Genomic DNA, 57,671 nt, shown 5'->3' with positions numbered 1-57,671 from the left:
CAATTACCCCCTACAATCAATAAAACAAGTCCAAGTACAATAAAAAGTATATCCAACATCAATTTGTTTTCCGACAAATATAACCAAGAATAGGACTTTTTTCACCCTTATTCCCAACTGCAAAAATCTATAACTTAAATACGCCCCTGCAATCCAACGCTCTCGTATAAAAGAATATGATTAGCGCAAAATATCATAAGAGCTCAAAATCAAACTTTAGCGCCACAAAAACTATTACAAGTAGGAAATCCCTTTCCAAACCTCCCGTAAAACCAAGCTTAATAGCTCCTGTAAAAATAGAGTCCTGCCCTAATGGTATATATTATTAAATTGTATCTTTGGGCGCATGAATTTAGAAATCACCAAGGCACTTAAGGCGTTATTGAGCGAACCACAAAAAATAGTAATCATACCGCACAAAAATCCAGATGGGGATGCCATAGGCTCCACATTGGGATTGTGGCACTATTTAAGGGGTATTGGCCAGGAAGCCCAAATTATTGTTCCCAACGATTTTCCCAAATTTCTAAAATGGATGCCATCCAGTGATCAGATCATTAATTTTGAATGGGATACAACTAAGGCAAAGGCCCTTATAAAGCAAGCTACTGTAATCTTTACATTAGATTTTAATCATTTGGGACGCATCGGACAACTACAACCACTATTGGAAGAGGCCCAGGCTAAATTTGTAATGATAGACCATCATCAGGCGCCTGCCGATTATGCAGAAATCACTTACTCTGACGTAAGCATGAGTTCTACTTGTGAAATGGTATACAATGTTATAGAGGGCCTAGAAGGTACGGATCATATTACACCAGACCTTGCCATTTCCCTTTACACCGGAATAATGACCGATACCGGATCTTTTAAGTATGCCTCTACCACTAGCCGCACCCATAAGGTTGTAGCACAATTAATTGAAAAAGGAGCAAAAAACACAAAGGCCCATAATAAGGTCTACGACACCAACACCCCTAGCAGACTACATCTATTGGGCTGTGCTTTAAAGAACATGGTAATCATGGAAGATTTTGCTACAGCCTATATCACCTTATCACAAGAGGAGCTGGATACCTACCAATACAAAAAGGGGGATACGGAAGGATTTGTTAATTACGGCCTCACCCTGGACGGAATTGTTTTTGCCGTCATTTTTATAGAAAACAAGGAAGAAGGCATAATTAAAATTTCCTTTAGATCGGAGGGGGATTTTTCTGTCAATGAATTTGCCCGTGCCCATTTTAATGGAGGCGGACATACCAATGCCGCAGGAGGTAGAAGTGAACTCCCCATGGCAGAAACGGTAGCATTGTTCAAATCACTGCTAGCAAATTATAAAGACCACCTAAAAGCATGAAACAACTTTTATTCTTTATCCTAAGCGTTGTTCTAATAGGCTGTCAGGAACCACAAGCAAGAAGACCAGTAGAGGTGAAAACGGGAAGTGTTCTAAAGAAATCCGTAGAACGCAACAAAGAGCTCTTGGCCCAAGAAGAACAGCTGATGTTGAACATTATATCAAACGACTCCCTGAACGAGTATTTCCACAGTGGCGGTGGCTCATGGTACCATTATATAAAACGGAACGAGGAAGCCGATTATTATCCACAGACAGACGACTTGGTAACCCTGCAGTACAATATAATGACCTTCAACAACGACACTATTTATTCTAAGGAAGATATTGGTATTATTACTTACAAGGTGGACAAACAAAGTCTTTTTCCCGGTTTGCGCAACAGTGTAAAACTTTTAAAAGAGAATGAAACCGCCACCTTTTTATTTCCTTCATCCTTAGCATTCGGCTATCATGGAGACGATAATAAAATAGGGATCAATGTGCCTATTAAATCTACTATTACCGTAATAAAGATAGATAAACAATAAGAAAACAATCCAAATTAAACTTAAGTACAATGAAGAGAATTTATGTATTATTCGCCGTCATATCAATAGCTTTTACCAGCTGCAAGTCTGGCAAACATGCCGATTTGGGCGATGGCCTTTTCGCAGATATCAATACCACCAAAGGTGATATCGTTCTAAAATTGGAGTACAAAAAAACACCTTTGACCGTGGCCAATTTTGTCTCCCTTGCGGAAGGTGAAAACCCTTTTGTAACCGACAGCCTAAAAGGAAAAAAATATTATGATGGCATAATCTTCCATAGGGTCATTAAGGATTTTATGATTCAAGGAGGAGACCCCACAGGTACAGGAAGTGGTAATCCTGGATACAAATTCAAGGATGAATTCCACGACTCCCTTACCCACCATAAAGCTGGTATTTTATCTATGGCCAATGCCGGACCTACCACCAATGGAAGTCAATTTTTTATCACCCACAAGGAAACCCCTTTCCTAAACGGAAGACACACTGTTTTTGGAGAGGTTGTTCAAGGAATGGACGTGGTGGACAGCATAGCCAATGTTGAAACTGCAGAGGGCGATAGACCTGTTGAGGACGTGGTAATGAACAAGGTAGACATCATAAGAAATGGTAAAGAGGCCAGGAAATTTGATGCGGTTCAGATAATGAGCGATTATTTTGCAGAGGAAGAAGAACGCACCAAGGCTATGGAAAAAATGAAAACGGATTTTGTTTCGGAAATTTCCGCTCAGGAAGACGAGGCCACAGAACTTCCTTCAGGCTTAAAAATCCTTCGCCTAAAAGAAGGTGAAGGAGAACAACCCAAGATTGGCCAAAAAGTAAACGTGCTTTACGCCGGATATTTATCGGATGGATCTCTTTTTGATAGCAATTATGAAGATATTGCCAAGAAATACGGAGCATACAACGAAGCCAGAAAACAAGGGCGCGGCTACGAAGCAGTCCCCATGGATTATAGTCCAGAGGCAAGAATTATCCCTGGCTTTAAAGAAGGCCTTATGGAGATGAAGGTTGGCGACAAGGTACGATTGTTTATTCCGTCTCATTTGGGTTATGGAGAATCCGGATATGGTCCAATTCCTCCCAACTCAAAACTAGTCTTCGATTTGGAAATTACCGGTATAGCCCAGTAGTCTGGCCTATTGCCCAATAGACATAAAAAGCAACCGTCCCCAAAAAGTTCTCTGATAAACAGAGCCTTTTGGGGACGGTTTTTTTTGTATGTTTTAGATAGCTTATCCGTTGTTTATATAATTCAATGCCCATTGGCAAGAATACAAACTAACATTTTGGAGTAACCGGAAGTCCAACCCTAGAGCAGGTACAAGTAAGCATTTTACCAGTTCTGCGATTTAAGCTGTAAGGTGGCCTTAAGAATATCTTTCTGGGAAATTTGACCTACCAGCTTACCATTTTCCACTATAGGGAAACGTCTTCTTTTTTCGTTCAAAAACTTATTGGCAGCATCAAAGATATTCATATTGCCATCTATGGTCTCTACATTCTTTATCATATGCCCCTCTACGGTCAAATTGGAACTCGGTAGGTTGTGATACCTATTTTCACTTATATGCTTTATACAATCGCCCTCCGAGATAATCCCAACCAGCTCATTGTTATTGTTCACAACAGGACCACCAGAAATCTTGTATTTTAACAAGGCTACGATAACCTCTTCAACAGATTGTTCCGGTTTAAAAGTAATTAGTTTTTTGGTCATATAATCCTTAACCCTTAGAGGCGGCTCTTCGTTGGATTGTTTTACCCTTGGTCCCCGAAAACTTTTGATCCCCATAGCACATTAATTTTATCCCTTCTTTAAATATAAGAAAATTTAGCGCTATTCCCAAAAAAAAACGGGAGGTCCCAAAGACCATAAAACATTGTACAAAAGCACTATATTCACCAAGAAAAATGCATACTTGGGCAATAGTCAACACATAACAGGCAGCTTAGCCCTTTACCGGTGTTTCTTCCAATACCTTTAAAATGAATTTCCAAAATTTTTGCAATGATGATATGCTGGCACGCTCATCTGGGGAATGGGCTCCCTTTATAGTGGGACCAAAACTTATCATGTCTACCTCTGGGTAATTCTGTCCAAGTATACCACATTCCAAACCGGCATGACAGGCCACTACATTGGGCTGTTCCTTAAACAGTTCAACGTACTTGGCTTGCAAAACCTTGAGCACCTCGGAATCTGGATTTGGCTGCCACCCAGGGTAGTCCCCACTTAATGAAACCTCATAACCGGCCTCCTCAAAATTTTCCTTGAGCTTATTGGCCAGTTCATTTTTTCCCGCTTCTACCGAAGACCTCGTGAGACAGGCTATTTTAATAGTTCCATTTTTCACTTCTACCCTAGCAATATTGTTAGAGGTCTCTACCAAGTCCTCCATGGCCTTGCTCATGGCATACACTCCGTTGTGAGCATTTTTAATGGCCAACAACAAAGCATTCTGGGCTTCGGTCTGCATGAGTGACACCGGAACGGACAAAGGTGTGGCCTCTATACTTAGCTTAGGTTCCACAGCACTAAAATCTGCCTTTAAATTCTTTGACCAAGCCTGGAACAGTTCCATAAATTTATCAGACTCCGCACTCTTTAGCGCCACCAAGGCAACACTTTCCCGTGGGATGGCATTTCTTAATCCGCCTCCATCAATTTCTATGACCCCAAGATTAACCCGCTCCTGCCCTAACAGCAACAAATTGTTCATAATCTTATTGGCATTACCAAGACCCTTGTGAATATCCATTCCGCTATGTCCTCCAGACAATCCCTTAACAGCAATTTGGTAGGTAGTATATCCTGTATCATGGGCAACCTGATTGTAAGTACCCCTGGCCGTTATATCTATACCCCCTGCGCAACCTATATCAATTTCGTCATCTTCCTCAGTATCCAAATTCAATAGAATTTCACCTTGCAATACCCCCCCCTGGAGTCCTTTGGCACCTGTCATGCCTGTTTCTTCATCTATGGTAAACAATGCCTCCAATGGAGGGTGCGGTATCTCCTTGCTCTCCAAAAGTGCCATAATCGTTGCCACACCTAGGCCATTGTCGGCTCCCAATGTGGTTCCCTTTGCCCGTACCCAATCCCCATCAACAAACATTTCTATGCCCTGGGTGCTAAAATCAAAAACGGTATCCGCATTTTTTTGATGTACCATATCCAAATGGGACTGTAGAATAACAGTCTTTCTACTCTCCATTCCCCTACTTGCCGGTTTTTTAATAATTACATTACCAACCAAATCCTTGGAGACCTCCAAGCCTAAGCCCCTTCCAAAGTCTAACATAAATTGTATAACCTTTTCCTCATGCTTTGATGGCCTTGGCACTGCGTTTAAATCTGCAAATTTGTTCCAAATTTCCTTGGGCTCTAAATCCCTTATTTCCTCATTCATATATTTACTTTAAGGTTCAAAAATACAGATAGAAAAATAACCTTGCTAGATTATTGATTATTTTTGGCCCGATGAACAACAAAATAAAAAATGCCATTGCCCTTTCACTACTTCCACAGGTAATTTTGGTGAAGTGGCTGGGGAGTTATCCAGAATTAATAGAAGCCTATTACAGCAAGGGGATCTATCCCTTTATTTCCGGTATCTGGCGTTCCGCTTTGGGATGGGTGCCATTCTCTGTAGGCGATATCATCTACGGCCTGCTGATAATTTTAGGAATAAGGTATTTGGTAGTGTACAGAAAAGACATTAAACAAAAACCCCTAGGTTTTCTAAGGGATGTTATAATGATATTATCTGTAGCCTATTTTACGTTTAATCTAATGTGGGGACTAAACTACTACCGTGAGCCCTTGGCCAAAACCTTGGAAATAAAAGGATCGCAAAATGAGCAAGACTTAGTTAAACTAGTAGGCCAACTAGTCCAAAAAACCAACGAAACCCAATTTGAAATCACCCGTGACAGTAGCCAATTAGTTCAAGTCCCTTATAGCAAAAAAGAAATTTTGGACCGTACTATTGATGGTTATGCGTCCCTTGAAAAACAGTTTCCATTGTTCAGTTATAAACGGCCAAGCCTAAAGAAATCCCTTTTTAGCACAGCACTGACCTATATGGGGTATGGCGGATATTTAAACCCATTTACCAATGAGGCCCAAGCCAATAGCCGTCTGCCAAAGTTTAGGTTCCCGGTTATATGCGGGCATGAAATAGGGCATCAATTAGGGTTTTCTGCCGAAAATGAAACCAACTTCATAGGATATTTGGTTACCGTAAACAATGAGGATATTTATTTCAAATACTCTGCCTATGCCTACGCCCTTAGCTACTGCCTTAATGAGCTGGCAAGACGGGATAAGACCGTTTTTAGGGAAGAATACAACAAACTTAATCCTGGGGTACAAAAAAATTATAAGGAAGTGGCCAATTTCTGGGAGGCACACGCAAACCCCATGGAACCCGTTTTTAAAGCTATATTCAATTCCTTCTTAAAGGCCAATAACCAAAAAGAAGGAATAAAAAGCTACAATGCCGTGGTATCGTTATTGATAAACTACTACCAAAAAAACCCACTCTAAATAAGGATCCCTCAAAATTAACAAGCATAAATAAATTATCCCAAATATAGCGGCAGTACAATTATTCGCATTGCATTAATACCCATACAGGCTCAAAAAAAACTGTGCTTGGTGGGTATTAATTTTTGGAAATACTATTTTTAGCCCCTATTAAGAACGAACATTATTAAAATCTATGAGAATACCATTTTTACTACTCCTCACTTTTCTGTGCTGTATATCCTTAAGTGCACAGGAATACTTCCCAAAAAACGATGGAGTAAAAGCAGAAAACAACAATTTTACCGCGTTAATAAATGCGAAGATCTACGTAACACCAACGGAAATATTGGATGGGGGAACCTTACTCATTCAAAATGGCAAAGTGGTAAAGACAGGCAAATCCTTATCACTCCCAGAAAACACAGTTGTTGTTGATCTTACCGGAAAAACCATATACCCTTCCTTCATCGACATATATTCCGATTTTGGGGTGGAAAAGCCCAAGAGAACATCCTCTTCCGGACGTTCTGCCCAATACGGCCCCTCTAGGGAAGGCTTTTATTGGAACGACCATATTATGCCCGAAAACAATGCCATTTCCAAGTTTAAATACGATAGTAAAAAAGCAAAGGAATTACGGGATCTAGGATTTGGAGTCATCAACACCCATATACAAGACGGAATAGCCAGGGGCACCGGAGCATTAATTGCTTTGAACGATAAGGGCTTGGATGCCGATAGGGTTTTGGCCGATAAATCGGCACAGTACTTTTCATTGACCAAAAGTGTAGCGAAAAGACAGGCCTACCCTACATCCCTAATGGGAGCATTGGCCCTATTACGGCAAATGTACTATGATTCGGACTGGTATGCCAAAGGCAAGGTGGACACCAAAGACCGTTCTTTGGAAGCATTGAATGCCAACAAAAACCTCGTCCAAATATTTGAGGCCAGTGATAAAGACAATGTTTTGAGAGCTGATAAGATTGGTGATAAGTTTAATATTGACTACACCATACTGGCAGGTGGCAATGAATATGAAAATGTGGCCGATATCAAAGCCACCAATGCTACTTTGGTTGTTCCCATTAATTTTCCAGATCCTTATGATGTTTCCGCCCCCTATTTGGCAGAGCATATTAGTTTGGAAGATATGCGGTCTTGGAACCAAGCTCCTTTGAACCCAAAAGTTCTGGAAGAGAATAACATTACTTTTGGCCTAACCCTACACGGACTAAAAACCGCTTCCTCTTTTAAGAAAAACTTGTCCAAGGCTATACAATATGGCTTGTCCAAAACAAAAGCTTTGGAAGCCCTTACCACGGTTCCCGCCCAAATCTTGGGCAAATCCAATTTAATTGGATCACTAAAAAGTGGTAGTCAGGCCAATTTCCTTATTACATCTGGCGATATTTTCGACAACAAGACTGTGCTTTATGAAAATTGGGTACAGGGAAAACAACACCTTGTAAAGGACAAAGCCCTAACCGACATCCGTGGAGATTATAATTTAACGGCTGGAGGAAAAACCTATCAGCTATCCATAAAAGGGGAGCTTCACAAGCCCAAAGCAGCGGTCAAAGAAGGTGAGGACAAATTGAGTTCCAAAATAAAATATGAGCACAATTGGATGAACCTTTCATTTAACAATAAAGAAGGTGACAAAGTGTTCCGATTAACAGCCTTAGTTCCTCCTAGCCCAGACCAAATTAAAGGGAAACTCATTCTTCCCAATGGTACAGAAACTACCTTTAGCGCCGTAAAAGCCCAGGCTTTCTCCAAAAAGGAAAAAAATGAAACAGATAAAAAACCGGTTGTAGTCCCCGTAACCTATCCCAATATTGGTTATGGCTACAGCCAAGAACCGAAACAAGAAACCACATTATTCAAAGATGCCACGGTATGGACCAGTGAGGAAGAGGGCATTTTAGAGCATACCGATGTACTAGTTAAAAATGGTAAAATTGCCAAAATTGGGAAGGACCTTAGGGCTGCTGGAGCCACTATCGTCAATGCCACTGGCAAACACCTTACAGCTGGAATAATAGACGAACACACCCACATAGCAGCTTTGTCAATCAATGAATCCGGTCAGAATTCTTCGGCCGAGGTACAGATGGAGGACGTAGTAGACCCAGAACACATTGGAATTTATCGCAATCTGGCCGGTGGCGTAACTTCTGCCCAACTATTACACGGTTCTGCCAATCCTATTGGTGGGCAATCAGCAATCCTTAAACTTAAATGGGGCGCCAATGCAGATGAACTGATCTACAAGAACTCCCCAAAATTTATAAAATTTGCCCTAGGGGAGAATGTAAAACAATCCAATTGGAACAGTTATAGTAGGTTCCCCCAGACGAGGATGGGAGTGGAACAGACCTTTATAAACTATTTCCAACGTGCGAAAGAATATGACCTAAAGAAAAAAAGTGGAGAAGAATATAGACATGATGAAGAACTGGAGACCCTAGCAGAAATTATTAATGGAGAGCGCTTTATCAGCTGCCATTCCTATGTGCAGAGCGAAATTAATATGCTGATGAAAGTGGCCGAAAAATTTGATTTCAAGATCAACACCTTCACCCATATTTTGGAGGGCTACAAGGTGGCCGACAAAATGGCTGCCCATGGGGCGGGCGCATCCACCTTTAGCGATTGGTGGGCCTATAAATATGAAGTAAATGACGCCATTCCCTATAATGCCGCCATTATGCAGAGCCAAGGCATTACCGTTGCCATTAACAGTGATGATGCGGAGATGTCCAGAAGGTTAAACCAAGAAGCCGCCAAGACGGTCAAGTATGGTGGTATGACAGAGTTGGAGGCCTGGAAGATGGTTACCATAAACCCCGCTAAACTCTTGCATATAGATGACAGGGTGGGCAGCATAAGGGAAGGAAAGGATGCCGACCTTGTTTTATGGAGCGCCAACCCCCTATCAGTCTATGCCAAAGCGGAAAAAACCTTTATTGATGGAGCGGTTTATTTTGATCTTGAAAAGGACAAACAACAAAGGGAGGCCATAAAAAAAGAAAAGGCCCTTTTGATAAACCTTATGTTGCAAGAGAAAGACAAAGGTAGCCCTACACAGGAACCCAAGAAAAAAGACCAAGAACAACTTCATTGCGATAGTCTTTAAAAATAAGAAAAGATGAAAAATATACTATATACCATAACAGTTGCCCTTTTAACCATCTCGTTAAAGGGTATAGCACAGCAAACACCGGCTGCAGCACAAAAAGAAGCCATTACTATTGAAGGGGCAGTGGCCCATTTAGGAAATGGAGAGGTCATAGAGAACTCCCTTGTAATGTTCGAGGGTGGAAAAATCACATTCGTAGGGGATGCTAAAACCAGAATCGCGAGGAAAGGCAGGCGTATAGATGCCAAAGGGAAACATCTGTACCCTGGTTTTATCACAACTTGTGCCTCTTTAGGGCTGATAGAGGTAGATGCGGTAAGGGCCTCCAATGACAAAGATGAAATTGGGAATATAATTCCGCATGTTAGAAGTTTAATAGCCTACAACGCGGAATCCAAGGTAGTAGAAAGTATGCGTCCAAACGGGGTACTTCTGGGACAAATATCGCCAAAGGGCGGAACTATCTCCGGAACCTCCTCTATTGTGCAGTTCGATGCTTGGAATTGGGAAGATGCCGTGGTAAAGACTGATGACGGCATACACCTAAATTGGCCGAAGAGTTTTAGAAGAGAGTACTCCTCGGCACGGCGTGATAGAAGGCATGTACCCAATAAAGATTACCAAAATAAAATTGTGGAAATTGTCCATTTCTTTAACAATGCCACTGCCTATGGAAACGGTGCCGCCCCCAGTGTTAATCCGGCATTTGAAGCTTCACAGGGACTCTTCCAAGGAACCCAAAAACTATATGTGTATGCAGATAGTGAAAAGGAAATTGTGGATGCCATTACCCATACCAAGAACTTGGGAATTAAAAAAGTTGTTCTTGTTGGGGGATACCACGCCTATAAATTGACGGATTTCTTAAAGCAGCATCAAATACCTGTTCTGGTCAGGGCCCCACACAACTTGCCCGTCTCTGAAGATGACGATTACGACCTCCCTTTCAGGCTTCCCAAATTACTTGCAGAAGCCGGTCTATTGGTAGCCATACAGAACATTGATGCGAAAAATTTTCAAAACAGAAACTTACCTTTTTATGCCGGACAACTTGTTCAACAAGGACTTTCCAAAGAAAAAGCACTGCAACTGATTACAGAAAATCCTGCAAAAATCCTCGGTATAGATAAGAACTACGGAACCCTGGAAGTTGGCAAGAGTGCCACTTTATTTATTTCTGAAGGAGATGCATTGGACATGCGTACCAACCAATTGTCCAATGCCTTTATTGATGGTAGGGATATTTCCTTGGAGACGCACCAAACTGAATTATGGAAAAGATATATGGGAAAATACAATGGTAAATAACCCAATATCCTTACTCTAATAAAAAATGAAAAAGGGGGAGTAACTAACTGGTTACCCCCCCTCCTTTTCTTTTGTAAATAATTACTCTTGTACCTTACCTTCTACATAAACGGCATTTTGGGGCTTTTTAAACAAACTTGGAGATGACGCCTGTTCACTAATCTCTACTTTTTCATATACAACAGGCTTCCTTGGAGCTTTAATGGCACGCCCTTCTGAACTGTACCATGTTAATGCTACAGGCAGCTTTAGTCCGTTTGTCTCCTTCCAATCATCATATCTTATCCAATTCACCTTATTGGATCGTTCTCCGCTCCTGTAACTCACCGTATAGCCCAACCATGCCATTTCATATGTTTTTGGATCGTAATGCAAAAAATATTCATCTTTATAAGATACACCAGTTCCGGATTTAAAGCTAATGGCTATTCCCGGGTAACGTACCCCCTCGTATTCCAAATCTTCTGTTTCGCCATAAATAATACCCTTATCCCCCAATATAAAGGGCATGGCAAAAAAATAAAATCTCAGGTTATGATAAAATACAGGGTCTCCCTTATACGCTTTGTCCACGTCCTGAAGCCAAACCTTCTCCCCATCAAATCCCAGGGAATACCCCGGACCATCTATCCTATCCATTCTGGATTGAAGGTCTATAGTATGTTGCTCTTCACCTATTTGGAAGACCAAGGTCTTTTTATTCTTCCAATTTTTAATACCGCCATGGTTTTCAAAAATTTTCATTAGCGCCTCTGGGTAACCCGGTATACTTACATTTACCTCCTTTTTGGCGCCATGCCCTTCTTTGACCGACTCTATTTTTTTGGTGTCCGATTTACAGGACAACACACTGGCGAACACCAGAACCATAGCAATATATTTCATCATATCTTTATTTAGTTTCCCCATTTGTCGAACAACTTCGGGTAACTTTACGATAATATTTTATTTTTGCACCAATGAGCTATCTCAAAGCAATTACCAGCCCTCAAAATCCCACGGTGAAGAATATCCTTTCCCTAAAGGAAAAATCAAGGGAGCGAAGAAAAAAGGGACTTTTTGTTCTAGAGGGAAAAAAAGAACTACAGTTGGCTCTAAAAGGGGAGTATCAATTGGTGACCGTCCTTTTCTGCCCAGAATTAATTTCTTTGGATGAAATTCAAGATATTATTCAGAATACTGTCCCTGCCCCGGAAATTATCAGTATTTCTAAAGAAATTTATCAGAAAATAGCCTATCGCGATACCACGGAAGGCATTGTGGCATTAGGAAAAACCAAAGAACACAGTTTGGACACCCTGCAATTTGAGAATGACAATCCACTTATTTTAGTAGCGGAAGCCCCCGAAAAACCGGGGAATATTGGCGCCTTGTTGCGTACCGCCGATGCCGCCGACCTAGATGGTGTCATAATTGCCAATGCAAGGGGAGACCTCTATAATCCAAACATCATTCGCAGTAGCGTTGGTTGCCTGTTCACCACCAAAACAGCACTTGGTACCACAACCGAAGTTCTTGACTATTTAAAACAACATCAAATAGCAATCAATTGTGCTGCTTTAAGTGCCTCCAAATCTTACACAAAAGTAGATCTTACCCAACCTACAGCCATAGTAGTGGGCACAGAAGCAACGGGACTTTCCAATGAATGGCTGCAAAACGCCACCCAGAATATCATTATTCCCATGCATGGCCAAATAGACTCCATGAATGTTTCCGTATCCGCTGCAATACTTATCTTTGAAGCAAGAAGACAAAGAGGATTTTAAAATAATTCCTTAAACGGAGTTGCCTTTACTTTAAATGATTATCCAAACAACCAATTACCTTATAAATGAACAGTAGCTTCTTATTTTATATTCTAATTACCATCCTATTGATTCAATTTACAATTGAAACTTTTTTGGAGTACCTTAATGCAAAGCGCTATTCAGATGCGGTACCCAATGAATTAAGTGATGTATTTGACCGGGAAGAATATCGAAAAGCACAGCAATACAAAAAAACCAATTATCGTTTTGGACTGGTCACTTCTGTTTTTTCGTTGGCATTGACGCTGTCGTTCTTAATTTTTGGAGGATTTGAATGGGTAGACCGTATTGCTAGAAATATAAGTGATTCCCCTATACTAAATGCATTGCTATTTTTTGGGATTATCATGATTGGAAACGATATAATAACCACACCGTTTTCGTACTACCGAACCTTTGTAATTGAGGAAAGGTTTGGTTTTAATAAAAGTACCAAAAAGTTATTTTGGATTGACAAGCTAAAAGGATGGCTAATGATGATGATAATAGGAGGCAGTTTATTGGCACTGGTCATTTGGTTCTTTCAATGGGCAGGGACCAATTTCTGGATCTATGCCTGGGCACTGATGGCCGTTTTCTCCCTTTTCATGAACCTGTTCTATAGTAAATTAATTGTTCCCCTGTTCAATAAACAAACCCCCTTGGAGGAAGGGAGCTTAAAAAGCAAGATTGAAGCCTATGCCAAACAAGTGGGCTTTGAACTTAAGAACGTATTTGTCATAGATGGCTCCAAAAGATCTACCAAGGCCAATGCCTATTTTTCCGGATTTGGAAAGGAAAAGCGAATAACACTATACGACACATTGATCAATGATCTGGAAGAAGATGAAATTGTAGCCGTCCTGGCCCATGAAGTGGGACACTATAAAAAAAAGCATATAATATTTAATCTATCGGCCTCCATTTTGCTCACTGGGCTGACCCTCTTCATTCTATCATTATTTATAAATAATCCCGAAATTTCATTGGCCATTGGGGTTTCACAGCCCAGTTTTCACGCCGCCCTAATAGGTTTCGGCATCCTCTACAGTCCCATTTCCGAAATTACGGGATTGATCATGAACTATATGTCCCGAAAGTTTGAGTATCAGGCAGACGATTTTGCAAAAAACACCTTTGCCCCCAAACCCTTGATTTCATCGTTGAAAAAATTATCCAAGAACAGCCTAAGCAACCTCACCCCTCACCCCGCTTATGTTTTTATGCATTATTCCCATCCAACCCTAATGTCCCGAATTAAGAACTTAAAGGCATGATTTTTGTTGTTTAGGTTGGTAGTTTGTGCTATTTTTAAATTATGATGACAGAAGCAGCCATAGAAAAGGAAAATAAGGAGATAGCAAAGCAATATAAGGAATTGCTGCGCAAAAGTTATCAAAGTCTTTCAGAGGAGGATAAAAAGTTGATACGCGCTGCCTTTGACGTGGCCGTTGACGCCCATAAAAATCAAAGAAGAAAATCTGGGGAAGCCTATGTATTCCACCCTATAGCGGTTGCAAAAATAGTTGCTACCGAAATAGGATTGGACGCCGTATCCATTGCCTCAGCCCTACTTCACGATGTGGTAGAGGATACAGAATATACTTTGGCCGATATAGAGCGTATGTTTGGTGAGACAGTTGCCCGTATTGTAGACGGACTCACCAAAATTGCACACCTGAAAAAGGATATGAACATATCCCAACAGGCCGAGAATTTTAGAAAAATGTTGCTTACCCTTAATGATGACGTACGCGTTATCATTATAAAAATTGCGGACAGGTACCATAATATGCTCACCATGGATTCCATGCCAGAGCACAAACAAGTAAAAATAGCCTCGGAAACCTTATACATATATGCCCCACTGGCACATAGAATAGGGCTTTACAACATTAAAACGGAGCTAGAAGACCTAAGCCTAAAATACACAGAGCCGGATGTTTACGAAGATATTCTGGGAAAGATAGAAGAATCCAAGGAGGAGCAACAGGCTTATATAGATGCCTTTTCGGGCGTTATCAGCAATTCCTTGGATCAAGAAAAGCTAAATTATGTTATAAAGGGCCGGATGAAATCTATTTTCTCCATCCGCCGAAAAATGAAGGCACAAAATGTTGCCTTCGATGAAATCTATGACAAGTTTGCCATCAGGATCATCTACAGATCGGACCGGCAAAACGAAAAGTTTTTGGCCTGGAAAATCTATTCTATCGTTACAGATCACTTTACTCCCAATCCCGTTAGGCTACGGGACTGGATCTCATCTCCTAAATCTACGGGATATGAGGCCCTTCACATCACTGTAATGGGCCCCAAAGGGAAGTGGGTGGAAGTTCAGATACGGAGTGAAAGAATGCACGAAATTGCAGAAAAAGGATATGCAGCGCATTTTAAATACAAACACGGGGATCAAAAGGAACAAGGAATTGAGGAATGGTTAAACAAACTTCAGGAAGCCTTGGAGAATTCCAATACCAATGCTGTAGATTTTGTAGAGGAATTTAAACTTAACCTATATTCAAAGGAAATATTTGTTTTCACCCCTAAAGGTGAATTAAAATCGCTTCCCAAAGGGGCCACACCCCTGGATTTTGCCTTTAATATCCATACCGAAGTAGGCATGCACACCAGAGGGGCCAAAGTAAACGGTAAGCTGGTACCCCTGAATACAACTTTAAATAGTGGAGATCAGGTAGATATCCTTACTTCCGATTCTGCCAAGCCAAGTCAAAGCTGGCTAGATTACGCCACAACGGCCAGGGCCAGATCTAAAATTAAATCCTCATTGCGGGAAGAAAAGAAATCCACGGCCATGGAGGGCAAGGAGATTCTTAGGCGTAAACTGAAGTCACAGAAAATTAGCCTGAATGAGGATACCATCAATAAATTAGTGGTCTACTTTAAGCTTAAGACCAGTTTGGATCTGTTTTACAGGGTAGCAATAGGGGCTATTGACAATCAAATGTTAAAGGAGTTTGCTGCCTCTTACAACAATGCCTTTATTAGCTTCTTTAAAAATAAAATTAGGAAGCCCCCTGTCCCAGAAGACATACACAAGGAGGAAATAACCTCTAAATTTGACACCCTTGTTTTTGGCAAGGAAGAGGACAAATTGGAATACAAGCTGTCACAGTGCTGTAATCCTATTCCGGGTGATGAAGTATTTGGGTTTATTAGTGTTAACGATGGCATAAAAGTGCACAAAAAAAATTGTCCAAATGCCATTTCTTTACAATCCAACTACGCCTACCGTATCATTTCGGCCAAATGGATAGATTCGTCCCAGGAAGAATTTACCGCAGAAATTGTGTTAACAGGAATAGACAATTTAGGTTTGATCAGCGAGATCACTGAGGTTATCTCTGGCAACCTACACGTAAATATGAGAAACCTAAATTTCAGTACCGATGGAGGCACCTTTACCGGAAGAATTACCCTTGTTGTAAAAAACAATGCTATACTAAAAAAAGTTATAGATAATCTAAAGCGTATCAACGGTATCGATAAAGTAGCAAGAATTTAAATTTTAACTGTACATTTGTACCCTAACGCTGGGTAAATGCTATGGGCGAAAATAAGAATCAGGAAATAGTTAAAAATGTGTTCACCGCTTTTCTAGAGGAAAACGGACATAGAAAAACACCGGAACGCTACGCAATTCTGCAGGAAATTTACGATAGTGACGAACATTTTGATATAGAGTCCCTTTATATCACCATGAAGAACAAAAATTACCGGGTAAGCAGGGCTACGCTGTACAATACCATTGAGCTTTTATTGGAATGCAAATTGGTTAGAAAACACCAGTTCGGAAAAAATCAGGCCCAATATGAGAAATCGTATTTTGACAGGCAGCATGATCATGTTATCCTTACCGATACCGGTGAAGTCATGGAATTTTGCGACCCTAGGATACAAAGTATCAAAAAAACCATAGAGGAGGTTTTCAATATAAAGATCAATACGCATTCCCTCTATTTTTACGGCACTCGTAACCAAGAAGAAAACACGAATAATTAATCCAATTACATAAAGAATGGCAGTAGATTTACTACTAGGACTACAATGGGGAGATGAAGGAAAAGGAAAAATAGTTGATGTTTTAACCAAAAACTACGACATTATTGCTCGTTTCCAAGGCGGACCCAATGCAGGGCACACACTAGAATTTGATGGTATTAAACATGTTTTACATACCATTCCATCGGGAATTTTTCACGAAACCGCGGTGAATATTGTAGGTAACGGAGTGGTTATTGACCCCGTTATTTTTAAGAAGGAGCTGGACAATCTCAAAAAGTTTAATCTAGATATTAAATCCAAATTATTTATTTCTAGAAAGGCCCACCTAATATTACCTACTCATAGACTTCTTGATGCCGCTTCCGAAACTTCCAAAGGAAAAGCCAAAATAGGATCTACCCTTAAGGGAATTGGCCCCACTTATATGGATAAGACAGGAAGGAACGGAATGAGGGTCGGTGATTTGGAATTCTCGGATTGGAAAGAGAAATACAGGGCATTGGCCAACAAACACGAAGCTATGATCAGTTTCTACAATGTTGAGATCCAATATGACCTTAAGGAATTGGAAGCTGATTTTTTTAAGGCCGTAGAAGAATTAAAAAAACTTACCTTCATAGATAGTGAAGAATATATTTTTAACGCTCAACGAGAGGGTAAAAAAATATTGGCCGAAGGTGCCCAAGGTTCCTTGTTGGATATTGATTTTGGAACCTATCCATTTGTAACTTCATCCAACACTACTGCAGCTGGGGCATGTACAGGCTTAGGGGTTGCCCCCAATAAAATTGGTGGTGTTTTGGGAATATTCAAGGCCTATACCACCCGTGTAGGTAGTGGCCCCTTCCCAACAGAACTATTTGATGCCGATGGCGAAACCATGGCCAAGGTAGGTAATGAATTTGGAGCCACTACCGGTAGACCAAGGCGTTGTGGATGGTTAGACCTGATAGCGCTTAAATATGCTGTGGAAATCAATGGTGTTACCGAACTAATGATGATGAAAGCCGATGTTCTTAGTGGATTTGAAACCCTAAAAGTTTGTACGGCCTACAATTACAAAGGAAAGCAAATAAAGCACTTGCCCTATAGCATAGAACCGGAATACGTTACCCCGGTCTATACAGAAATGAAAGGATGGGCAAAAGACCTGACTACCCTGAGCAAATCCGAGGAACTTCCGGATACCTTAATAGATTATATTAAGTTTTTGGAAAAGGAATTGGAAGTGCCCATTAAAATAGTCTCTGTAGGTCCCGATAGGACCCAGACCATATACCGATAATAAAAAAAGCCATCTTAAAAGGTGGCTTTTTTGTTATACCAGGATTTACTAAAACTATCCCAAACTGTATTATCCTCCCTCAAAATATACTATTTTTGGTCAAAATTTTAAACATTGTATAAGTTAGTATTCTTATTGCTTGCATTAACGGTAATCTGTAAGGGTTCCGCTCAAGAACAGGAAACGGAAACCAAACAAATAAACATTGTTTATGGGGCCAACTTCACCAAGGACGAAAAGCAATATCCCGGAGCAGCCATTTTTAGTAAAGATGAGCGACAAGTTCAGTTTGAACATGAGGGAGCCGACCTTTGGTGCGATATAGCCATTTACTACCAAAAAGAGAATAAGCTAAAAGCCATAGGCAATATAAGGCTCCAACAGGGAGATTCCGTACAATTGACCAGTGGAAAAATAGATTATGACGGCAATGCCAATCTTGCCAAGGCCTGGGAAAATGTTGTACTCAACCACAGCAGCATGACCCTTACCACAGATACCCTGCGTTTTAACAGGGAAACACAGGAGGCCTATTACAAGGACTTTGGCACTGTAGTAGACTCTAGCAATACCCTGACCAGCAAAATTGGACGCTACTTTACACAACTTAAAAAATCCCAATTTATAGATAGCGTAAATCTTGTTAACCCGGAATTTGATCTGGTTTCAAAACAACTTGATTACTATACCGCTTCAAAAAATGCCTATCTGTATGGCCCGTCTACCATCACTGGGGAAACCTACAAAATGTATTGCGAACGTGGGTTTTACGATACCAAAATAGAAAATGGGTATGGTATTAAAAATACCCGAATCGACTATAATAACCGGATCATAAAGGGTGATAGTCTATATTTTGACAAAAAATCCGAATTTGCTTCGGCTACCAACAATATCACTATAAGGGACACTATTAACAATGGTTTGATCAAGGCCCATTATGCGGAGGTCTATAAGGCCAAGGATTCGGTATTTGCCACCAAAAGAGCAGTTGCCATTAATTTGGTTGAACAAGACTCCCTATATATGCACGGTGATACGCTAATGGTTACAGGTAAGCCAGAACAACGTGTACTAAGGGCCTTTAAAAATGCTAAATTTTACAAAACCGATCTGAGCGGTAAGTGCGACTCCATACACTTTAATCAAAAGACCGGCATAACCCAATTGATTAGCAAGCCAATAATATGGAACGGCGAAAACCAAATGACTGGAGACAGTATCCATTTGCTATCAAATCTGGAGACCGAAAAACTGGACTCCTTAAAAGTGATCAACAACGCTTTTATCATTGCCATGGACACCGTGGGCAAGGTAGGCTACAACCAGGCCAAGGGTAAAGATCTATTTGGAAAATTTGAAGACAACAAACTCAATTTGATCGATCTTGTTAAAAACACTGAGGTTATTTATTATATGTATAATGACGATCAAGAACTTATAGGTATAGACAAAACTATTTGTAGTGCTATTAGAATAACCATGGCCAACAATGAAATAGAGGATATTACCTTTATCACCAATCCGGACGGTGATATATTCCCGGAAAAGGACCTCCCTGACAACAGTAGAAAGCTAAAAGGATTTATCTGGCGTGGCGATGAACGCATACTTACCAAGGACGACATATTTGATGAAGACGACAATAACATTAAACTGGTTACCATTCAGGGGGTAGACCACCCAATAGATTTGGACGCGGACCCAGCCGAAGCAGAAGAAGACCAAAGGAGACGCGATTCTATAAATGTTTCAAAATTACCAAAGGCCAGTCCCATTGAGAAAAAATTGGATTCCATTAAACCGGTCAAGAAATCCATTGACCCAAAACCTATTGCACAGAAGCAGGATACCAAAAAAAGATATGAGGAAGGAGACCAAGAAGACGGGCTTCCTTCTGGCTATTATCTAATAGCCAATGTTTTTCAGATCAAGAAAAACGCTAAAAAGTTTAAGCAAAAGCTTTCTAAAAAAGGCTTTGAACCCAAATATTTCCATCGGAAATTCAACGATTTTCATTACGTATATCTGGGGTACTACAGCACTTGGGATGAAGCATTGTATGCCATGGAGAACAATTACAATGGGGAATATACCGAGGAAACTTGGATTTTCAGAATGGTAGACAATTAGTTGTGGTAATGAAAGAGGATTACTTTAAATACCAGGCGCAGACATCGCCACACCCTTTGGCCATGGAAATTTCCCATGCCAGTGGAAGCTATATTTATGATGTTGACGGGAAGGCCCATCTCGATTTTGTTGCCGGGGTATCGGCCTGTAGTTTAGGACACTGTCACCCTAGGGTGGTAAAGGCCGTTCAGGACCAGGCACAAAAATACATGCACGTAATGGTATATGGGGAATATATACAGGAGCCGGCCGTAGCCTACGCCAAACTACTTGCCAAACATCTCCCCTCCCCTTTGGAGACCACCTATTTGGTGAATTCCGGAACGGAAGCTATGGAGGGAGCCTTAAAATTGGCAAGGCGGTATACTGGCAGAAGTCAAATTTTGGCCGCCAACAAGGCCTACCATGGCAATACGATGGGCAGCCTCAGTTTAATGGGCTACGAAGAACGAAAAAGTGCGTTTAGACCCCTTATCCCCGATATTGGATTTATAAATTTCAATGAAGAGGAAGACCTAAAAAAAATAACCCATAAAACAGCTGCAGTTGTTCTAGAGACCATCCAAGGCGGAGCAGGATTTATTCTACCCCTTAAGGGGTACCTAAAAAATGTAAAGGATCGTTGCAAGGAAGTTGGGGCGTTGTTAATTCTAGATGAAATACAGCCCGGTTTTGGGCGTACTGGAAAATTATTCGCTTTTGAACATTATAATTGTACACCAGACATTCTGGTAATAGGCAAAGGAATGGCAAGCGGTATGCCAGTAGGTGCATTTGTAGCTTCACACAGCATGATGCAAAGTCTTCAGGAAAGTCCAAAATTGGGACACATTACCACCTTCGGCGGTAACCCGGTAATTGCGGCAGCCTGCTTGGCCACCCTACAGGAAATTACCGAAAGCACCCTTATTGCAGACAGCTTGGATAAGGAATTGCTCTTTAGGAAACTTTTACAACACCATTTAATAAAAGAAGTTAGAGGCAAGGGGCTAATGTTGGCCCTAATAATGGAAAAACCTGAGATAGCCAATGAGTTGGTCCTAAGATCTTCCAAGATGGGGCTAATTTTATTCTGGTTGCTTTTTGAACCAAATGCTGTCCGAATTTCCCCGCCACTAACCATTACAAAAGAAGAAATCACCATTGGTTGCGAGCTTATTTTAAAGGTATTGAACTCCCTTGAACAATAATTTGTTAACTAATTTGTTAATAATATAGACCAAAACGGTCGGAATTAAAGGCCTCAAAAGAGTATTTTAGTTCTATGAATAACTAAGAAGTTCCTATGGCGTTAGAACCAAACGAAAGACCGGGGCAACCAATTGCTAAGTTTGAATCCATGCTTAAGACGGATGATGTCTACTTCTTTGATGCGGAAGATTTTCAGGATATTATTCACCATTATCTCAACAGCGGAAAAATTTCATTGGCAAAAAAAGCCATTAAGATTAGTTTGGAGCAACATCCGGGCAGTATAGAACTTAAGTTATTGTCTATAGAGGTGCTGGTTTTTGAGAATAACCTGGAGTTGGCAGAAAAAATGTTGGATGAGCTACAGTTAATAGACAGTAGCAACGAAGAAATTTACATTCAAAGAGCCAATATATATTCTAAAAAGGATAATCACGAGGCAGCCGTTACCTTATTAAATCAGGCATTGAATCTTACTGATGATAGTTTTGACATCCATTCCCTTCTTGGAATGGAGTATTTGTTCATGGACAATTTTGAAGATGCCAAACAAAACTTCATGATGTGCGTGTCATTTGACGAGGAAGACTACTCCTCCCTTTACAACGTAATCTATTGCTTTGAGTTTCTAGAAGACTATGACGGGGCTATTGCGTACCTTAACGATTATTTGGAACGCAACCCATATAGCGAGGTAGCCTGGCATCAATTAGGGAAGATGTATTTCTCCAAAGATATGTTCCAAGAAGCCTTAACAGCCTTTGATTTTGCCATAATATCGGACGATACTTTTATAGGAGCCTATTTTGAGAAAGGTAAAGTTTTGGAAAAAATGGGCCGATACAACGAGGCCATTGAAAATTACGAAACCACAATTTCTATTGAGGACCCTACTTCCCATGCCTACTTAAGGATTGGCAGATGCCATGAAAAGCTGGGAAATTTTGACATGGCCAAGACCTATTATTACAGAACGGTCCATGAAGACCCTTTATTAGATAAGGGATGGTTGGCCATTACGGATTACTACATTAGACAGGAGGATTACAAAAAAGCCCTTCATTACATCAATAAAGCAATCAATATTGATGGGGAGAATTCCAAATATTGGAAAAAGTGCGGTAAGATCCATGCTACCCTAAACAACAACGATGAGGCCTATTATGCCTATCAACAGGCAGTAGATTTAGGGAATTACGAATTTGACACATGGTTCCATTGGGCAGACACGGCCATTCAGAATCTGGATGTACACTCGGCTATCGAAATCTTGCTGCAGGGACATGAATTTTACCCGCAGCGATGTGAAATGCAATATAAAATGGCCGGATTCTATCTTTTGATCAGTGATTTCCCCAGAGCCCAATACCGACTATTGAATGCCCTTAAAATTGATTTTGGGCAGCTGCATTTGTTCAAGGATGAATTCCCACAATTCTACAATACCGATTGGGCCCAAAACTTAATTGAAGATGTGAAAAAAGCTTCCAGATAAAAAAGCTATTTTTGTTTTTTTATCATATATGGAAAACCGCAATTTTTTAAGTTACATTTTTATTTCATTAAAGGGTATGGCCATGGGCGCTGCCGATGTTGTACCAGGGGTATCGGGTGGCACCATTGCCTTTATCTCCGGTATTTACGAAGAACTGATTAGCAGCATAAACAACGTTAACCTATCGCTAATAAAAACTCTGAGAAAAGATGGTTTCGCAGCCTTCTGGAACAAGCTCAATGGAAATTTTCTATTGGCCCTTCTAATAGGTATCGCTATCAGTGTGCTTTCCCTTGCTAAACTTATTAGCTGGCTCATGGAGAACAAACCCATTCCCCTATGGTCCTTTTTCTTTGGCCTGGTCTTGGCGAGTATTATCTTCGTAGGTAAAGAGATTAAAAAATGGAATATGGCCGCGGTATTAATGTTGATCTTTGGTGCTGCAATAGCCTACTATGTAACCACCTTGCCCCCTTCGGAGAACTCAGCCTCACTTCCTTATTTGTTCCTGTCAGGTGCTCTGGCCATTTGCGCTATGATTCTACCTGGTATATCCGGAGCCTTTATCCTAGTACTCTTGGGCTCATACAAGACAGTATTGGATGCCGTTCATGAACGCGATATAAAAATTATCATTACAGTAGGTATTGGTGCCATCTTTGGTCTGTTAAGCTTTGCCAAGCTTCTAAAATGGATGTTTACCCATTATAAGAATATTACGCTGGCACTTTTGACCGGATTTATCCTGGGGTCCCTAAATAAAATATGGCCCTGGAAAGAGGTATTGGAAACCAAGCAATTCGGAGAAAAAATAATCGCCATTAAAGAAGAGAATATTTCCCCATTTTACTTTGATGGGGAACCACAATTAATATCTGCCGTTATACTGGCAATCCTTGGTTTTTCCCTTATTTTTATACTGGAAAAATTAGCCACTAAAAAGTAAACGCCCGGCCCCAGAATGAAAGACCCAAGAACATTACAGGATAAATTCTTCCTTGTCATTAAAGGCTTGTTTATGGGTGCTGCCAACAAAGTACCCGGTGTGTCTGGCGGAATAGTAGCCTTTGTGGGTGGGTTTTATGAAGAATTTATTTATTCACTACAAAAGGTCAATGCCAAAGCCTTTAAGCTACTAATAAGTGGTAGGTTTAAAAGTTTCTATCGCTATACCAACGGACAGTTTCTGTCCTTGCTCATTTTTGGGATGCTGGTAAGTTATTTTAGTGTTTCCAAAATTCTGGATTATTTTTTGGAACGAAAAGAACTTTATGTTTGGGCCGCTTTTTTTGGTATGATATTGGGTTCTATCTATTATATAGCAAAAGACTATGGCCACTGGGGCAAAAAGACCATCCCCGCTGGTATTTTGGGACTCATAGTGGGCATATCCATAAGTTTTCTTAATCCAGCCAAGGAAAACGACAATCTGATATTTATATTTTTTTGTGGCATAATTAGCGTATCGGGCATGACGCTCCCTGGCTTATCCGGATCTTTTATACTTATTCTTTTAGGGAATTACGTACTTCTTTTGGTAGATTCTGTTAATGCTCTTTATGACACTTTTGCTGATATACTAAAATGGGACTTTAGTTTTATACACAATACAAAACGATTGAACACCTTAAGAATACTTGGAGTCTTTACTTTTGGATCTGCCGCCGGACTGGTAACACTTTCCCATTTATTGAGTTACGTCCTAAAACATTACAAAAATTTGACCACAGCAGTTATAATAGGATTCATCACAGGTTCATTGGGAGTGGTCTGGCCCTGGAAACGTACCCTATTCAAAAGTGATGCAGACGGTAATCTGCTTTTGGACACCAATAACAACCCCATTATAACTAACTACGAAAGGTACCTTCCCGATATGGCCAAAGCCGAATCTTGGTGGGCTATATTCTTTGTGATTTTTGGAATTTTAATTTTATTAAGTTTAGACTGGTATGGAAAAAATAGAAAATAAAATGGTAAGATTTGGACTTATTGGAAAAGATATCTCCTATTCCTTTTCAAGGGGTTATTTTTCCAAAAAATTCTCCAAACTAGGCTTAAACTCACACTCGTATGAAAATTTTGATCTGTCCAAAATAGATCAATTTAAAGATGTTATGACCCATAACACCAACATAAAAGGCTTTAATGTAACCATTCCTTACAAGGAACAAATAATGTCTTTTTTAAATGAAATAGACCCTGAAGCACAGCAAATTGGTGCTGTAAACACCATAAAAATAGTAAATGGTAAAACCATTGGGTTTAATACCGATGTCTATGGTTTTCAAAAATCCCTGGAGCCCCATTTGGAGAAACATCATAACAAAGCTCTTATCCTTGGTACGGGAGGCGCTTCTAAAGCCGTGGCCTTTGTTCTAAAAAAATTGGGGATCCAGTATAAATTTGTTTCCCGAAATCCATCGCAAGATCAACTTAACTATACAGACCTTAATAAAGACATCTTATCCTTATATACGGTAATCATAAACTGCACTCCCTTGGGAACCTTTCCCAATATTAACGATAAACCAGCTATACCCTATAATTTCATCACTCCTAAACACCTTCTTTACGACCTTATCTACAACCCGGAAAAAACAGCCTTTTTATTAGCGGGAGAAGAAATGGGCGGTAAAATAAGCAACGGTTCCGATATGCTGGAACTACAGGCTGAAAAATCCTGGGAAATTTGGAATTCCTAAGGAAAAGCCCAGAACAGGGCCATTTTACTTTAATATAGGTACTTCCCTGAAAAAGAAAACTTAAAAAGAAGTTTCATTACCTTTGTTATTAAAACAGATGTAATTATATTTCCGTACATTACATCTAGAAAGCTATAAACATTCATAAAATGTTAGAAGATAAAGAAGATAAATTACAGCAATCTGTAGGCACAGAAGAATCCTCAGAGAAGACTGAAGGAACAAATGATGCCAAAAATCAGGTTGATACACCGTCTAATTCTGACTCCAGCGAAGAGGAATCCGGTTCTGAAACAAGCACCGCAGATAACCAACAAGCTATAAGCGGTTCAAAGGAGCCCGAAGCCTCTGAGGAGATCAAGACGGTATCCCAAGAGACCGAAGCCCCTTCAAAATCAGTTGAAGAGCAGGTAGAAGAAAACAAGGCTACCCCTCAAGCCACCAACAACACCGATACAGAAAAGAAAGAAGACGTTCTTGATGAAATAGACGAATCCAATGCCGAGGATGCAGAAGATTCTGACAACCAACAACGGCATCATATCCCTATGCCCGACTACCACGCCATGTCCATGGAGAATTTGGTTGGTGAACTACAGCGACTGGTCAGGAATGAAAAGGTACAGGCCATTAAGAAGCACGTAGACGGAATTAAATACGAATTTGACCTAAAATTTCAGGAGTTTATTGATGAAAAGAAAGAAGATTTTATCAATAATGGAGGTAATGAAATAGACTTTAGATACAATTCCGTTACTAAACGACAGTTTAATGAAGTTTATTCCGATTATCGGGAAAAAAGGAATCTTTATTACAAAAATCTTGAACAGGGATTAAAGACCAATCTAACCAAAAGGTTAGAAATAATAAACGAACTTAAAGCCCTGGTCAATGTAGAAGAAGATATCAATACAACCTATAAAAACTTCAAGGATCTTCAGGAGCGTTGGAAAAATGCCGGACCTATTCCCCGAACCAATTATAACGATGTATGGCGAACCTATCATCATCATATTGAAATATTCTACGACTTTCTTCATTTAAACAGGGAATTAAGGGATTTGGACTTTAAACACAATTATGAGGAAAAACTTAAAATTGTAGAAAGAGCGGAAGCATTGGCAAAGGTTGAAGATCTAAACAAGGCCTTCCAAGAGTTACAGACCCTTCACAAAATTTGGAAGGAAGATATTGGTCCCGTAGGAAAAGAGCACCGTGAAGAAATTTGGGATAGGTTTAGCAGTGCCACCAAAGCACTACATCAAAGGCGACAGGAATATTATAAGGAACAGGAAAAGGTATATGAACAAAACCTGGTCAAGAAAAACGAAATAATCCAGTCTATAAAAGCCATTGCCAGCAATGTTGCCTCCAACCACAGGGAGATTCAAAAGCAGATAAAAGAAATAGAGCAATTACGAGAATCTTTTTTCCAAGCAGGAAAAGTACCCCAAAAGGTAAATGAGGACACTTGGGCCAGTTTTAAAGAGGCCGTAAGGGAGTTTAATAGAAACAAGAATAGCTATTACAAAAACCTCAAGAAAGAACAACAAATAAACCTTGACAAAAAAAGAGCATTACTAGAACTGGCAGTATCCTTAAAAGACAGTGAAGATTGGGACAGCACCACACCAGAAATGAAGAGGATACAAAATGACTGGAAAAAGATAGGCCATGTCCCCAGAAAATACTCTGACAAGATCTGGAAGGAGTTTAAAAACGCCTGCAACCACTATTTTGACCGGCTACATGCCCTAAAAAACGAAGCCCATAAGGAAGAAGTTGAAAATTTTGAAAAGAAAAGTAAGTGCCTTGATAAATTAAAGGTATTTGAACTTAGTGGCGATAAGGATAAAGACCTAGCTACCATTAAAGAATTTATATCTGAATGGAAATCTGCTGGACGAGTGCCTTTTAACAAAAAGAGCATCAATGCCAAATTCAACAAGATTCTTGATGCGCTATTCAAAAAATTAAACATTAATAGACAGGAGGCCGAACTGCTCAAGTATGGTAACAAAATACAACAATTGGCCAATAATGATAATGATTATGCAATCTCTAACGAACGCACTTTCATTAGAAGGAAAATAGACGAAAGCAAGAGCGAAATCAGGCAATTGGAAAACAATTTACAGTTCTTCTCCAATGCATCGGAGGACAACCCCTTGGTTAAGGAAGTCATCAAAAACATAAACAACCATAAGGAGTCACTGGCCACGTGGAAAGCCAAACTTAAAAAGCTCAACATTCTGGAAAACAATTTAATCAAAGAGGCGGAAGAAGCCGAAAATGCGGAGGATTCTTCAACCGAGGAGGAATAAATCACAAAACAAGACTTATTAAAATATCGGCCAATAGCAAAGACAGTGTCCTGTTGTACAACGGGGCTTGTCCTAGCCGTTATCCTAACGGCCTGCAGTACATCTACAATCATCGTAAAAGAGTTTAAAGAGTCTCCCCTTTCCAACAAGACTGCACCTAACCCAACATTTGTCATTACCACAGATGACCCAAATATTCGTGATTCCCTTATGTTGGGCACCATTAAAACCAAACACAATACCGGGGATTGCAATTTTCGCCAAGTAAAACATGCCGCCAAAAGCGAAGCCATGAAAATAGGCGGCAACCTTTTGGTGATTACAGAACATAAACTCCCCAACACCCTTCTAAATCCATGTCACAGGTTAAAAGGAAACATATATTGGGTATCCAAACCCGAAATCTATGAAAAGGAAATTCTTTGGAGTTCCAAACGAAAATTAGAAATAGGCGACTTCAAAGCTTCAACCAAGGAAAAGGAATTCATAGCCGCCACCAATAGTTATTTTGGCTATACCACGAGCATTCAATCTAAAGAGAACATGGTAGTGGTAGAAGTGGACACCTATTTTGATTGTGAATCCTCGTATTTTAAAAAAAACCAAAACCAGGCCATGGTATTGGATCACGAACAACTTCATTTTGACATTACTGAACTGTATGCCAGAAAATTTGTAAAACGGCTACATAATGAAATTGTGAACTTTCAGGATTTGGTAAAAAATGCAGAACGTATAGGGGATGAGGTAAACAAGGAACTTCAATCCAAACAACAGGAGTACGATGCTGCTGTTTACAAGGATTTGTCAAAACAGTCCTTTTGGAATGAATGGACCGCAACCGCCTTAAAAAAATTGGCGCCGTATAAAACCAAAAAACTCAACAAACCCTACAAATAGTCAATGACATAAGAGACAAGACAGAACCTCTCAGGCAAGCTACGGGGCTCTATGCCCAAATTAACACTTTAACAAAGAAAAGGTCCCAGAATCACCCTATAAAAGGTGACTCTGGGACCTTGGCATATAAATTTAAAAAAACCTATTTAGCCACATTAACAGCTCTGGTCTCCCGGATAACGGTAACCTTAACCTGACCAGGATAAGTCATATCGGTTTGTATTTTCTGTGAAATATTAAAGGACAGCTCTGCCGCTTTATCGTCATTAACTTTCTCACTCTCTACTATAACCCTTAATTCCCTACCCGCTTGGATAGCATAAGCTTTTTGCACTCCTCCAAATCCAAATGCAATTTCTTCCAAATCCTTTAATCGTTGAATATAAGAATCCAGTACTTGTCGCCTTGCACCTGGTCTGGCACCACTAATAGCATCACAAACCTGTACAATAGGAGAAATTAGCGTTTTCATTTCTATCTCATCGTGGTGGGCCCCAATGGCGTTGCAGACGTCTGGCTTTTCTCCAAACTTCTCTGCCCATTGCATCCCTAGGATAGCATGGGGTGTTTCTACTTCGGCCTCTGTATTGGGAACCTTCCCTATATCATGCAACAATCCTGCTCGTTTTGCCAGTTTTGGGTTTATTCCCAATTCGGCCGCCATTACCCCACATAGTTTGGCAACTTCCCTGGAATGCTGTAATAGGTTCTGACCGTATGAGGAACGGTATTTCATCCTACCTACCGCCTTGATCAATTCTGGATGCAGACCATGTATCCCCAAATCTATAACGGTTCGCTTACCTATTTCTACAATTTCTTCCTCTATCTGTTTTTCGGTCTTTTTAACTATTTCCTCTATTCTTGCAGGATGTATTCTTCCATCTGTTACCAACTTGTGCAATGATAAACGGGCCACTTCCCTTCGAACCGAATCAAAGCAAGAAAGAATAATTGCTTCTGGTGTATCATCAACTATTATCTCTACTCCAGTTGCCGCTTCCAGCGCCCTTATGTTTCTACCTTCCCTACCAATAATACGCCCTTTAACGTCATCGGACTCCAGATTAAAAACCGATACGCAGTTTTCAACAGCTTCCTCCGTGCCTATGCGCTGTATGGTATTGATAATGATTTTCTTAGCTTCTTGTTGAGCCGTTAATTTTGCCTCCTCTACGGTAGACTGAATATAGGCCATGGCATCAGATTTAGCAGTATCCTTAAGTGATTCCAACAGCTGTGATTTGGCCTCATCGGCAGAAAGACCTGATATCACCTCTAATTGTTGTACTTGACTTTTATGCAGTTTTTCCAACTCGGATTGCTTCTTATCCAAAAACTCGCTCTTATAATTGACCTCCTTTATTTTAGATTCCAATTGCTCTCCCAGCTTTTTGCCTTTGGCCAACTCACTACTCACCTGTGATTCCTTATCCCGGGTACGTTTCTCTGCTTCGGATATTTTCTTATCCTTGTTTATAATGACTTTCTCATGCTCTGCCTTGAGTTCCAAAAATTTCTCCTTTGCCTGAAAAATTTTATCCTTTTTAATATTCTCCCCTTCTATCTTAGCCTCCTTTAGGATGGTGGCGGCTTCTTTCTTGGCACTGGAAATGGTCTTTGAAGCCTTGCCTTTTTCCATAAACTTAGCAATGGCAAAACCAATTGCCAATCCAATCAAACCTATTATAATTGCTGTACTTTCCATATTTAATTTGAAAATTATTAAAAAAAAAGCCCACATTGATGGAAGTTTTGTACAAACCCCGATAAACAGGTTTAGGGCTACCAGACTGCTCAAGGATCCTTATACAAGTAAGGCTTGCTTTTACAATCTAAACTCACCCTTTTTAAACAAATTAGTGTTGAGTTTGTCAAAAATTAATTACCAATGTGGGCAGTAACTATATTTATTTTAAAGAACGTTATTTAATACCTAACTTGGAACTCACCAAAATATTCAGCGCTTTGAGTCGCTCTGCAGCTTCCTTCACACCTTCAGATTGGTCTATTCCTTTTTGCTCTATTTTTGAGGCAAACTGAAGTGCACACATAGCCAGCACATCCTGTTTGTCCCTAACGGCATAATTCTGCTCAAATTTCTTTGCCAGCTGCTCAATGTTCTTAGCTGCCTTTCTTAAGCCTTCCTCCTGAGCGGGATCTATGGTTAGCGGGTAAACCCTATCTGCTATAGAAAGTTTTATCTTGAGCTTGTCTGCCATATTTCTACTTTACATTATTCCGATAGTTGGGCTATACAATGGTCCAACTCCCTTATTAATGTGTTTATCTTAAGCTTAGCTTCGGTCTTATTTGTTTCACTGCCCAGCATAGAATTTGCCAATTTCAATGAATTATATTTCTCCTGCCATTCACTAACAGAAGCTTTGGTAGCTTCATGATCATTTCTTACAGAAACCAATTCCTCTTCCAATTTAATGTTCGCACTGTGCAGAAGCTCTAACTTATGCAACAATTTACTTATTTTATTTTCTAAAGAATCAACAATATCTACCAATTCACTCATTTGCAAATATCAATGCATTTTACACAAAGTTAACATACCTCACTATACTTAGCAATTCTTTTTTCAATTATTCTTGAAGTAATATTACAGACCTATATTTGGGAATACATTTTGTATCCTTTTATATTTTTTATAACACCCTCTTTTTTTTCAATTAGAGCGGTATTAATTACATTCGTACCAATTATTTTTTTTTATGAAAGGTATTCTAGCTGGTCTTTTTTTATTTACGTCACTCTTATTTGGGCAAGGTCCGTATCCCAAGGATTTTTTTCGTCCCCCTTTAGATATCCCTATAATTCTATCGGGTACATTTGGTGAATTGCGTTCCAATCATTTTCATGCCGGTATAGATATCAAAACCCAACAGCGGCAGGGATTACCTGTCTATGCCATAGCCGATGGTACCATCACCCGGATAAAGGTATCCGAATGGGGCTACGGAAAAGTTGTGTACATAGCCCACCCCAACGGCTTTAGCTCTGTATATGGGCATCTTCAAAAATTTTCTCCCAAAATTGAGGAGTATGTAAAAAAAGTACAATATCAAAAGCAATCCTACGAGGTTGAAATGTTCCTGGATTACTCTGAAATTAAGGTACAAAAAGGGGATCTCATTGCCTATACCGGAAATACTGGCGGATCTGCCGGGCCGCATCTTCATTTCGAAATTAGAAATAGTGCCTCAGAAATGCCTACCAATCCCCTATTGCACGGCATAGAAGTCCGGGATGCTACAGACCCCACCCTTCTCAATGTCTATGCCTACCCCTTATCTGAAGATGCCCAAGTTAATCAGAGCGAAAAAAAAATAAAACTCAGATACCACAGACAAAGTGATGGTACTTTTTTAGCCGATAAGGTTTTGGCCGCAGGTACTATAGGCTTCGGCATCAACACTTTTGACCGTCAGGATCTGGCCGCAAACAAGAATGGCGTATATTCGGTAAAACAAATAGTAAATGGAAAAACATACACCGATTATGATTTTGAAACCTTTTCTTTTTCCGAAAGTCGATATATAAATACCTTGATAGACTACCCCCATTATAGTACGCAGAGGGAAAGAATCCAAAAATGTTTTAAGGATCCGAGCAACCTATTAAGTATATACCGCAGTATTTACAATGAAGGAAAAATCGAAGTAGCAGAAGGACTCTCCTATAAGGTAGAAATACATATCACCGATTTGGCGGGAAACCTTACCAAACTGGTCATCCCGGTTGAAGGCAAGCGACAGGAAGTGAAAATTTCAAAATCTGAGGAGAAGACCGACAACTATATCATTGCCAAAAAACCAAATAATTTTGACCTAGGTGCCGCTAAAGTGTATTTTCCGGCCAATACATTCTACGAGAATTTCTATATGGATCTAAAAAATGGGTCTGATACCATAACCATACACAACAATACCGTTCCTGCCCATAGAAATTTCACCATTACTTTTGATGTGTCCAAATACAGTGAAAAAGAAAAGAAACAACTTTTTATTGGCCGATTAAACCAAGATATGACGCCAAGCTATAGCTCTACCTATAAAAGGGGATCTACCTTCTCTACCAGAACCAGGAACCTGGGAACCTATACCTTGGCCAAGGATACCATTGCCCCAAAGATAAGTCCCAAAAATTTTAAAAATAAACAATGGCTTACCAACTATAGCTATTTAAGCCTTAGGATCAGTGACGACCTTAGCGGCATAAACACCTACAATGCCACGCTCAATGGAGAATGGATTCTTCTAGAGTACGAACCAAAAACCAATACCATTACCTATAATTTTGACGATCTTATATTGGATAAAAAACAATGTGAACTTAAGGTTGTTGTTACAGACAATGTAGGTAACAGTAGTACTTTTACGAGTATGTTTTACAGAAAATAAAACTTTGAAAACCTTTGAACTATTATTTCTTGTCGTTATTTCCTGGTCTTCATCCGTGCTTCAAGGGCAAACGGCGACGATAACCGGGGTTATTTTTGATGAAAACCAAATTCCCATCCCCCAAGTGAACATTAGCAGTGGAAGCACGGGGACATTCTCTAATGAACAGGGCTTTTACTTATTGGAAATAACGGCAGACAAGGAAACCAACATCACCTTCTCCCATTTAGGTAACCAAAAGTTGATTTTGGAAAACCTCATCCTCAATACAAATGAGCATTACGAATTTAATCCGGTTTTAAAAACAAAGGTATTTACCATTGCCGAAGTGGTAGTAACCCCTTCGGGAAATAGAAGGGCAGAGGGAATTACCACCATATCACCAAAAACAGTGCGGAACATCCCTGGTGCCAATGCAGGAATCGAGAATATCCTTAAGCTATTACCAGGTGTTACCTCCAACAATGAATTAAGTACCCAGTATATGGTCCGTGGTGGTAATTTTGATGAAAATTTGGTTTATGCCAACGGTATTGAGATTTACCGCCCCTTCCTTATTCGATCCGGTCAACAAGAGGGTCTTAGTTTCATAAACAGTGATATGGTAGAAAACCTAAAGTTTTCTGCAGGGGGCTTCCAAGCCAAATATGGAGACAAACTTTCCTCGGTTTTGGATATTACATATAAGACCCCCGTATCTTTCGGGATAAAAGTAAAGGCTTCCTTATTAGGAACAGCCTTTACACTGGAAGGGGTGTCCAAAAACAAAAAATTAGCCTCCATAACCAGTATAAGATCCAGGGACAACAGCGCCTTGGTAAACAGCCAAAACACCAAGGGCAACTACAATCCGTTGTTTTTTGACATCCAACAATTTAGCACCTTGGTACTTTCCCCAAAATTGAAGGTAAGCTATCTAGGCAACCTGTCTGTAAACAATTACAGAAACGAGCCTTTTTCCAGACAAACCAAATTTGGGACACTGACAGATATTAAAACTCTAACCGTTTATTACGCCGGACAGGAAAAAGACCGCTACACCACTGCCCTTAACTCCCTCAAAGCTGATTATCAAATTAACGAGCATACCAATCTAAAGCTCATTTCGAGCTTATATTACAATAAGGAACAAGAGTATTCCGACATAATTGCACAATACAAACTGGAGGATCTAAATCCAGAAACTGATAGTGACAATCCTCTTACTCCCACTACCATCAATGGCTTGGCCACTCAATTCAATAGGGCAAGAAATATTTTGGATGCCAAAATTTTTAATATTGAACACAAAGGACGGTATTCCAAAAATGACAATGCATTGGATTGGGGATTAAAATATGAACATACCGATATACGTGACCATATTAGGGAATCCGAGTTTATAGACTCCTTAGGCTTTACGCTGCGCCCTCCAGGTTCTGGATACGACCGCAATGAACCGGCAACGGCTTATGAAGCCCCTGTTTTACCTATAGAAGGTATTACGGCCCAAAATAACGTACAGACCAATAAATTATCCAGCTTTGTGCAATATAGTAGACGTGGCCAATGGTTGGGGCATAGCCTCTATTTCAATTTAGGTTCTAGAGTTAGCCATTGGGTGGTAGATGGAATAGATATAGAACGTATATCCCATACTATAATTAGCCCAAGAGGACAATTTTCAATGAAACCCAATTGGGAAAAGGACATATTGTTCCGTATTTCTGGAGGGGTATACCAGCAACCTCCCTTCTATAGGGAACTAAGGGATAGTGATGGTGTGGTCCATCCTGAAGTGGAGGCCCAAAAGTCTCTTCAAATTGTAATGGGCACCCAATATGGTTTTAAATTATGGCAAAGGCCCTTCACCCTTCTGGGCGAAACCTATTATAAAAACCTCCAAAACGTAAACCCCTACACCTTGGAAGATGTGCGTATACGGTATGCAGCCCAGAACAATGCCAGTGCTTACGTATATGGCGCTGAACTTAGATTAAACGGTGCTTTTGTTCCCGGCACGGAATCCTGGTTTAGTTTAGGATACCTAAAAACAGAGGAAAACATAGACAACCGAGGCTATATTTCCAGGCCTACAGACCAACGTTTAAAGATGGGGATCCTATTCCAGGATTATATGCCAGAAGTACCTGATGTTAAAATGTACCTCAACCTAACATATAATACCGGTTTGCCCGGAGGATCCCCCAGTTATGCCAGTCCCTATGAATATCAGAACAGATTAAGGGATTATAAACGTGCAGATTTAGGAATTTCATATATTTTTGTCGGAGCAAACAAACAATATGACAACAACTCGTTTTTACGTCTTTTTAAAGAATTAAACGGGGGGTTTGAGATTTATAATTTGTTCAACAATCAGAATTCCATTACCAATACATGGGTCAGGGACCTGGTAAACAATCAACAGTTTGCCGTGCCCAATTTCATGACCGGTAGAATTTTAAATGTTAAAATAGAAATGCGGTTTTAAGGACAAGACAAACAACTATTAATATTTGGCCAACCTTATATGATGAAGATATCAATGGGATTTTGAATAAATTGGACACCAAAAAAAATAAACAACAATTAATGAAGAATATAGTTATAATCATTTTTACCTTTCTATCTGTTGCCGCATCGGCTCAAAAAAACATTTATGAGAGCGATAAATTTGATGAATTGAGCCGTGAACACCAGAACTTAGCGATTATCCCGTTTTTGACAAATTTGGAATTAAAGGATAATATCCCCGATATGGAATTAAGGGGATTGGAAAAAAAAGAAGGTTATGCCGTACAAGATGCATTGGAAACCTATTTTTCCAAAAGGAAGAAGAAAAAGAAGTTTTCAGTTGAATTTCAGAATATCAAAAACACCAACGCTATTCTACAAAAGAACAATATTACCTATGAAAATATTGACGTCCACAGTGTTAAGGAGCTGTGCAATATTTTGGGGGTAGATGGCCTTATCAGTGGCACGCTCGATTTAAACGTCCTTTTGTCCAAAGGGGTTCCAACAGAATTCAGCTTGTTGGATTATATTAACGGGGATGCCAATTACGGGCGTATAGGTGTAAAGATTAGTGATGGGGCCACTGGAAAACTTTTATGGAAATACGAAAAACGTATTAACAAAAAATCCGGTAAAAACACAAACGACCTCATTGAACTAATGATGAAACTGGCTTCTAGAAAATTCCCGTATGACCGGGAACGACCACGCGACCGCAAAAAAAGCTAATGGCTTCCAAAATCTTTTAAAACCCCAATAACATAATCCAATTCTTCTTTGGTGTTAAACTTGGAAAATGAGAACCGCAATGAGGGTTTCTCCATTTCCTCTTCAGAAAGAATTTGACTGAGCACATGGGACCCAATATCACTACCGGACTGGCAAGCACTTCCTTTGGAACATGCAATGCCTTTTAGGTCTAAATGAAACAATAACATCATGGCCTTTTCTGCATCAAAGGGTAAGCGAACATTTACCAAGGTATATGTACCTTTCACCATTTCTCCAGAAAGGCCATTAAAGGCTACCCCGGGAATTTCCTTGCTGATTTTTTCTATAAAATATCGCTTTAACTCGGTAACATATGCCATCTCCTCTTCCAACTTATCATAGGCCAACACAAAGGCGGTCTCTAACCCTACGATATTATGAAAAGGTTCCGTACCAGCCCTAAAGCCCCGTTCTTGGGCACCGCCTACCAAAAGTGGTCTTAGACCTACATTTCTTTTAATAAAAGCAAACCCAATACCCTTGGGACCGTGAAATTTATGGGCGGCAGCCGTAAGAAAATGGACTTTCGTTTTCTGTACGTCCCAAGCAAAATGCCCAATAGACTGCACGCTATCAGAGTGGAACAACGCACGGTGTTCCTCGCAGAGATCACCAATGGCATTTATATTGACAATATTGCCAATTTCATTGTTCACGTGCATCAAACTCACCAATTTCTTGGTATTATCCCTTTGCAGTAGTGACTTTAAATGTCCTAGATCCGGGTTCCCAAATTCATCCAAATCCACATAGAGCAAGTTTACTCCATATTCCTTCTCCAAAGCCTCCGCTGTATGCAATACGGCATGATGTTCTATTTTGGAAGTTATTAAGGTGGTAACTTCCAAGTCCCTAACAGCGCACCTAAGGATCATATTATCAGCCTCGGTACCTCCGGAGGTAAAAATAATCTCTGAAGGGTGGGCATTTAGATATTTTGCAATGGTTTTCCGGGTCTTCTCTATGGCCGTTTTGGCCGACCTCCCGAAACTATGCGTAGAGGAAGGGTTCCCATAACATTGGGTCAGCGCCTCCTGCATTCTAGATATTACCTCTGGTCTGAGCTGTGTGGTGGCAGCACTATCCAAATAAACCTTTTCCATTGCAATTTAAATAGATTAAGAATCATTTACCTTACCTTAAGGTTGTGCAAAAATACTTGAAATAAAGTTAATTTCAAGCAAATTGAGAGCAAACCTCTAGGTTTATAAACTATATTTCAATTAAATTTGAAGCATGAAAAATGCATTGATTTTCCTTTTATCCCTAGCGCTCTTTTCCTGCGATGATGGTGACTTGCAAATTGAAACAATCAATTTTGACGATAGCGATATTCAATATTGTGGCAGTAGCGTTACCACTGGCACAACCTTATTTTTTAAGCTCGTAGGCAGTGAGGCATTAATACTTACCCTTGAAAGTGGTGCGCTAAAAAATGAGGCTTCCGATGGTGAGGTATCATATGCCTTATCCAGTAATACCAAAATTACCTATCGTATCTTTTCCGATGATGTTAGTGAGAACTATTTTTGCGACACAATTCCGGTAACAGACCCAACGGTAATAGAAGAGATTGAGGCTACTAGCGGGTATGTGCTTATTACCACGGTCCAAAAAGTGGAAGATGATGTTACCTCCTATGAACACAGCATACGACTAAGCGAGATTACCTTGATCAACAACTCCAATGATCAGCGGATCACGGACTTAAGCATTAACGACTTTGGAACGGTCACAACTCAATAATTACAGGGTTTTCTGAAAAAAGTATACCTCTGTGGCGCCCATACCGTATTTCTGATAATCTGCGTCATAATACCTAATATTATCATATCGTTTAAATAGGTATTGCAATTCCTCCTTTAGTATCCCTTCCCCCACTCCGTGAATAAATACTACCTTTTGTATCTTTTTGCGAATTGCAAAATCCAATTGCCTTTTGGCTGTATCCAATTGTATATTTAGCATTTCATAATTACTCATGCCCTTGGTGGACGGTGTTAGTTTATTGATGTGCAGATCCACTTCCATCTTTGGGGCATTGCGCTCTTTGGGCCGTAATTTTTTGCTATGTCTATTTTTTGGGATTTCCTTTTCGGCCTTTATTTGGGCTACTTCATAATTGGAAACTTTTATATGGCTAGACCCGCCAATTTTTAATAATTCAGAAGCCACAAAATGTAACAGAAAACCTTCGGTAGTTTCAACGGTAATTTTCTTACCGTCAACTTTTACCACAACACCTTGGGTAGTATCATCCAAGACTTCAACTTGATCCCCAACCTTAAAGCTCATTAGTTATCCTCTTTTTCCTTATCCTCCAATTTATCATTACTCCACAATTGGGTAGTTTTATACAATCCCAACATCATCAGGGCAAAACCTATACTCAGTGCATACTCTTCCTGCATATATTTCTCCCCCAAGCTAGCAATGACCACTCCCACTACTATGAGCACCAAATAAAAGGTTCGTTTTGTTTTCATTGCCCAAAAATAATAGTATTTTTCGGTAAAGAATTATATTAGCACTTTAATTAATCCCGATGGCACTTCTTTTGGAACTGGAAAACTATATGCTCCCTTGTATGAACAAGCGGATTTTTGGCATAGAGTGCCCAGGGTGTGGCATACAACGTTCCGTATCCTATCTTTTGGACGGAAATTTCTATGATGCCCTAAAAATATATCCTGCCATATACACCTTACTTTTATTAGTTGGTTTTGTTGGAACATCATTTTTTTTCAATATAAAAAATGCCTTTAAGATCAAACTTTATCTTCTCTACCTCAACGTAGGAATCATCATTGTGAGCTATATATATAAAATGATTCATCTAATTCATTAAAATACTGATATGGAACAACAAAAACTACCCAATGCAACCCTTATTTTAGTTTTCGGAATTATTTCTATTGTCACCTGTTGCTGCTATGGGATAATTGGACTTATTTTTGGAATTGTAGGCCTTATTTTAGCCAATAAAGCCACTAATCTATATGCCGTGAACCCCAGTAATTATGAGGGATACAACAATGTTAAGCTAGGAAAAACCTTATCCATTATTGGCATTGTCCTAAACATACTCGTCATAATATTTTTCATTTGGATCATTTCTATCATTGGTTGGGATGCCCTACAGGACGAAGAACTTATGAGGGAAAGAATGGAAGATTATTTCCAAAACGTCCAATAATTGAGCGAAATTATTATTAATTATATTCCAAAATTTCATGGAGAACTTTGAAAGTAGGCCCAAACCGAACAACTATTTGGTCCTGGCCATTATCAGTACCGTTTTTTGCTGTTTAATACCTGGTATTGTGAGTATTGTAAATGCGGCAAAAGTAAATGAGGCGTATGCCCTTGGAAACTACGAACAGGCCGAGAAGGCTTCCAAAAATGCCAAAACATGGGCCATTGTAGGAATGGCGATTGCTGGTTTCTTTTGGATTCTATACATTGCCATTTTTGGATTTGCAATTATTGGTGGGCTAATGAGTACTGGTGATTTCTAACAAGAAGCACATATCTAAAGTTATTATTTTAGGAGTAGTATCCTTAGGGATATTGCTCCTCTATTTTTTTATCAACCCCATTAACTCCCATTATTTTCCCAAATGTCCATTTTTAATGGCTACAGGGTTCTATTGCACGGGTTGCGGAAGCCAAAGGGCATTACATCACTTGTTGCACTTTAATTTTCTTGGTGTTGCCCAGCACAATCTTCTTTTTATCCCTGCAATTCTATTGCTTGGCTATCACTGGGCTAGATATTACGCCCCGCACAAAATAAAAGCAGTAATGCCAGACCTGCTTTACCATCCCAAAACACCAATACTGCTCTTCGTTATCATTACCTTATTCACTATTTTAAGAAATGTAGCCGTATATCCTTTTACCCTATTGGCTCCAGGGCAATAAAAAAGCCCGTTATAACAAGTACAACGGGCTCAGCATTTAAGTCTACGGGATAATTATTTATCAAATTCTTCAAGCGTTTTGGTGATTATATCCACACAGTCCAAGAGTTGTTGCCGATTCATTACCAAGGGAGGTGCAAATCGTATTATATTGCCGTGCGTTGGCTTTGCCAGAAGACCATTATCCCTTAAGGCCAGACAAATATCCCAAGCAGTGGAGCTTTCTTCGGTATCGTTTATCAGAATGGCATTTAATAAGCCTTTTCCCCTAACGGATTTTACAATACTACAAGTGGGTATAAACTTATTGAGTTCTTCCCTAAACAACTCGCCCAACTGATGAGCATTTTCGGCAAGCCCTTCTTCTTTTACTACCTCAAGAGCAGCTATACCAACTGCCGCCGCCACTGGGTTGCCCCCAAAGGTGCTACCATGGCTTCCGGGTCTTATCACCTCCATGATTACGTCATTGGCCAAAACCCCGGAAATGGGATAAGCCCCTCCTGAAAGTGCCTTTCCCAAAATTAATATATCGGGTTTCACCTCCGGCGTCCCACTACAATGCCTATCCGGACAGCTGCAATTACCACATGTAGCCAGTAATTTTCCTGTACGGGCTATTCCTGTTTGCACCTCATCGGCAATAAAAAGTACGTTGTACTTCTTACACAGTTCCTTTGCCTTTAAAAGATATCCTTCCGATGGAACAAATACTCCTGCCTCGCCCTGAATGGGCTCTACCAAGAACCCTGCAACGTTTTTATTAGTTTTCAAGGCCTGTTCCAAGGCTGATAAATTGTCATATTCAATTTTTATAAAACCTTCGGGGTAGGGTCCAAAATTTTTCCTGGCCACCGGATCATTCGAAAATGAGATAATTGTTGTGGTTCTACCATGAAAATTATTTTCACAAACCACTATTTCTGCCTTGTTTTCAGGAACCCCTTTTTTCTCGTAGGCCCATTTTCTACAGATTTTAATAGCAGTTTCCACGGCCTCTGCCCCAGTATTCATAGGCAGGAACTTATCGAAGCCAAAAGTCTCGGAAGCATACTTCTCAAACCTCCCTAGCATATCGTTATAAAAAGCCCTAGAGGTCAATGTTAAGGTCTGTGCCTGTTGTACCATGGCATTGACAATTTTGGGATGGCAATGTCCTTGATTTACCGCTGAATAAGCTGATAAAAAATCATAATACTTTTTTCCTTCAACATCCCAAACAAATACTCCTTCTCCCCTATTTAGAACAACAGGTAACGGATGATAGTTGTGTGCTCCAAATTCTTCTTCCAATGCAATGGCATCTTTAGACGATAATTTTTCTAAAACCGACATGATTAAATAACTTTTAAATAAAACTTTAGCAATTCCTTCTTGGGGAGAGAAATCATCCATCTAATGTAGAGATTGCAAATTACGAATTGTTACTTGCATCCTAAAATTTTTGGCATTGATTTTTGTTAGGAAAAACCTGCCAATCAATCTTTTAGATTAAAAGTGGCACTAACAGGATAATGATCGGACAAAAACCAAGTACTTGCCCCATTGTGGACCTTAGCCTTGAGACAACTAGCAGACAATTCCGGTGAAACCAGCATAAAATCTATCCTTTCCATACGTGAAAGAAGTTGTTTAGTAGTTTCTTGATTTACCTCACCTAATACCCTTCCCGGAAAACTTCCTCTTTCCATCAATCCTGCAGTATGTTTCTCTACTGGATCGTATAAGGGCAGGGAAAGAAATCTGGACATTACGGCATAGTCCAAATCGCCGTTCACAAGATTACCTTCTATTCCTTTACCCTCGTTGGATTTACGCAATCTGTTCAATAAATTCCCATCCTCATCGTACAAATGGGCATCTAAAGGTGAATGGGCATTAAAATCCCCCAACACCACATACTTTGAGGTGGTTGCAGCTATAGCATTGAGTTTTTTACTAATAATTTCGGCCTCCTCCCTTCTTCTGGCAATACTTCCAGGATGCAAGTGTACTACAAGAACGTCTATTCCATTAGTAGTACAGTGCAATGCCCCATGGTGCATGCCTTCCATTATCTTTTCTTTTACCTCTATGGGATATTTGGAGGTTAGCCCCACAGAGTATCCGCTGGTCTTTAACAAGATAGAATAATCATGGCCCCATGCTTGGGCATCTTCGCGAAGCTTTTCGGGGGTATAGGCACATAGCTCTTGCAGGGCCACAACATCTGGAGCTTGACCTTCTAGCCAATTTTGTACTTTTACCCTTCTTTCATTATCCTTCCCCCAGTCATAACCGTTCCATATGTTGTAAGTGATAATTTTAAAATCGTTTTTATTGTCTTGGGACGTTGAAATTAACGGGAGCATTACAAGAACCCAAAAAATATTGCGCATATTCATTCGTTTATATTTATTTTAAAAACATGGCCTACAGTTCTATCTCCGCCAAAAATATTCCACCCGGATGGGCCGTACAAATAGGCCGGGATATTATTTATCATTAAAATTTTGGGGCGCTCCAGCTTGGGAGCAATACCATATATCTTCATTGCCTTTTTAGGATCATAGTCCTTATAATAGGTTGGCAATAGATCATAACCAACCGTGGCGTCCTCCAAATTAAAACCAATGCCGTCCCTGGACTTCCAGAGCGTACCACCACCAGCTATACCCGTATTTTGACCATGATTATCCGTAGTCAACAAATAAATAAAATCCTGATAAGCAAAAACGGTTCCGTCTTCCAAGGTACCCTTATTGGAGGTAACCGGTTTATCTTGAATAACATAAGGGCCCTTTAATTTATTGGCAATAGCCAAGCCATACTTTAGCACCCCTTCCGTGGTTTTGGTTTTAAAATACAAATAATATTTTCCATTTACTTCCAAAAAGGTGGGGTTAGCCACTCCCATATTGGATTTATAATTCCAGTTCTGAGGATTTTCGGCATTTAGGACCATCCCGTCCTTGCCTACTATTTTCCACGGACCATAAGGAGATTTTGCAATAGCCATTCCAATACGTTGATTACCTGGATGTGGTGGTTGGTGATAATCAGTATTCGCAATATACAGTAATACATAGTTTTTACCCAGCTTTTTGATTTCTGGATTGTGTGGTGCATATTTATCCCAGGTATCTGTTCCAGTGCCTTTTATGGCCACATCTGAAAATATAAAAGGACCTTCAGGTGAATCGGCAACATAATGTGCAATTTCGGAAGATTTTCTCCATGCGGGATTAACATTTTTTTCTGGCCAACGCGCGACGAATAAATGCGTTTTTCCTGCCTCATCCATTACAGGGGCGCAACCCCAAAAGGTATAATTATCATCTTTAACTGCAACCCCCTTGTATTCCAAATTTTGGGCAATAAAAGATAGGGGCATCCGAACAGGTTTGTCTTGAGCATACCCAGTATCAATGACCAAGAGTATGTATATAGCAAACAATTTTACAATGTATTTCATTTGTATTGTTCAATTTACTTTTAGGTTATCGATAATTCGCGGCTGATATGGCTTTGATGTCTGATTTAATGATTAACTTCAATATTATTCGATAACAACTTCCAATGGAATTTGTACATTAAAAGAACTGCCATCATTTTTAGCATTTACATTTTCCAAAGCGGATGCAGCGTACAAATATTGGGGAATGCCATCGTTGTTCAACAACAATTGAGGGCGTTCCAATCTATCCACCTTGGTGACCGATCCATCCAACAAACGTAACTCCCTTTTCATAAAAAGTGGATTTCTTGTCAAATTCCAACCTATTCCGTCATTGGATGACAAAAGAGCCAATGTCTTTTTATACCCAGTTAGTCTTCCTGAAAAATCCTTTACTATCGCCATAAATTGATGAAGTTTCTTGGAGTACCAGACATATGGGTCTTCGGTACTTGCCAAAGTACCATCGGGCATTCTAACATCAAAAACAAATAAATCCAAAGGTTTAAAAGGACCCTGCGGTGTATCGCCAATAGCCACCCCATGAACGCCCTTCCAGTGAGGCTCATAGACATTGCCCTTAAAATACAGCATGTACTTTTGGGTAATTGGGTTATAGACCACAGAGGGGTTTACTACTATAATATTATCTGGTTTTGCCACCGTACCTATTGGCGAAACATTTAGGATATTATTTGGTTTAACCCTTGTACGTGGACTTAAAAGTGGCTGTTTAGGGCGATCAAAATTGCCTGCAAGCAAATTTTTAAAACTATCAAATTCCAAGACCCCTATACAAAGGGATTGTTGCACCCTTGATCGTTGGTCTAAATTTTCCGCTTTGGACCCCTTGGGCTGTTCGCCAGGGTCTTTGCCTCCTATATAATACAGATAATACTTTCCATCAAACTTTTTAAGGTGGGGATTATGTACCATTTGGGCATCCCAGGCTGAAGGATCCCCTTGGTAACGCGTACCTTTCAACACTATTTTTTGAAACTTAAAATCCCTGTCCGGATAATCCGAAACGGCATAACCAATTTTGGACTGCAGCACCCAATCCTTGACAAAACTACCTCCTTCCGTTCCACTTTCCCAAATAGAAAAAACCATATGATACTTACCGTCATCACCCTTTACCACACTGCCACCCCAAACAAAATAACCAGGAATTTGCAATATGGACGCGCCCATTATTTTATTGGGACACTCCAAGACATCCACCATTTTGGCATTTATTTTATTAGGGACCACCCTTATATGTTGGGCGTTACATAAAAAAGTAACTGTCATGGTCAAGACCAGGATAGACAGTTTGCAAAGAGTACAACTAATACACGCTACTCTAACCATTAAAAGATGAATCTAAGGAGATAGGTCTTATTACACATTCTGTTTGATATAATATTTACACTAATCCTATTAATATTGAATATCTAAATCATTGGTTCTTACCTCCTTTAATTTTTCCTGCAACGTCCTTTTCATGGTTTCCACAACTTTGGCATAATGTGGATTATATGCCAAATTATTGTACTGCTTAGCATCGTGTTCCATATCAAAAAGTTCCATTCCGGCCCCGGCATCCTCATCATATTGGATATACGCCCATTTCTGGTTACGAATTAAAAATGATTTCCCTCCTTGAGTTACCGAAAATGCATACTCCCTTACTTTAGTTGTTGGATTGTCCATGGTGTTTACCAAACTTTTACCCTGTAGTGCATCTGAAGCCTTAAGTCCCGCCAATTCGGCTAATGTTGGGTATAGGTCCAACAGTTCGGCAAAGGAATTACAAACCGCTGGAGTCTTACCTGGGACTTTAATGATCATAGGGACCCTAACCGATTCTTCATGAAGGCTTACCTTCATCCAAAATCGGTGCTCTCCCAAATGAAATCCATGATCCGAAGTAAAAACAACAATGGTATTATCCTCCAATCCCTCTTCCTTTAGCGTCCTTAGAATTTTTCCTACCTGGGCATCCATATAGGATACGGAAGCATAGTAAGCTGCTACCGCTTTTTTCTCCTGTTCTTCGGACATTTTCCCGTTTACACTGGTAACGTAGTTTATTCCTCTGGCCGGAATATCATCCCAGTCATTCTCTACCTTAGGGGGCAATACAACTTGTTGATGGGGATAAGGCTCAAAATATTCCTTGGGTGCCACAAATGGCACATGCGGCCTTACCAATCCTACCGCCAGAAAGAAAGGCTTTTTCTTATTCTGCTTAAGCAGCTCCATGGCCTTCTCCGCTGTTTTGCCATCTGAGTGTACCAAATCGCCCCCATCGGCCTTTACAATGGTCATTACGTTGCCCCCTTTCCGAGGCTTTAGTCCGTAAGGGTTGTTTTGTACCAATTCTGCTTCTCCTTCTGCAGTCCATTCCGGACCTTGACTGTTAAACCGCTCTGTCCAAGAGGCCTCATCATCCTTTCCATTGGAGCCCGTCTCAATGTCTATTGGTACCCCCATATGATAAATCTTACTTACCCTTGCCGTATAATAACCATTGTCCTTAAACAATTCTGGCAGTGACTTTCTGGATGCTCCCACATTATCCCTGCCACTTACATATCCATAGGTGCCAGTAGCATTGGGGTAATATCCAAAAAGCAAGGAGGCCCGCGAAGGTCCACATACGGGATACTGTGTATAGGCTCTGGTATACTTGGTGCCTTCAGACGCCAAGCGGTCTATATGAGGGGTGTTTGCTGCTACATTTTCATAGGATGACACGGCCGTTGCGGTTAGATCATCGGCTATAATAAACAGAACATTGGGTTTTTTTAAGCTTTTTTTGCGTTGTGCCTTTCCATAAACAAAACAGAAGCACATTAAACAGAAGATAATTTTTTTCATTTATATATAATTGATACGCTCTTTTAATACCCAACTTATTGCTTGGGTAGAATATCATCAGAGCTAGGCTTAATTTGATAGTAATAGTAATACTAGTTTTTAAATTATCAAAACATAAATTTTAAACATACTGCTTGTAAATGCTGTAGGCTACATACTTCAACTATGCCCATACTTCTAATAAAAGCCCATTATATATAAGAAACTCCATGATTAGATTAGTAGATCTAAAAACCGTGCTATAGCTTTCCATGTGCTATTTTAAATTTTGATTGTCCTATAAAACGCCAAAAAACGAGAATAATAAAGTTTGCAGCAAGACTATGTTAAAATGCAGTGGCATTCCTGAAAAAATCTCCTATTTTTGCCCCATGCGCAGAAAGAAAAAAAGACAGGTTTTTGAAAACGTTGAAGTAGTAGATGCCGGAGCCAAAGGAAAGACCATTGGCAAGGCCCCGGATGGTCGGGTAATATTTTTGACCAATACCGTTCCTGGAGATGTCGTGGACGTACAGACCACCAAAAAACGGAAAGCATATTTTGAAGGCGTAGCCACTAATTTCCATACCTATTCCGACAAAAGAACCACCCCTGTTTGTGAACATTTCGGGGTTTGTGGTGGCTGTAAATGGCAGGACATGGGATATGAGCACCAGTTGTTCTATAAGCAAAAGGAAGTGGAGAATAACCTCCGCAGAATTGGTCATCTTGAGTTACCGGAAACTACACCTATTTTAGGCTCTGAGAAACAATACTTCTATAGGAACAAGATGGAATTCTCCTTTTCTGATAGTCGATGGCTGAGCTTGGAGGAAATCAATTCGGGGGAGGAAATAGAAGACAAAAATGCCTTAGGCTTCCATATTCCGGGTATGTGGGACAAAATATTGGACATCAAAAAATGCCATTTACAACAAGACCCTTCCAATGCTATTAGGTTGGAGATAAGGGACTTTGCCATTAAAAATAAAATCACATTTTTTAATCCCCGTAATCAGTGGGGCATGCTGCGCACAGTGATGATCCGTACCTCTTCAACAGGTGAAATTATGGTCATGGTACAGTTCTATGAGGATCATTTGGAAAAAAGGGAACTTCTTATGAACCACCTGGCCAATACCTTCCCAGAAATAACTTCCTTGTTGTATGTTATCAATCAAAAACAAAACGACACCATTTATGATCAGGAAATAATATGTTTTTCTGGTCGCGATCATATTTTTGAGGAAATGGAAGGGCTTCAATTTAAAATTAATGCCAAATCATTTTATCAAACCAACTCCGATCAGGCCTATGAGCTTTACAAGATAACCCGTGATTTTGCCGAACTAACGGGAGAAGAACTGGTTTACGATCTATATACGGGCACGGGAACCATAGCACAATTTGTGGCCAAAAAGGCCAAGAAAGTGGTTGGAATAGAAGCCGTTCCCGAAGCCATTGCTGATGCCAAAGCCAATGCCACTAGAAATAAGATTGATAATGTGGACTTCTATGTGGGAGATATGAAAAATGTATTCAACCCCGATTTTATTGCAGAAAACGGCAAACCCGATCTTATCATTACAGATCCCCCAAGAGACGGTATGCATGCCGCTGTAGTGCAACAAATATTAAATATAGCTCCAGACAAAGTGGTCTACGTTAGTTGTAATAGTGCTACCCAGGCCAGGGATCTGGAACTTATGAAAGAAGATTACGAAATAACAAAGGTGCAGCCGGTAGACATGTTTCCACAAACCCATCATGTTGAAAATGTTGTACTTTTGAAAAAAAGGATCAGCTAGTGCTATCGCCAATGAAAAAAGTCAAAATCCTAAGCGTATTTGTTCTGGCCCTAATAAGTGGTTTCTGGGCTTGCGAAAAAGACGATATTTGTATAGACGGGGATACCCCCCTTTTAGTGATACGATTTTATGATATCGATAATCCCACCGAATTAAAAACTGTCCCCTCATTGAGAATAATAGGAGTAGGACAGAACACCACTGTGACCACTATAACGGACAGAAGCACTTTGGATTCTATTTCCATACCTTTAAAAGTTTCTGAAGATACTACCGGATTCTATTTCATTAAAAATTCTTCGGACGTTGAAGAAGAGGATTCGGAAGGAAACACAGTTACCTTGGAAGGTGGGGATGTGGACACCTTATATTTTAATTACACTAGAAAAGACAAGTTTATTTCCAGGGCATGTGGGTATATTGCCAATTTTGAAAACCTGGAGAGCGACTTGGAAGCGGAAGCAGAAAATTGGATCAAGGACATTGAAATCATCAGCCCATTGGTAGAAAATTCAACAGAAGCCCATGTTAAAATATTTCATTAGTAGTTTTATGTGCTTTGGGTTCTTGCTAGGTTTATCACAGACCAAGCCCATAGACTTGCAACCAAAAGATACCGTTGCCCACACCGATCCCTACGGAATTCGGTTTGGAATAGACCTAAGCAAACCCTTGCTTTCCTTTATAAACGACGACTATACAGGTCTGGAATTGGTAGGGGACTACCGGCTAACGAACAGGCTTTATATAGCAGCAGAACTAGGCAACGAAAAGAATACCAAGCAAGAGGACCTGTACAATTTTACAACTTCAGGAAGTTATTTAAAACTAGGGGTAGACTATAACACCTATGGCAATTGGTATGGCATGAACAACTCCATACATGTAGGGGGAAGATATGCCTATAGTAGTTTTAGCCAAACCATGAACAACTATCAGATCTATGACACCAATAGGTATTGGACCGATCCGGATTACCAAATTAACCCTGACGCCAATGCCGTTAATGGCTTTGCTTCCGGGTCCGATATAGCCCAAGAGTTTAGCGGTCTGTCCGCAAGCTGGTTGGAAGCTGTGGTTGGGGTAAAGGCAGAGCTCTTTGCCAATATATATCTTGGAGCCAGTGTGCGGATTGGTTTCTTGGTCAGCAATAAAGAGTCGGATGACTTTCCAAATCTCTGGATTCCCGGATTCAATAAGGTGACGGATGGAAGTAATTTCGGGGTTGGCTACAATTATTCTATCACCTATTTTTTACCTCTGTACAAAAAAGCAAAAAAGCTTGAAGATAAAAAAGAGGAAAAGAAAGAAGAGGAACTAGGTGCTGAATAATCTAAATTTCTCGAAAACCCCTTATAAAAACCCATTTCATCATTAGCTTCTCCTTTCCTGATGATTTAACTACAGCAAATTTTGGTGCCAATATACTGGCTCCAAGAGCTGCAACAACAGCCAAAACAAGGTGATGTAAGGAAAAAAAGAACCCTATTAAAAGTCTAATGGCAATAAATAAAATGGCAAAACCCACAAAATTTAATAACAGCGCCTTATATTTTGGTTTCATTAGTATTATTTAATATTTGCTACACAGGCCTATCCCATAGCTATTTATATATTATCTGTACGACTTTTATTCTTCTCTCTTATTAAATTTGGCCTTTTTACTCCCCTCGTACATGACATATTTGACCAATCTGGACTCCAAATGACTATTGTAAAGTTTTATTTTTCTTGATGGTCTTAAACCCACATATTTTAAGGCTTGCAAGTTTGAGGTTATAAACCAGGCATCCGTACCTGGGTAATTTCTTTTCAGGGTATTTCCTATATCGGTATAAAAGTCTTCCATTTCAATATCCAGACGTTCCCCATAGGGTGGATTGAACACCATATGCAGATGATTTTCCGTAAACTTTTCAGTGTCGAAAAAATTCTTTCTTTCAATAGTAATATAGTCGGACAAGTTGGCATTAACCACATTTTCTTGGGCCTTTCTAACTGCAGAAGGTGCCTTGTCATATCCAACTATTTTATGATGGAATTCCCGTGTTTTGTTTAAACTACTATCTATTATCTTATCAAAAAGATCGGCGTCAAAATCGTGCCATTTCTCAAAGGCAAATTCCTTTCTATTAATATTGGCCGGAATATTACATGCAATCATGGCTGCCTCCGTCAATAATGTGCCACTACCACACATGGGATCCAGAAAATCGGATTGACCGTCCCATCCACTCAATAGCAAAAGACCTGCAGCCAACACCTCGTTAATGGGAGCTATATTGGTAGCAGTTCTATACCCTCTTTGATGCAAAGACCTTCCAGAGGAGTCCAGAGCCACATTACATTGATCGTTTTGTATATGGATGTTGATTCTAACATCCGGAAATTTTATATCCACATCGGGTCTACTGCCATCCGTATCCCTAAATTTATCCACAATAGCGTCCTTAGTCTTTTGGGAAACATATAGGGAATGGGTAAAGTTATCGGAATTAACAGTGGCGTCAATTGCAAAAGTGGTATCAATAGAAAGGTAGTTAAACCAATCCATGGAATATATTTTCCTATAAAGATCGTCTTCATTTCTAACCCGAAACGAATGGATGGGCTTTACAATTTTAATGGCGGTTCTCAAACAAAGGTTTGCCTTGTACATAAATCCGGTATCTCCTTCAAAAAAAACGCTCCTCACCCCCTCTTTAACATTGCCAGCACCAAGGTTGCGCAATTCCTTCGCCAAGATTTCTTCGAATCCAAACATGGTCTTGGCTACCATTTTAAAATTATTGTTCATGTCCAACTTTAAGATTACGGCAAAAATACGTTAATTTTGGCCCCAATTAAATAATATGGTGATTTTGTACAATACCATAATGAATCCCTAATGAAATATTTATTTCCAGTTCTTGCGGTTTTGATAAGCTTTGTATTTGTGTACTTCACAAAACCAAAAAACAAAGAAGTATTTAAACTTCTATTGGCTTTTAGCGGAGCCTTTCTTTTGGCTCTTACCGTCTTTGAATTATTTCCTGAGGTATATGGCCATGCAGCTCCCAAAACGGTAGGGGTTTTTATTATGCTGGGGATCCTACTACAGATTTTTCTCGAATTTTTCTCGAAGGGAGCAGAACATGGACATGTACATATAGATGCCGAAAAATCTAGCTTCCCATGGATGCTGTTCATTAGCCTATGCCTACATTCCCTTTTAGAAGGACTACCCATAGAAGACCATGGAACCATTCTATACGGAATTTTAATCCATAAGGTGCCCATAGCCATTATTCTAAGTATCTTTTTAATTGGCTCAAAGATAAAGCTCCAAAGTGCACTCTTTTTTATAGTCCTCTTTGCACTTATGACGCCACTAGGCACCTATTTTGCTGCTAATTTTGAAATTTTCCGTAAATACTCGGTTTTCTTGAATGCCCTGGTAATAGGAGTATTTCTGCATATTTCCACGGTTATCCTCTTTGAAAGTTCCGAGGCACATAAATTTAACCTGCGCAAATTGGTAGTTATCATGCTGGGAATTGGCATAGCCTATTTGTTATAGGGTATTGATAGGAAATGTAAACAGCAAAACTATATTAAAACCTATCAATTAATGCTATTGTACTATTTTTGTGAACAATAGTTTAAGTCTACATTTTATATATTTTACTTTAACACCAATTAATGTTCAGCAAAGAAGAAGCGAAAAGATTACGCCAGGATTTCTGGGTTTCTTTTGGAAAATCCTTTCCAAGAAAATGGATACTGTACAACACCCAGATAAAGGATTTTGCCTTTAAGTTTCATTTTGATAAAAAAAGGGCAATGGTATCCATCGATATAGAAAATCAAGATTTAGAAAAAAGGATGGAATTATGGGAAAAATTGCTTTCGCTTAAATCATTATTACAGGAAGATTATTTGCCTAGCGCGGTTTTTGAAGACACGGTATACCTAGACAACGGAAAGGAAATATCAAGGATATCCGTAAGCAAAGAAAATGTATCCATCCATAACAAGAATACTTGGCAAGAAACCATGGTATTTCTAAGGAATAACATGGAACAATTGGAAAGCTTTTATAAGGAATACGAGGATATCATTAGACCTTAGACCACATCGTAATAAATAAAAAACCAGTGACAACAAGCCCCGGCCAAAACAAATAAATGCCATATAAGGTGATTATAAGGAATTTGTTTTACGGCATAAAAAACGATCCCTATGGTATAAAAGGCGCCGCCCAAAAACAGAGCGTTAATACCTATAGCAGTTGAACTGGCCACTAGGTTGTCCATATCAAATACAATTAGCCAGCCCATCAACAAATATAAGAGGGTAGAAAGCATCTCGAATCTTCCAGTAAAAAACAACTTTAATAAGGTACCTAGTGCTGCAATGCCCCATACGGTATAAAATATTGGCCAACCGTTGGAATTCTCCAACATTATTAACGTTACTGGGGTATAGGTCCCGGCAATTAAATAATATATACTAATATGGTCCAGAATGCGCAGCTTCCTTTTTAAGTCTCCATCCCTTGTGCCGTGGTAGATAGTGGAAGCTGTAAATAAAAGTAAGACAGTGATACTATACACAACTACAGAAAATGCGCTATACTTCACCTGGGTGTCAATGCTTAGGAACAATACCACAAAGCCAATAAGTCCTAGGAATACTCCCAGGGCATGAGACCGTGAATTTAGTCTTTCGTCATTAGATAACATCCCTTAAAATTAATGAAATGTCTCCAATTGGCATGTAAAAATAGTTGTTCCTACTTTCAAGTAGAATAGCCCCCCGTAACAAATAGTATTTTACTTTACGATCAACTTGGCACGCATTACAGAGGAGTGACCTGGGAAAGTACATACTATCCAATATTCTCCAGGTTCTTCCGGCATTTTAACATAGATTTTTTCGGCAGTTTCCGGTTGCATAATTGCGGTGTGATAAAGAACTAAATCTGTATCGGGCACATAATTATAGTCCGGTCCGTCCAATCCTAGCATCAAGGCCATTTGTCCTACCTTATCAACAGACTCCTTGCCTTTTTGGGTAATAACCAGATTGTGCATCATATCATCGTTGTTATTAAAAGTAAGTTCCACTTTGACACCTCTTTTAACCTGTACTTCCTCTACATCAAATTTTAATCCCGGCTTGGTTCCTATCATCAATTTTTGATCGGATTTATTATTCCAATCGGCGGGCATTTTTGTCACTCTTTTTGGTTGTACAATAGTTTTACCCGACTTGACCACCCCTGTCATTTGAGGCGACTTCAAAACACCACCAGGAACTTCATTTAACGTATAGTAACCAGTATTATGCAGCAATTTCCTGCCAGTATTTGAGCTCAGATTTGGTGCCTTTATTTCATGGATGAAGCCCAGTCGCATACCGTGTAATGTTAATCTTACCGATAATCCATCTTCAGAAACCTCGGCTTTGTGAACCATTACTGGTTGTTCTTCCGTTATAGGGCTACCATAGTCATTATGATACTTATAGGTAAAGCTTTTCATTTGATAGCTAGCAACATCACTGGCCAGCTTTTTATTTACAGGTTCCGTGAATTCCAATTCAAAACCATCGTCCAATGCCTTCATGGTTTTAATTTCAAAAGGCACTTTCCCTGTCCACTCTAACCGTTGCAGGCCATAAGGAGCTTTTCCTGTGGAGGCCCATCCCCTACTGGTCATACCTACAAACATGCTGGAATCACTACCCCATATCATGCGCAATATACCTGAGGAAAACCCCTCGCGAAACAAAAAGGAAGCCCCTTGGTACACCCCATTCACCTTTTCCATAAATACACGCATGATCTTACTGTGGCCTTGATCACCAATAAACATCTGACCTTCAAAGGGGCCAAATTTTCCATTGGTAGTATCATATAGAATATCCGAAGTGGAAATCCCTTGGATAGTGTGCGGAAACCAGATAGCAGGTGCCTTAAGTGCCGGTTCCTTTTTGGCGTATTCATAAAGACTCAAGCCCGACTGTGGTTCAATATCCTCTGGCTTTAAGTCTAATGGGGATTTAGGGTCATCTGTCCATCGTAAACCACCGGGGTTTCCGGCGAAATCACCTACTTCCAAATGGGTCATTCTACCAGAGCCTACCCAATCGCCTTGATTTTCGGTATAAAAGTAATCGCCTTCTGCATTCACATTGAAACCTGCCGGTGACCTTAAACCAGTTGCAATAGGGGTCATTTCCCCTTCAGGTGTAATTTTCAACATCCATCCCCTCCATTTTACCAAACTGGCGCCGTGGCCAATCCAAGATAAGTTCAAGGTGACCAACATGTCCCCATTGGGTAAAATTAACGGCCCGTAGGAGTAATCATGGTAATTCCCGGACAAAGGCCATGAATATATGGTTTTATAGCTATCTGCTTTTCCGTCTCCGTTCCTGTCATCCAGTCTAGTAAGTTCCCCTCTTTGGGAAAGAAAAAAACCATTATCCTTATAGGCCAATCCCAAGGTCTCATGCATCCCATGCGCATATCTCTTAAAAACCGGATTTAGACTATACGGGTTATCTATTAACCATACCTCTCCTCTTCTGGTAGACACCCCCAATTTATCGTCATCCGTAAATGCCAAACCTCCTACTTCCAACACAATATCCTGTGGAATTGGTACATCCACTATTTTATAATATTCCGCTTCCTTTTTGGCCATTTCCGAGCTTTTCTGTCCAAATGTAGCTTGCACTGTTCCCAATAGGAATACAAAGAAAACTGCCTGTCTTAAAATCTGCATAATTGGTTGTTTTGGGTTACCAAATAATATTGTATGTAATGTTCCCACTTCCTGCGGGTATTTTTAGAAGTAATTCGTCCTTTCCGTTGGATTGTCGTATGATAGGTTTTAAATCGCCATTTCCAGAAAAATCAATAAAATAACTCTCATCGTTTACGATGAATGTACCGTCCTCGAGCTTTTTAATGGTTTCACCCTCGGCAATTTTATGCCAAATGTCCTTATTCCCATCAATACTGATGGTACGCACAAGTCCTCTACCATCTTTAGAAGAAACAAATGAATTTCTTATGGACACTCCTTCTTCCTGGTGTAAAAAAGCCGGCAAATCATTGTCTCCCATTTCATAGCCCAATGGCCTAAACTTAATGTTGGACGGAATGCTATCTGGCCAAACCGTTTCTTTATTCTCCAAAACCATAAAATCTGGGTCACCATGAAAGGAAACCGAAAATCCTTTTGGTTCCGCCAACTGATTAGTCCCCCTAAGATGCCACATTTGGGTAACATCCAGAAAATCTCCTTCCCACACTTGCAATATGGCCCCTCTACTTAAATCATATGAATAATTTATATGACCAGAATCTCCTACGGCAATACAATGAGTTCTTTTTTCTCCCTTATGCATCATATATCCACGCTGGGTCAGGGGTTCCTCTCCCACCTCAATCAAAATATTGCTTTTGGAACCTCTCCTGGATGAACTTAAAGAGTTCTTTGCGTGTAGAGGCATATTTTGCATTTCTGGCCCTTCCACCATTATGCCAAAACCACTATACCATGGATAATTTTTATTGTAAATAAAGGAAAACGGTATTTTCCCTTTTTCAAGCTCAATTTTACCTATGCCAGGCGTATCCAAAGTAAACTTGCCATCTAGATCAACAACCGTGTCTTTACCTATTATCAACAAGGCACCACCATGATTTAATCCAACATTAAAAAGATAGGTCCCTGTATTGGGGACATCCATTTCCCCTTTATAACTAAGTATTCTTGTTACCCTATTTCCAGTAACCATATTGGCAGATATACTATCTACCTTTCCCTCACCTACTAGCGTCAGCGTATCCAAACTTCCAATTATATCAGAATTACTTTCGTATTCTGTCATGTACATATCATTTAAAGCTAGTTTTCTAGCTTCATAGGTTTTATATTTAACATTTCTTATGGCAACGGGACCGTGATCTCCTTGAATCATCAATGGACCTCTTGCTTTTTCATCCTCAAAAGCTGAAGCTCTTGTTGGCTCGGTAACCTCTACATTTTCTTGAACCAAAACCCCGTTTAACCAGACTTCTTGAAAATTAGCATTTTTGATCTTATCACCAGTATCATTAAATCTAGGGGCGTGGAAGATAATTTTAAAATGTTGCCAAAGTCCGGGAGATTTTGAAGCATTGGTACTTGGAGAGCTACCCTTAAAACCTTCGTCCGTATCACTATCTGATTTTTGATAGATACCTCCCATGTCCGAATAAGTTGCCTCTTTTACCCCCCAACTATCAAATAATTGCACTTCATATCTACCTTGAAAATAAATACCGGAATTTGAGTTTCGGGGCATCATTACCTCTAGTTCAATTTCAATATCCCCATGCTCAAAATCTGTAAAAATATGTCCAGCATTTTCCTCTCCATCTGGAATATTGGCCAAAATTCCCTTTCCTGGGGAAGATTTTAAAACTTTATCCTTTGATCTATCTACATACACATCCCCAACAATCTTCCAATTGCCAGTCTCTACCTTGAACATGGACAAATCATCCAATTTCAGCTCCGTTAGGGGCAAATAGTCCTTTAATTTTGGAGATTCTTCTGAGGTTATCGCAATATCTTTGGATGGACGATCGCCACATGAAAGAAAAAGTAGCAACAACCCACCTAAAAGTAATGGAGTTTTCATAAAATTAAAGCTTTAGTTACTTGAAACAGCAGTTCCATGTTTTAAATATATAACTATATGCCAAAACATTATAATATCCATCAGTGATACCCTTAAATAAAATTCAACAAATCCCCTAAACTCAAGGGCTATGGATTACGAAAAGGTTTTCGTAACTTTTTGAAGCCATTTACAAAAGTAAGGTGTCAGTAGATAAATCTGCCTTAAATGACGTTTAGCTAAAGAATAAAACTAGCGATTTGTTAATTTGAAAATGCCCACGTTGTACAAAGTATCCAGACTTTGGAGTTTGACTTTGGACATTCCATCACGCCAGCGGCGTGCCTATTTTGGATATGGTATAAAAAAAAAGTCCCCTCATCTGATGATGAAGGGACTTCAAAAAAAAGGCGGCGGCCTATCAATGACCGTCCCTGAGCGCCAACAAAGTGCTGCGCGAAGGGATACGGGAATTGATCACGCCAGCGGCGTGCCCTATTTTGGATATGGTATAAAAAAAAAGTCCCCTCATCTGATGATGAGGGGACTTCAAAAAAAAGGCGGCGGCCTACTCTCCCACTT

53 protein-coding genes and 1 other RNA gene (1 of these 54 running past the window's edge) are annotated in these 57,671 nt (G+C 39.8%); 33 read left to right on the top strand and 21 right to left on the bottom strand.

Annotated features, from left to right (window positions below; translation table 11 throughout):
- On the bottom strand, positions 1-59 hold the 5' end (the start) of the coding sequence (locus tag EHW67_RS12680; protein WP_126162764.1) for a calcium/sodium antiporter. It extends 880 nt beyond the left edge of the window; 59 of the gene's 939 nt are visible here — the first part of the coding sequence; its start codon is at positions 57-59; its stop codon lies beyond the left edge, outside the window.
- A gap of 287 nt (positions 60-346) precedes the next feature.
- Here EHW67_RS12680 and EHW67_RS12675 point away from each other — a divergent pair, with 287 nt between their 5' ends.
- The 3 genes from EHW67_RS12675 to EHW67_RS12665 are packed head-to-tail and all read left to right on the top strand — an operon-like array spanning position 347 to position 3,029.
- Positions 347-1,363, top strand: coding sequence for a DHH family phosphoesterase (locus EHW67_RS12675; RefSeq protein ID WP_126162763.1), 1,017 nt, complete (start codon positions 347-349; stop codon positions 1,361-1,363).
- The gene (gene gldI, locus EHW67_RS12670; protein WP_126162762.1) at positions 1,360-1,893 is read left to right on the top strand and encodes a gliding motility-associated peptidyl-prolyl isomerase GldI; all 534 of its coding nucleotides are present in this window, start codon (positions 1,360-1,362) and stop codon (positions 1,891-1,893) included. The genes EHW67_RS12675 and gldI overlap by 4 nt, the downstream gene beginning before the upstream one ends.
- Positions 1,894-1,922: 29 nt before the next feature.
- On the top strand, positions 1,923-3,029 hold the full coding sequence (locus EHW67_RS12665) for a peptidylprolyl isomerase (RefSeq protein ID WP_126162761.1): 1,107 nt from the start codon (positions 1,923-1,925) through the stop codon (positions 3,027-3,029).
- A 203-nt stretch (positions 3,030-3,232) separates the two neighbouring features.
- Here the strand turns inward: EHW67_RS12665 and EHW67_RS12660 are convergent, their stop codons facing one another.
- Both EHW67_RS12660 and EHW67_RS12655 read right to left on the bottom strand, forming a co-directional pair.
- Positions 3,233-3,691, bottom strand: coding sequence for a CBS domain-containing protein (locus tag EHW67_RS12660; RefSeq protein ID WP_126162760.1), 459 nt, complete (start codon positions 3,689-3,691; stop codon positions 3,233-3,235).
- Positions 3,692-3,848: 157 nt separating this feature from the next.
- Positions 3,849-5,312 (bottom strand): aminoacyl-histidine dipeptidase, encoded by a 1,464-nt coding sequence (locus EHW67_RS12655; RefSeq protein WP_126162759.1) that lies wholly within the window; start codon positions 5,310-5,312, stop codon positions 3,849-3,851.
- A 71-nt stretch (positions 5,313-5,383) separates the two neighbouring features.
- Here EHW67_RS12655 and EHW67_RS12650 point away from each other — a divergent pair, with 71 nt between their 5' ends.
- From EHW67_RS12650 to EHW67_RS12640, 3 genes are all read left to right on the top strand, one after another.
- Positions 5,384-6,451 (top strand): DUF3810 domain-containing protein, encoded by a 1,068-nt coding sequence (locus EHW67_RS12650; RefSeq protein ID WP_126162758.1) that lies wholly within the window; start codon positions 5,384-5,386, stop codon positions 6,449-6,451.
- A 175-nt stretch (positions 6,452-6,626) separates the two neighbouring features.
- Positions 6,627-9,575, top strand: a complete 2,949-nt coding sequence (locus tag EHW67_RS12645) for an amidohydrolase family protein (protein WP_126162757.1) — start codon at positions 6,627-6,629, stop codon at positions 9,573-9,575.
- Positions 9,576-9,587: 12 nt separating this feature from the next.
- Complete coding sequence (locus tag EHW67_RS12640; RefSeq protein ID WP_126162756.1) at positions 9,588-10,886, top strand: amidohydrolase family protein; 1,299 nt, start codon at positions 9,588-9,590, stop codon at positions 10,884-10,886.
- 81 nt (positions 10,887-10,967) lie between these two features.
- On the opposite strand, the gene EHW67_RS12635 is transcribed toward EHW67_RS12640, so the two are convergent.
- Positions 10,968-11,774, bottom strand: a complete 807-nt coding sequence (locus EHW67_RS12635) for a DUF6503 family protein (protein ID WP_238389919.1) — start codon at positions 11,772-11,774, stop codon at positions 10,968-10,970.
- Positions 11,775-11,845: 71 nt separating this feature from the next.
- On the opposite strand from EHW67_RS12635, the gene EHW67_RS12630 reads away from it, so the two are divergent.
- From EHW67_RS12630 to EHW67_RS12570, 13 genes are all read left to right on the top strand, one after another.
- The gene (locus EHW67_RS12630; protein WP_126162755.1) at positions 11,846-12,655 is read left to right on the top strand and encodes a TrmH family RNA methyltransferase; all 810 of its coding nucleotides are present in this window, start codon (positions 11,846-11,848) and stop codon (positions 12,653-12,655) included.
- A 65-nt stretch (positions 12,656-12,720) separates the two neighbouring features.
- On the top strand, positions 12,721-13,953 hold the full coding sequence (locus EHW67_RS12625; RefSeq protein ID WP_126162754.1) for a M48 family metallopeptidase: 1,233 nt from the start codon (positions 12,721-12,723) through the stop codon (positions 13,951-13,953).
- A 44-nt stretch (positions 13,954-13,997) separates the two neighbouring features.
- Positions 13,998-16,202, top strand: a complete 2,205-nt coding sequence (locus EHW67_RS12620) for a RelA/SpoT family protein (protein WP_126162896.1) — start codon at positions 13,998-14,000, stop codon at positions 16,200-16,202.
- Positions 16,203-16,243: 41 nt separating this feature from the next.
- The gene (locus EHW67_RS12615) at positions 16,244-16,699 is read left to right on the top strand and encodes a Fur family transcriptional regulator (RefSeq protein ID WP_126162753.1); all 456 of its coding nucleotides are present in this window, start codon (positions 16,244-16,246) and stop codon (positions 16,697-16,699) included.
- A gap of 16 nt (positions 16,700-16,715) precedes the next feature.
- Positions 16,716-17,987: an adenylosuccinate synthase gene (locus EHW67_RS12610; RefSeq protein ID WP_126162752.1), complete on the top strand. Its 1,272-nt coding sequence runs from the start codon at positions 16,716-16,718 to the stop codon at positions 17,985-17,987.
- 114 nt (positions 17,988-18,101) lie between these two features.
- On the top strand, positions 18,102-20,120 hold the full coding sequence (locus EHW67_RS12605; protein WP_126162751.1) for an OstA-like protein: 2,019 nt from the start codon (positions 18,102-18,104) through the stop codon (positions 20,118-20,120).
- 8 nt (positions 20,121-20,128) lie between these two features.
- Positions 20,129-21,310, top strand: a complete 1,182-nt coding sequence (locus tag EHW67_RS12600) for an aspartate aminotransferase family protein (RefSeq protein ID WP_126162750.1) — start codon at positions 20,129-20,131, stop codon at positions 21,308-21,310.
- 95 nt (positions 21,311-21,405) lie between these two features.
- A complete protein-coding gene (locus EHW67_RS12595; RefSeq protein ID WP_126162749.1) occupies positions 21,406-22,806 on the top strand; it encodes a tetratricopeptide repeat protein in 1,401 nt (466 codons plus the stop codon).
- Between the two features lie 28 nt (positions 22,807-22,834).
- On the top strand, positions 22,835-23,752 hold the full coding sequence (locus EHW67_RS12590) for a DUF368 domain-containing protein (protein ID WP_126162748.1): 918 nt from the start codon (positions 22,835-22,837) through the stop codon (positions 23,750-23,752).
- Between the two features lie 15 nt (positions 23,753-23,767).
- Positions 23,768-24,778: a DUF368 domain-containing protein gene (locus tag EHW67_RS12585; RefSeq protein WP_126162747.1), complete on the top strand. Its 1,011-nt coding sequence runs from the start codon at positions 23,768-23,770 to the stop codon at positions 24,776-24,778.
- Complete coding sequence (locus tag EHW67_RS12580; protein ID WP_126162746.1) at positions 24,759-25,511, top strand: shikimate dehydrogenase family protein; 753 nt, start codon at positions 24,759-24,761, stop codon at positions 25,509-25,511. The genes EHW67_RS12585 and EHW67_RS12580 overlap by 20 nt, the downstream gene beginning before the upstream one ends.
- Positions 25,512-25,660: 149 nt before the next feature.
- Positions 25,661-27,835 (top strand): DUF349 domain-containing protein, encoded by a 2,175-nt coding sequence (locus EHW67_RS12575; RefSeq protein ID WP_126162745.1) that lies wholly within the window; start codon positions 25,661-25,663, stop codon positions 27,833-27,835.
- A gap of 45 nt (positions 27,836-27,880) precedes the next feature.
- Positions 27,881-28,735 carry a DUF922 domain-containing protein gene (locus EHW67_RS12570; protein WP_126162744.1) on the top strand — a complete coding sequence of 285 codons (855 nt, stop codon included), beginning with the start codon at positions 27,881-27,883 and terminating at the stop codon, positions 28,733-28,735.
- 142 nt (positions 28,736-28,877) lie between these two features.
- Here the strand turns inward: EHW67_RS12570 and rny are convergent, their stop codons facing one another.
- The 4 genes from rny to EHW67_RS12550 form a co-directional block, all read right to left on the bottom strand.
- The gene (gene rny / locus EHW67_RS12565) at positions 28,878-30,443 is read right to left on the bottom strand and encodes a ribonuclease Y (protein ID WP_126162743.1); all 1,566 of its coding nucleotides are present in this window, start codon (positions 30,441-30,443) and stop codon (positions 28,878-28,880) included.
- Positions 30,444-30,496: 53 nt separating this feature from the next.
- A non-coding RNA gene (gene ssrS, locus EHW67_RS12560) (6S RNA) lies at positions 30,497-30,606 on the bottom strand.
- Positions 30,607-30,660: 54 nt separating this feature from the next.
- Complete coding sequence (locus EHW67_RS12555; protein WP_126162742.1) at positions 30,661-30,957, bottom strand: cell division protein ZapA; 297 nt, start codon at positions 30,955-30,957, stop codon at positions 30,661-30,663.
- A gap of 14 nt (positions 30,958-30,971) precedes the next feature.
- Positions 30,972-31,262, bottom strand: a complete 291-nt coding sequence (locus EHW67_RS12550) for a hypothetical protein (RefSeq protein WP_126162741.1) — start codon at positions 31,260-31,262, stop codon at positions 30,972-30,974.
- Between the two features lie 196 nt (positions 31,263-31,458).
- Here EHW67_RS12550 and EHW67_RS12545 point away from each other — a divergent pair, with 196 nt between their 5' ends.
- The 3 genes from EHW67_RS12545 (at position 31,459) to EHW67_RS12535 (ending at position 36,375) form a co-directional block, all read left to right on the top strand.
- Positions 31,459-33,147, top strand: coding sequence for a M23 family metallopeptidase (locus EHW67_RS12545; RefSeq protein ID WP_126162740.1), 1,689 nt, complete (start codon positions 31,459-31,461; stop codon positions 33,145-33,147).
- Between the two features lie 4 nt (positions 33,148-33,151).
- The gene (locus EHW67_RS12540) at positions 33,152-35,620 is read left to right on the top strand and encodes a TonB-dependent receptor (protein WP_126162739.1); all 2,469 of its coding nucleotides are present in this window, start codon (positions 33,152-33,154) and stop codon (positions 35,618-35,620) included.
- A gap of 101 nt (positions 35,621-35,721) precedes the next feature.
- Positions 35,722-36,375, top strand: coding sequence for a hypothetical protein (locus tag EHW67_RS12535; protein ID WP_126162738.1), 654 nt, complete (start codon positions 35,722-35,724; stop codon positions 36,373-36,375).
- Here EHW67_RS12535 and EHW67_RS12530 read toward each other — a convergent pair.
- Positions 36,372-37,520, bottom strand: a complete 1,149-nt coding sequence (locus EHW67_RS12530; protein ID WP_126162737.1) for a cysteine desulfurase family protein — start codon at positions 37,518-37,520, stop codon at positions 36,372-36,374. The genes EHW67_RS12535 and EHW67_RS12530 overlap by 4 nt on opposite strands.
- A gap of 133 nt (positions 37,521-37,653) precedes the next feature.
- Here EHW67_RS12530 and EHW67_RS12525 point away from each other — a divergent pair, with 133 nt between their 5' ends.
- A complete protein-coding gene (locus EHW67_RS12525) occupies positions 37,654-38,163 on the top strand; it encodes a hypothetical protein (RefSeq protein ID WP_126162736.1) in 510 nt (169 codons plus the stop codon).
- On the opposite strand, the gene EHW67_RS12520 is transcribed toward EHW67_RS12525, so the two are convergent.
- Together EHW67_RS12520 and EHW67_RS12515 are read right to left on the bottom strand one after the other, a co-directional pair.
- Complete coding sequence (locus EHW67_RS12520; protein ID WP_126162735.1) at positions 38,164-38,712, bottom strand: Smr/MutS family protein; 549 nt, start codon at positions 38,710-38,712, stop codon at positions 38,164-38,166.
- Positions 38,712-38,903, bottom strand: coding sequence for a hypothetical protein (locus tag EHW67_RS12515; protein WP_126162734.1), 192 nt, complete (start codon positions 38,901-38,903; stop codon positions 38,712-38,714). Before EHW67_RS12515 ends, EHW67_RS12520 begins: the two co-directional genes overlap by 1 nt.
- A 59-nt stretch (positions 38,904-38,962) precedes the next feature.
- On the opposite strand from EHW67_RS12515, the gene EHW67_RS12510 reads away from it, so the two are divergent.
- From EHW67_RS12510 to EHW67_RS20505, 4 genes are all read left to right on the top strand, one after another.
- Positions 38,963-39,265: a DUF2752 domain-containing protein gene (locus tag EHW67_RS12510; RefSeq protein ID WP_238389917.1), complete on the top strand. Its 303-nt coding sequence runs from the start codon at positions 38,963-38,965 to the stop codon at positions 39,263-39,265.
- 9 nt (positions 39,266-39,274) lie between these two features.
- Complete coding sequence (locus EHW67_RS12505) at positions 39,275-39,613, top strand: CCC motif membrane protein (RefSeq protein WP_126162733.1); 339 nt, start codon at positions 39,275-39,277, stop codon at positions 39,611-39,613.
- Between the two features lie 37 nt (positions 39,614-39,650).
- Positions 39,651-39,935, top strand: a complete 285-nt coding sequence (locus EHW67_RS12500) for a CD225/dispanin family protein (RefSeq protein WP_126162732.1) — start codon at positions 39,651-39,653, stop codon at positions 39,933-39,935.
- A 115-nt stretch (positions 39,936-40,050) separates the two neighbouring features.
- Entirely contained in the window at positions 40,051-40,341 is a 291-nt protein-coding gene (locus EHW67_RS20505; protein ID WP_202911973.1) for a DUF2752 domain-containing protein, read from the top strand.
- A 53-nt stretch (positions 40,342-40,394) separates the two neighbouring features.
- Here the strand turns inward: EHW67_RS20505 and rocD are convergent, their stop codons facing one another.
- The 5 genes from rocD to EHW67_RS12470 all read right to left on the bottom strand — a co-directional run bounded on the left by rocD (position 40,395) and on the right by EHW67_RS12470 (position 46,641).
- Positions 40,395-41,675, bottom strand: coding sequence for an ornithine--oxo-acid transaminase (rocD, locus tag EHW67_RS12490; RefSeq protein ID WP_126162731.1), 1,281 nt, complete (start codon positions 41,673-41,675; stop codon positions 40,395-40,397).
- A gap of 143 nt (positions 41,676-41,818) precedes the next feature.
- Entirely contained in the window at positions 41,819-42,718 is a 900-nt protein-coding gene (locus tag EHW67_RS12485) for an endonuclease/exonuclease/phosphatase family protein (protein ID WP_158285124.1), read from the bottom strand.
- Between the two features lie 2 nt (positions 42,719-42,720).
- Positions 42,721-43,794 carry a glycoside hydrolase family protein gene (locus EHW67_RS12480; protein ID WP_126162729.1) on the bottom strand — a complete coding sequence of 358 codons (1,074 nt, stop codon included), beginning with the start codon at positions 43,792-43,794 and terminating at the stop codon, positions 42,721-42,723.
- Between the two features lie 84 nt (positions 43,795-43,878).
- Positions 43,879-45,069 carry a glycoside hydrolase family protein gene (locus EHW67_RS12475; protein WP_158285123.1) on the bottom strand — a complete coding sequence of 397 codons (1,191 nt, stop codon included), beginning with the start codon at positions 45,067-45,069 and terminating at the stop codon, positions 43,879-43,881.
- Positions 45,070-45,198: 129 nt separating this feature from the next.
- Positions 45,199-46,641, bottom strand: coding sequence for a sulfatase (locus tag EHW67_RS12470; protein ID WP_202911972.1), 1,443 nt, complete (start codon positions 46,639-46,641; stop codon positions 45,199-45,201).
- 371 nt (positions 46,642-47,012) lie between these two features.
- Between EHW67_RS12470 and rlmD the strand changes: the two genes are divergently transcribed.
- Genes rlmD through EHW67_RS12455 form a run of 3 tightly spaced genes read left to right on the top strand, consistent with a single transcriptional unit; the run spans position 47,013 to position 49,760 of the window.
- Positions 47,013-48,428: a 23S rRNA (uracil(1939)-C(5))-methyltransferase RlmD gene (rlmD, locus tag EHW67_RS12465; RefSeq protein WP_126162727.1), complete on the top strand. Its 1,416-nt coding sequence runs from the start codon at positions 47,013-47,015 to the stop codon at positions 48,426-48,428.
- An 11-nt stretch (positions 48,429-48,439) separates the two neighbouring features.
- Entirely contained in the window at positions 48,440-48,973 is a 534-nt protein-coding gene (locus EHW67_RS12460; protein WP_126162726.1) for a DUF6452 family protein, read from the top strand.
- Complete coding sequence (locus EHW67_RS12455; protein ID WP_126162725.1) at positions 48,954-49,760, top strand: DUF6048 family protein; 807 nt, start codon at positions 48,954-48,956, stop codon at positions 49,758-49,760. The genes EHW67_RS12460 and EHW67_RS12455 overlap by 20 nt, the downstream gene beginning before the upstream one ends.
- 1 nt (position 49,761) lies before the next feature.
- Here EHW67_RS12455 and EHW67_RS12450 read toward each other — a convergent pair whose 3' ends face one another.
- Both EHW67_RS12450 and EHW67_RS12445 read right to left on the bottom strand, forming a co-directional pair.
- Positions 49,762-49,992 carry a hypothetical protein gene (locus EHW67_RS12450; protein ID WP_126162724.1) on the bottom strand — a complete coding sequence of 77 codons (231 nt, stop codon included), beginning with the start codon at positions 49,990-49,992 and terminating at the stop codon, positions 49,762-49,764.
- A gap of 66 nt (positions 49,993-50,058) precedes the next feature.
- Positions 50,059-51,225 carry a THUMP domain-containing class I SAM-dependent RNA methyltransferase gene (locus EHW67_RS12445; RefSeq protein ID WP_126162723.1) on the bottom strand — a complete coding sequence of 389 codons (1,167 nt, stop codon included), beginning with the start codon at positions 51,223-51,225 and terminating at the stop codon, positions 50,059-50,061.
- Positions 51,226-51,315: 90 nt separating this feature from the next.
- Between EHW67_RS12445 and EHW67_RS12440 the strand changes: the two genes are divergently transcribed.
- Positions 51,316-51,987 (top strand): ZIP family metal transporter, encoded by a 672-nt coding sequence (locus EHW67_RS12440; protein WP_126162722.1) that lies wholly within the window; start codon positions 51,316-51,318, stop codon positions 51,985-51,987.
- A 122-nt stretch (positions 51,988-52,109) separates the two neighbouring features.
- Positions 52,110-52,538 carry a DUF4268 domain-containing protein gene (locus tag EHW67_RS12435; protein ID WP_126162721.1) on the top strand — a complete coding sequence of 143 codons (429 nt, stop codon included), beginning with the start codon at positions 52,110-52,112 and terminating at the stop codon, positions 52,536-52,538.
- Here the strand turns inward: EHW67_RS12435 and trhA are convergent.
- From trhA to EHW67_RS12420, 3 genes are all read right to left on the bottom strand, one after another.
- Complete coding sequence (trhA, locus tag EHW67_RS12430) at positions 52,535-53,152, bottom strand: PAQR family membrane homeostasis protein TrhA (protein WP_126162720.1); 618 nt, start codon at positions 53,150-53,152, stop codon at positions 52,535-52,537. The genes EHW67_RS12435 and trhA overlap by 4 nt on opposite strands.
- A gap of 90 nt (positions 53,153-53,242) precedes the next feature.
- Positions 53,243-55,201 (bottom strand): plastocyanin/azurin family copper-binding protein, encoded by a 1,959-nt coding sequence (locus EHW67_RS12425; protein ID WP_126162719.1) that lies wholly within the window; start codon positions 55,199-55,201, stop codon positions 53,243-53,245.
- Between the two features lie 16 nt (positions 55,202-55,217).
- The gene (locus EHW67_RS12420) at positions 55,218-57,110 is read right to left on the bottom strand and encodes a 3-keto-disaccharide hydrolase (protein ID WP_126162718.1); all 1,893 of its coding nucleotides are present in this window, start codon (positions 57,108-57,110) and stop codon (positions 55,218-55,220) included.
- A 364-nt stretch (positions 57,111-57,474) separates the two neighbouring features.
- Between EHW67_RS12420 and EHW67_RS12415 the strand changes: the two genes are divergently transcribed.
- Positions 57,475-57,671 (top strand): hypothetical protein (locus EHW67_RS12415; RefSeq protein ID WP_158285122.1); only part of this gene is annotated, 197 nt, incomplete at its 3' end.

The sequence above is a fragment of the Arenibacter aquaticus genome, assembly GCF_003957295.1.
Lineage (GTDB): Bacteria > Bacteroidota > Bacteroidia > Flavobacteriales > Flavobacteriaceae > Arenibacter > Arenibacter aquaticus.
Note: the sequence above shows the minus strand (reverse complement) of the source record. Positions and strands in the feature narration are given on the sequence as shown.

Coding starts and splice junctions, on each gene's coding strand:
- EHW67_RS12530 (WP_126162737.1), bottom strand. CDS start 37,520: ATGGAAAAGGTTTATTTGGATAGTGCTGCCACCACACAGCTCAGACCA.
- rny (WP_126162743.1), bottom strand. CDS start 30,443: ATGGAAAGTACAGCAATTATAATAGGTTTGATTGGATTGGCAATTGGT.
- EHW67_RS12655 (WP_126162759.1), bottom strand. CDS start 5,312: ATGAATGAGGAAATAAGGGATTTAGAGCCCAAGGAAATTTGGAACAAA.
- EHW67_RS12650 (WP_126162758.1), top strand. CDS start 5,384: ATGAACAACAAAATAAAAAATGCCATTGCCCTTTCACTACTTCCACAG.
- EHW67_RS12520 (WP_126162735.1), bottom strand. CDS start 38,712: ATGAGCTTTAAGGTTGGGGATCAAGTTGAAGTCTTGGATGATACTACC.
- EHW67_RS12575 (WP_126162745.1), top strand. CDS start 25,661: ATGTTAGAAGATAAAGAAGATAAATTACAGCAATCTGTAGGCACAGAA.
- EHW67_RS12625 (WP_126162754.1), top strand. CDS start 12,721: ATGAACAGTAGCTTCTTATTTTATATTCTAATTACCATCCTATTGATT.
- EHW67_RS12600 (WP_126162750.1), top strand. CDS start 20,129: ATGAAAGAGGATTACTTTAAATACCAGGCGCAGACATCGCCACACCCT.
- EHW67_RS12545 (WP_126162740.1), top strand. CDS start 31,459: ATGAAAGGTATTCTAGCTGGTCTTTTTTTATTTACGTCACTCTTATTT.
- EHW67_RS12595 (WP_126162749.1), top strand. CDS start 21,406: ATGGCGTTAGAACCAAACGAAAGACCGGGGCAACCAATTGCTAAGTTT.
- EHW67_RS12635 (WP_238389919.1), bottom strand. CDS start 11,774: ATGATGAAATATATTGCTATGGTTCTGGTGTTCGCCAGTGTGTTGTCC.
- EHW67_RS12615 (WP_126162753.1), top strand. CDS start 16,244: ATGGGCGAAAATAAGAATCAGGAAATAGTTAAAAATGTGTTCACCGCT.
- EHW67_RS12460 (WP_126162726.1), top strand. CDS start 48,440: ATGAAAAAAGTCAAAATCCTAAGCGTATTTGTTCTGGCCCTAATAAGT.
- trhA (WP_126162720.1), bottom strand. CDS start 53,152: ATGTTATCTAATGACGAAAGACTAAATTCACGGTCTCATGCCCTGGGA.
- EHW67_RS12435 (WP_126162721.1), top strand. CDS start 52,110: ATGTTCAGCAAAGAAGAAGCGAAAAGATTACGCCAGGATTTCTGGGTT.
- EHW67_RS12475 (WP_158285123.1), bottom strand. CDS start 45,069: ATGACAGTTACTTTTTTATGTAACGCCCAACATATAAGGGTGGTCCCT.
- EHW67_RS12620 (WP_126162896.1), top strand. CDS start 13,998: ATGACAGAAGCAGCCATAGAAAAGGAAAATAAGGAGATAGCAAAGCAA.
- EHW67_RS12505 (WP_126162733.1), top strand. CDS start 39,275: ATGGAACAACAAAAACTACCCAATGCAACCCTTATTTTAGTTTTCGGA.
- EHW67_RS12425 (WP_126162719.1), bottom strand. CDS start 55,201: ATGCAGATTTTAAGACAGGCAGTTTTCTTTGTATTCCTATTGGGAACA.
- EHW67_RS12550 (WP_126162741.1), bottom strand. CDS start 31,262: ATGAGTGAATTGGTAGATATTGTTGATTCTTTAGAAAATAAAATAAGT.
- EHW67_RS12420 (WP_126162718.1), bottom strand. CDS start 57,110: ATGAAAACTCCATTACTTTTAGGTGGGTTGTTGCTACTTTTTCTTTCA.
- EHW67_RS12585 (WP_126162747.1), top strand. CDS start 23,768: ATGAAAGACCCAAGAACATTACAGGATAAATTCTTCCTTGTCATTAAA.
- EHW67_RS12480 (WP_126162729.1), bottom strand. CDS start 43,794: ATGAAATACATTGTAAAATTGTTTGCTATATACATACTCTTGGTCATT.
- EHW67_RS12510 (WP_238389917.1), top strand. CDS start 38,963: ATGGCACTTCTTTTGGAACTGGAAAACTATATGCTCCCTTGTATGAAC.
- rocD (WP_126162731.1), bottom strand. CDS start 41,675: ATGTCGGTTTTAGAAAAATTATCGTCTAAAGATGCCATTGCATTGGAA.
- EHW67_RS12555 (WP_126162742.1), bottom strand. CDS start 30,957: ATGGCAGACAAGCTCAAGATAAAACTTTCTATAGCAGATAGGGTTTAC.
- EHW67_RS12665 (WP_126162761.1), top strand. CDS start 1,923: ATGAAGAGAATTTATGTATTATTCGCCGTCATATCAATAGCTTTTACC.
- EHW67_RS12525 (WP_126162736.1), top strand. CDS start 37,654: ATGAAAAATGCATTGATTTTCCTTTTATCCCTAGCGCTCTTTTCCTGC.
- EHW67_RS12445 (WP_126162723.1), bottom strand. CDS start 51,225: ATGAACAATAATTTTAAAATGGTAGCCAAGACCATGTTTGGATTCGAA.
- EHW67_RS12535 (WP_126162738.1), top strand. CDS start 35,722: ATGAAGAATATAGTTATAATCATTTTTACCTTTCTATCTGTTGCCGCA.
- gldI (WP_126162762.1), top strand. CDS start 1,360: ATGAAACAACTTTTATTCTTTATCCTAAGCGTTGTTCTAATAGGCTGT.
- EHW67_RS12515 (WP_126162734.1), bottom strand. CDS start 38,903: ATGAAAACAAAACGAACCTTTTATTTGGTGCTCATAGTAGTGGGAGTG.
- EHW67_RS20505 (WP_202911973.1), top strand. CDS start 40,051: ATGGCTACAGGGTTCTATTGCACGGGTTGCGGAAGCCAAAGGGCATTA.
- rlmD (WP_126162727.1), top strand. CDS start 47,013: ATGCGCAGAAAGAAAAAAAGACAGGTTTTTGAAAACGTTGAAGTAGTA.
- EHW67_RS12485 (WP_158285124.1), bottom strand. CDS start 42,718: ATGCGCAATATTTTTTGGGTTCTTGTAATGCTCCCGTTAATTTCAACG.
- EHW67_RS12675 (WP_126162763.1), top strand. CDS start 347: ATGAATTTAGAAATCACCAAGGCACTTAAGGCGTTATTGAGCGAACCA.
- EHW67_RS12580 (WP_126162746.1), top strand. CDS start 24,759: ATGGAAAAAATAGAAAATAAAATGGTAAGATTTGGACTTATTGGAAAA.
- EHW67_RS12630 (WP_126162755.1), top strand. CDS start 11,846: ATGAGCTATCTCAAAGCAATTACCAGCCCTCAAAATCCCACGGTGAAG.
- EHW67_RS12450 (WP_126162724.1), bottom strand. CDS start 49,992: ATGAAACCAAAATATAAGGCGCTGTTATTAAATTTTGTGGGTTTTGCC.
- EHW67_RS12610 (WP_126162752.1), top strand. CDS start 16,716: ATGGCAGTAGATTTACTACTAGGACTACAATGGGGAGATGAAGGAAAA.
- EHW67_RS12440 (WP_126162722.1), top strand. CDS start 51,316: ATGAAATATTTATTTCCAGTTCTTGCGGTTTTGATAAGCTTTGTATTT.
- EHW67_RS12470 (WP_202911972.1), bottom strand. CDS start 46,641: ATGAAAAAAATTATCTTCTGTTTAATGTGCTTCTGTTTTGTTTATGGA.
- EHW67_RS12500 (WP_126162732.1), top strand. CDS start 39,651: ATGGAGAACTTTGAAAGTAGGCCCAAACCGAACAACTATTTGGTCCTG.
- EHW67_RS12590 (WP_126162748.1), top strand. CDS start 22,835: ATGGAAAACCGCAATTTTTTAAGTTACATTTTTATTTCATTAAAGGGT.
- EHW67_RS12640 (WP_126162756.1), top strand. CDS start 9,588: ATGAAAAATATACTATATACCATAACAGTTGCCCTTTTAACCATCTCG.
- EHW67_RS12455 (WP_126162725.1), top strand. CDS start 48,954: ATGTTAAAATATTTCATTAGTAGTTTTATGTGCTTTGGGTTCTTGCTA.
- EHW67_RS12660 (WP_126162760.1), bottom strand. CDS start 3,691: ATGGGGATCAAAAGTTTTCGGGGACCAAGGGTAAAACAATCCAACGAA.
- EHW67_RS12645 (WP_126162757.1), top strand. CDS start 6,627: ATGAGAATACCATTTTTACTACTCCTCACTTTTCTGTGCTGTATATCC.